The sequence below is a fragment of the Nocardioides sp. CCNWLW216 genome, from assembly GCF_037120545.1.
Classification (GTDB): domain Bacteria; phylum Actinomycetota; class Actinomycetes; order Propionibacteriales; family Nocardioidaceae; genus Nocardioides; species Nocardioides lianchengensis.
Window position 1 is genome coordinate 142,149 of the sequence record NZ_JBBBBJ010000002.1, and the last position, 55,295, is coordinate 197,443.

Consider the following 55,295-nt stretch of genomic DNA (forward strand, 5'->3'; position numbering starts at 1 on the left):
GGTGACCGACCCCCCCCCCTGCCCCCACGCCGCCGCGGCCCCAGAACCTGCGGGCCGAGTCAGCACTACTTGTGCTGACTCGGCCCTCAGTTTCTGCGGACTCGGCAGGGAACTGCGGGGTGGGGCTCAGGCGAGCGAGGCGTCCAGCGTGATCGTGGTGCCGGCGAGCGCCTGGCTCACCGGGCAGCCCTCCTTGGCGGCCTGGGCCAGCTCCTTGAACTTCTCCTCGTCGATGCCCTCGACGACGCCGACGACCGTCAGCTTGATGCCGGTGATCCCGGTGCCGGGCGTCAGCTCGACCTCGGCGGTCGTCTTGAGCGTGGTGGCCGGGGTGTCGTTCTTCGCGAGGCCGTTGGAGAAGGCCATCGAGAAGCAGGACGAGTGGGCCGCGGCGATCAGCTCCTCGGGGCTGGTCTTGCCGTTGGCCGCCTCGGCGCGCGAGGGCCACGACACGTCGTACGTGCCGATCCCGGACGACTCCAGGGTGACCTTGCCGGAGCCCTCGAAGAGGGTGCCTTCCCAGTTCGTGGTCGCTTGGCGAGTGGTGGGCATCTGCGGTCAACTCCTCGGTGGTGGGGCGGGTCGGGGCGAGTCTTGCACGGGCGCGACAATGGGCTCGTGAGCACCTTCTACGACGAGATCGGCGGGTACGACACGATCGCGCTGATCGTGAAGACCTTCTACGAGGGCGTCGCGACCGACGAGGTGCTGCGCCCGATGTACCCCGAGGAGGACCTCGGCCCGGCCGAGGGGCGCTTCCGCGACTTCCTGGTGCAGTACTGGGGCGGGCCCTCGACGTACTCCGAGCAGCGCGGCCACCCCCGGCTGCGGATGCGGCACGCGCCGTTCGCGGTCAACCCGGAGTCCAAGGACCACTGGCTGAGGCACTTCCGGGCCGGGCTGGATGCCGCGGACCTGACGCCTGAGCAGGACGCGCAGTTCTGGGACTACGTGACGCACGCCGCCCAGTTCATGGTCAACACGTTCGACTGAACTCGACCAGGGGCTCGCGGAGCGCGGGCTCGGGCACCGCCGCGCGCTGGGTCGTCTTGTCGAAGAAGACCAACACCACGCGCGCCCGGGCGAGCACGACGTCGCCGTCGCGGATCTCGGACTCCATGACGACCGAGGTGGTACCGACGCGGGCGATCCAGGTCCAGGCGTCGTACGGCTCGGCCCGGAAGAGGATCGGGACCCGGTAGTCGACGTCGATCTGGGCGACCACGACGTGGGCCCGCCCGGCGGTGCTCCAGTCGTCGCCCCAGAGCCGCGCCATCAGCGCGATCCGGGCCTCCTGGAGGTACTCGAAGTACTTCACGTTGTTGACGTGGCCGTAGACGTCCACGTCCGAGAAGCGCACAGCGACCGGGTAGTGGCCGGTGTCGCTGGTGCGGGCGGGAGTGCGCTCGGGACGGTCGACCGGCTCGGTCGGCTCGAGGAGGTCGGCCAGCGTGGCCCGCTCGTCGGACGTCAGCCGGCGGGGGCGCTCCTCGGCGAAGACGTACGGCGTCAGCACGGTCGTCGCGCGGAGGTAGACCAGACGCCCCGACGGCTCGTCGGGGTCGGCGTCGTAGATCTCGTAGGCCATCGTGAAGCTCGCGGCCCGGACCTCGGTCACCCAGCACTCGATGGTGACCGGCCGGAACCGGAACGTCAGCGGCCGGAGGTACTGCACTTCGTGCCGGACGACGACCAGGCCGTCGATCAGCTCGCCCGCCGGTCGGGCCGGACGGTGGGTGCGGAGCATGTCGACCCGCGCCTCTTGGAGGTAGTCGACGTACACGACGTTGTTGACGTGCCCGAGGAGGTCAAGGTCGGCCCAGCGCAGCGGGCACTCGTACGTGTGGCGCACGCCCCGATGCTGCCAGAGCGGGCGCCGGCCGGGATCAGTGGCTGCCGGCGAGACCGAAGTAGTGGGCGCCGATGGTCTCGTGGCGCGCGATCCGGACCTGACGCTCGCTGCGCAGGGTGGTGACCAGCTGGGCGGTCCCGGCGGCGAGGGCGACGACGCCCGCGACGAGGAGGACGGCGAAGCCGACGAGGAAGGTGATCACGGCGGGGGTGGCGATGTCGTACATGGCGGTTTTCCTTTCTACATCTGTAGAATCTCTACACCTGTAGAAAGTACGCCGGTCCGCGCTCCCGCGCAAGTCGGAGCGGTAGTGTCGCGGCCCACACGTCCTCACGCCCCCCACCCCGCCCCGGAGAACCAGCTGTGACCGCGCCCGCCACCGAGCTCAGCCCGCGTCGGCGGGTCCTGCTCGACGCCGCCCTGCAGGTGCTCGCGGAGCAGGGCCTGCGCGGACTCACGCACCGCGCGGTCGACCGGCAGGCCGGACTGCCCGAGGGTTCCTGCTCGGCGTACCTCCGCACGCGGAAGGCGCTGCTGACCGCCCTCACCGAGTACGTCGCGGCCGGGCTGGGCGCCGACGTCGCGGCACTGGCCGCCGAGCTCGACCACCTGCCCGACGATGACGACATCGAGCCCCATGTCGAGGCGACCGGACGGCTCTTCCTCAGCTGGCTCGACCACCCGGAGATGCTGCTCGCCCGCCAGGAGCTGGCGATCGAGGCCGCCCGCGACCGCGATCTCGCCGAGGTCCTCGGCGCGGCGCGCACTGCCCTCATCGAGGTGGTCGACGGCATCCTCTGCGCGCGGGGCAAGAGCCACGGACCCGAGGCAGCCGAGTGGCTGGTCGCCTCGATGGACGGCATCCTGCTCGCCGCGCTGCTCAAGGCGCCGGCCGAGCGACCCGCCTTCCTCGGCGGCGCCGTGGCCCAGACCCTGGGGTCGCTCGCCCTGGAGGACTGACACCGAGGTGGAACACGTTCTGATTTCGTGACGTACGCCTCACTGCCGTGACTCCACGACGGCGTCTAGGGTGGCGAGCGCACCACCCCGACAGCGCCGTCTACCCAGGAGTGACCCATGCCCGAGGCCGTCATCGTTTCCGCAGCTCGCTCGCCCATCGGCCGCGCGAACAAGGGGTCGCTGAAGGACCTGCGTCCCGACGACCTGTCGGCGACGATCATCCAGGCGGCGCTCGACAAGATCCCCGCCCTCGACGCGGCCACGATCGACGACCACTACCTCGGCTGCGGCCTGCCGGGTGGCGAGTCCGGCAACAACATGGCGCGGATCGTCAACGTGCTGCTGGGCCTCGACAGCGTCCCCGGCGCCACGATCACCCGCTACTGCTCGTCGTCGGTCCAGACCAGCCGGATGGCCTTCCACGCGATCAAGGCGGGCGAGGGCGACGTCTTCATCTCGGCCGGCGTCGAGATGGTGTCGCGGTTCGCCAAGGGCACCTCCGACCACTGGCCCGACACCAAGAACCCGCTGTTCGCCGACGCGGAGCAGCGCACCAAGGCCACCGCGGCCGGCGACGGTACGACGACGCCGGACTGGCACGACCCGCGCGAGGACGGCATCCTTCCGGACGCCTACATCGCCATGGGTCAGACCGCCGAGAACGTCGCCAAGATCCGTGGCCTGTCGCGCCAGGAGCTCGACGAGTTCGGCGTCCGTTCGCAGAACCTCGCCGAGAAGGCCATCAACGACGGCTTCTGGGAGCGCGAGATCACCCCGGTCACCACCCCCGACGGCACGGTGGTGTCGAAGGACGACGGCCCCCGCGCCGGGGTCACGATCGAGGCGGCCAGCCAGCTCAAGCCGGTCTTCCGCCCCGACGGCGTGGTCACCGCCGCCAACTGCTGCCCGCTCAACGACGGCGCGGCCGCCGTCGTCATCATGTCGGACACGAAGGCCGCCGAGCTGGGGCTCACCCCGCTGGCCCGGATCGTCTCGACCGGAGTCTCCGGTCTCTCCCCCGAGATCATGGGCCTCGGCCCCGTCGAGGCGACCCGCAACGCGCTGAAGTACGCCGGGATGAGCATCGGCGACATCGACCTGGTCGAGATCAACGAGGCCTTCGCGGCGCAGGTCGTGCCGTCGTACCAGGACCTCGGCATCGACATCGACCGCCTCAACGTCAACGGCGGCGCGATCGCCGTCGGGCACCCCTTCGGCATGACCGGCGCCCGGCTGCAGAACACCATGCTCAACAGCCTCGACTGGCACGACAAGTCCACCGGCCTGATCACCATGTGCGTCGGTGGCGGCCAGGGCATGGCGATGATCCTCGAGCGGATCTAGCAAGGACGCGTCAGCGGCCCTGCTGCGGGTGGTCGAGCGAGCGGCGCGCGTGTCGAGCCCCTGGCCGGCGGCGCGCTCTCATCCGCCGTCGGTGACGTACCCCGCGAACGCCTGGCCCCGGAAAGTGGCCAGACGTTCTGCTTGCTCGTCCAGCCCTGCGGGCAGCGGCCCGCCGTCCCAGACGGTGACGGCGAGCTGCAGCCGGCGCCCCTTCGAGCGGGGCCGCCAGCTGCCGACGACCTCGGAGTCCGCGAGCACTCCCCCGGGCCGTCCGAGCGTGCGCCAGAGGTCCCGGCGGGCGTCGGGGTCGGGAACCACGAGCTCGCGGTCCCGGCCCTGCAGGAACAGGTCGAAGGGGCCGAGCAGGCGCACGCCTGAAGGCTCTCCCGGATCGGCCATCGCGTCGAGGTCCTCGGCCAGGAGGTCGAGCGCCTCGCCGCCGACCTCGACGGGGACGACGTCGTCCGGCCAGTGCTGTCTCACCACCCTCACCGGCGCATCGAGGTAGCCCGCCACCAGCTGCGGAGTGGCGGGGCCGAGCAGGCGCAGGACGCCGCGGATCGGGTCGAGGTGGGGCGGCACCCGCTTCGCGGGTGCGCGCCAGCCGGGGATCCGCCGCAGCACCGGCGGCGAGGTGCCGGCCTCCAGCTCGAGACCGGCCTGGAGCGCGGCGAGGCGGAACGGCTGCTCGTAGGTGTGGGTGGCCTGGCATGGCTCGCACCACCGCAGGTAGGGCTCCGGCAGCCGGTCGGTCAGGGCGCTCGACATCTCCCCCTTCACCACCCGCCGGCGACCGGCGACCTCGCTCATCGTCTCCGCCACCCGGGCGAGCGCGTCGAGGACCGGGATGCCGGCCTTCTTCAGGGGCCGCGAGGCGTCGAAGACCCGCTTCGCCGCATCCGCCTCGTCGAGGGGCGCGGTCGCCGCCGCGACCGCGGCCGCCTCCGAGCGCCGGTAGGCGTGCGGTGCCCCGCGCAGGGTCCAGGCGACGAACACGTCGTCCGGCTGCGGGCGGACGCCCCGGACCTCCAGGGCCCAGCGGAACCCGTCGGGACCGGTGTCCTGGACCCCGAGATCGAGAACCCGCGAGTCGCCGGCCTCACCCGAACGAGTGAGGTCCTGCTGTCGGGCACGGTGGCGCAGCACGCTCGTGCGATCAATCCGCCTCTCTGCCATGGGCCCGGTCTACCAGGTGCCAGCGACAGGCCGACATAGACTGCCGCGCGTGGCAGACGCAGCGGCCGGTTCGGGGACCCACTGGCTCGACGACCAGGAGCAGCGCTCCTGGCGGGCGTACCTGATGGGCACCACGCTGCTCCTGGACCGCCTCGATGAGGACCTCAGGCGCACCTTCGACCTCTCGCTCGTCGAGTACGAGATCCTCGTCCGCCTCTCCGAGCGCGAGGGCCGGATGCGGATGGCCCAGCTCGCCGACGCCCTGGCCCACAGCCGGAGCCGGGTCACGCACACCGTCACTCGGATGGAGCGCGCCGGACTGGTCCGGCGCAGCAACTCGCCCGAGGACGGTCGCGGAATCATCTGCGGACTGACCACCCAGGGCCGCGACCTGCTCGAGCGGGCCGCCCACGTCCATGTCGCCGGCGTACGCGCGCACCTCGTCGACCTGGTCGCCGGCGACGACTTCGCCGCCGTCGGCCGGGTCATGGACGCCGTCTCCGACAACCTCGTCGCCGCCCACCCCGAGATGGAAATGCGTCAGGCCGCGCCAGCGGACTGAACGCATTTCGGTCGGTGAGGGACGCGCCAGCGGACCTCACCGTGGTGGTCGAGCGAGCGCCACGGCTGAGCTCGCGAAGCCGTGACGCGCGTGTCGAGACCCAACCAGGTCTCGCGGACGCAATCCCGGGAGCCCCCCGAGACCGCGAATCGAACGAGGCCGTACAACGGCCCACCAGGTCTCGATACGCTCGCTGGCGCTCGCTACTCGACCAACGAGCAGCCAGCCGCCAGCGGACTGAACGCGTTTCGGTCGAGCGAGCGTGACGCGCGTGTCGGGACCCATCCAGGTCACGCGGGCGGCCCCAGGTCGGCCTGCCCGCCCGCACGCCGACCCGTCACTCCCTGCCCTACGGACGGCGTGTCCGGGGCATTGAGTGACGGGTCGGCGGTGTGGTCAGTCGCGGGTCAGGCGGCGGTGGGTGACGCGGTGCGGGCGAGCGGCCTCGAGGCCGAGGCGCTCGATCTTGTTCTCCTCGTACGACGCGAAGTTGCCCTCGAACCAGAACCACTGGGCCGGGTTCTCGTCGGTGCCCTCCCACGCGAGGATGTGGGTGGCGATGCGGTCGAGGAACCACCGGTCGTGGGAGGTGACCACGGCGCAGCCCGGGAAGTCGAGCAGCGCGTCCTCGAGGGAGGACAGGGTCTCGACGTCGAGGTCGTTGGTGGGCTCGTCGAGCAGCAGCAGGTTGCCGCCCATCTTCAGGGTGAGCGCCAGGTTGAGGCGGTTGCGCTCACCACCGGAGAGCACACCGGCCTTCTTCTGCTGGTCGGGGCCCTTGAAGCCGAACGACGCGACGTAGGCGCGCGAGTTCATCTCGAAGTTGGCGACCTTGATGAAGTCGAGCCCGTCGGACACGACCTCCCAGACGTTCTTGTTGGGGTCGATGCCGCCGCGGGTCTGGTCGACGTACGAGAGCTTCACCGTCTGGCCCACGTCGAGCTTGCCACCGTCGGGCTGCTCGCCACCGGTGATCATCCGGAACAGCGTGGTCTTGCCGACGCCGTTGGGGCCGATCACGCCGACGATGCCGGCGCGGGGCAGCGAGAAGGACAGGTCGTCGATGAGCGTGCGGCCCTCGAAGCCCTTGGTGAGGTGCTCGGCCTGGAGGACGACGTCACCGAGGCGCGGGCCGGCCGGGATGTTGATCTCGGAGGTGTCGATCTTGCGCATCCGGTCGGCCTCGGCCGCCATCTCCTCGTAGCGCGCGAGACGGGACTTGCTCTTGGTCTGGCGGGCCTTGGCGTTGGAGCGGACCCACTCCAGCTCCTTCTCGAGCATCTTGGCGCGCTTGGCGTCCTTGAGCCCCTCGACCTTGAGCCGGTCGCGCTTGGTCTCGAGATAGGTCGAGTAGTTGCCCTCGTAGGGGTGGGTCTGGCCGCGGTCGAGCTCGAGGATCCACTCGGCCACATTGTCGAGGAAGTAGCGGTCGTGGGTGATGGCCAGGACGGCGCCCGGGTAGTCCTTGAGGTGACCCTCCAGCCACTGCACCGACTCGGCGTCGAGGTGGTTGGTGGGCTCGTCGAGGAGCAGCAGGTCCGGCTGCTGGAGCAGCAGCTTGCAGAGCGCGACCCGGCGCCGCTCACCACCGGAGAGGTTGTCGACGATCGCGTCCGGCGGCGGGCACCGGAGCGCGTCCATCGCCTGGTCCAGGCGGCTGTCGAGGTCCCAGACGTTGGCGGCGTCGAGCTCGGTCTGCAGGTCGCCGGCCTCGGTCGCGATCTTGTCCTGGTCGGCGTCGGGGTCACCCATGAGCATGTAGAGCTCGTCGAGGCGGGCCATCTTGGCCTTGGTCTCGGCGACGGCCTCCTCGACGTTCTCGAGGACCGTCTTGCCCTCGGTCAGGGGCGGCTCCTGCTGGAGCATCCCGACCGTGGCGCCGGGATCGAGGATGGCGTCGCCGTTGTTGGCCTTGTCGAGCCCGGCCATGATCTTGAACAGCGAGGACTTGCCGGTGCCGTTGGGGCCGACGACGCCGATCTTCGCCCCGTGCAGGAACGAGAGGGTCACGTTGTCGAGGACGACCTTGTCGCCGTGGGCCTTGCGCACGTTGCGCAGGGTGAACACATATTCCGCCATGGTTCCCAGGCTAGTGGTTCCGTGGGCCACGGACCGGGGCGGGGCCGTCCGGGGCCGGCCCGCCCCGGCCCGCCCCGGGGCGGCTCAGGCGGCCGGGGCAGCCGCCCCCTCCATCTCGGACTGCTCCGACGACGGCGCCGGGCCCGTCTCGGCGCGCGTCGTCTTGGTGAACCGGCTGACGCCGCGCGTCAGGTCGTGGCCGACGCTGGTGGCCTCGACCACGAACGAGGTCACCTCGACACCGGCGCTGTTGACCCAGACCTGGGCCTCGAGACGGCCGTGCACGACCACCGGGTCGCCGCGGCGCAGCGAGTCGCGGCAGTTGTCGCCGAGGGACCGCCAGGCGTCCACGGAGTACCACTGGGTCGGGCCGTTGACCCAGCTGTCGCTGCGGCGCTGGTAGCGCCGCGGGGTGCAGCCGAGGCGGAAGCTGGCGACCTGGGCATCGCCGGCCTGGCGCACCTGCACGTCGCCGCCGAGCCAGCCGTGCAGGGTCACGAAGGTGTCGGTCATGGGACTCTCCTTAGTCGCGGCCGCCCACGCGGCCGGGGTGAGCCTCGAGACTCCGACCGCGCGCCGACAGGCGCCGACACCCGGGACCCATCCTGGGGACAAGCCCTGCGGGAAGGTCGCCTGTGGACGACCGGTGGCCCGGTGTCAGGCTCGGCGTCAGGCCCGCTGCGCCTTGGCCACGCCCGACTTCAGCGCGCTGTAGGCGGCCAGCTCGGCCTCGACCGGCCGGACGACCAGCTCGGAGGCGACCTCGGAGATCGAGCCCTCCAGACGCTTGCGCACCGACTCGGCCCGCTCCTTGGCCGCCCCGGCGACGGTGCCTCGGCAGACCAGGGCCATCGCGATCCCGACCACGACGCAGGCCACCGCCACCACGAGAGGCAAGGAGAGACCGCCCACCTCCGGTGCGTCACCCGTGACGCCGGCCGCGGCGAGCCCCGCCCAGATCCCGCAGCCGACCGCTCCGAGAAGCAGCAGCCACTGGAGCACCCGGACCAGGCTGACCCAGCCGGGCAGACGCTGGCCGCCCAGGTCGGTGGCCGCCAGCGCGGCGTCGAGCCGGTCGCCCAGCTCGGGGATGCGCGAGACCGAGACCCGTTGGACGGAGGCCGCCCAGGGTGCGCCGAGGCCCTCGGAGGCGTCGTCGGCGAGGGCCCGCACCTCGGTGTCGACCCGGGCGCGCTGCACGGTGACCGAGGTCGGTGCCGCGGTGGCTCGGCCCGAGAGCCGGCTCGCGGAGTCCCCGACGTCGAGCTCGAGCTTCTTCAGCGGATCGCCCCCCAGGCCGGCGATCCAGGAGACGGCCGGCCAGCCGGTGGCGCGGCTCGCGCGAATGCGCGTGGAGCGCTCGACCGCGTCGACGACGGTGGGCACGCCCGCGGCCTCGCCGAGGGCCGTCTCGAACGACTGGGCACGACCGGCGGGGAGGCTGCGAGTGCGGCCCTCTCCGCTGGCCTCGTCGAGGCGACCCGCGGCGGCGCGGATGTCGGCTTCGAGGCGGGTGCGGGTCATCTTCTTCTCGGCGACCCGGCGACCGATCTCGGCGCGCAGCTCGTCGAGGCCGATGCCCTGGCGGGCGCTGATGGCGATGACCGGGACCTTGGCGAGACCGTCGTTGTCGAGCAGGCGTCGTACGTCGTCGAGCATCGCCTGGCGACGCTCCTCGGGCACGGAGTCGATGTGGTTGAGCACCACGACCATGACCTCGTCGTGGGTCTTCAGCGGCTCGAGGTAGCGGTCGTGGATGGCCGCGTCGGCGTACTTCTGCGGGTCGAGGACCCACACGAGCAGGTCGGCGAGGGCGACCAGCCGGTCGACCTCGAGGTGGTGGGACACCTCGGTCGAGTCGTGGTCGGGCAGGTCGAGCAGGACGACACCGTCGAGCGCGTTGTCCTCGCGCCGGGTGTCGAGCATCGAGTCGCGCGTCGTCTGGTGCCGGTCGGGGATGCCGAGCCACTCCAGGAGCTCGCGGGCCCCGTCGGTGCCCCACACGCAGGCCGTGGCCCAGGACGTGGTCGGACGGCGGACGCCGACGGCCGACAGCTCGAGGCCGGTCAGCGCGTTGAACGTCGAGGACTTCCCGGACCCGGTGGCGCCGGCGATGCCGACGACGGTGTGCTCGGCCGACAGCCGCAGCCGCCCGGCGGCCCGGTCGGCCACCTCGCGGGCCTCGGTCACCAGGGCTTCGTCGAGCCGGCCGCTCGCAGCGTCGGCCGCGGCCTCCAGGCCATCGATCCGGGCGCCGATGTCGGTGCCCCGGGTGACCAGCTGCTTGGCCCCCTCCAGCAAGGACGTCATGTTCTCCAACCCAGGTACGACAGTGGTGGCCTCACCTTAGAGGCTCCGGCCCCGCTCCCGGCGGGCGGCCGGAGCCAGCCGGGCCTCAGTCGGTGCTCTCGCCGCTCCGCGGGACGCTGGCGAAGCGCACGTCGTCGACGCGCCGGGCGGCCTGGCGCAGCTGCGACGCCGCGTCGGGGCTGACCGGGAGCGCGTCCAGGACGGCCGTCCAGCGGCGTCGCTCGGTCTCGACGAGGTCGCCGAGGCGGTACTCCAGCGTGTCGCGGGCCCGGGCGAGCAGGTCGGCGGTCGGCGCGGGTCCGAACACCGCGTCGAGCAGGCTGCGCCCGGCCGCGGACGACGGCTGCGTCGAGTCCTGGTCGAGCGCCGAGACCATCAGAGCGACGGACAGCCCCTGCACGCCGTAGGCGAGGAACCGGGCGGTGCGCTGGCCCGAGCCCTCGAGGCGGACCAGCTCGGTCACGTCCTGCTGCCAGTCGCGCACCGCCCGCTCAGCGGTACGACGGAGCTCGCGCCCGGCCCGCTCGAGCCCGGCGGAGCCGGCCAGGACGCCCGCGCCGGCGGGCTTCTCGCGCCAGGTGGCGGCGAGCGCGGCGGCGGTCTTCTCGGCGCGCTCGAGGATGAGGTTCTCGAGGCCGGACTCGACGGCGACCATCACCCGCTCAGCCTGCTGGGGCTTGCCCTTGACCGCGTTGACGACCCGCTCGCGCAGCCAGCCGACCTTGTCCTCGAGGCTGCGCAGCAGCTCTCCGGTGCCGACGAAGTCCTCCCAGCGGGCCAGGACCTCGCCCTGCAGCAGGGTGCCGTCGCCCGAGCCGGCGACGAGCGCGGCTCCGGCCTCGTCGTACGCCGTGGCGACGTCGGCGCGCAGCACGTCGAGCTCGGTCACCTGGGCGGCGACCGCGTCGGCGATCGGGTGGGCACGGCGGGTGATCGCGCGGATCGAGCCCTCCAGCGTCTGGCGGACGACGCCGTCGCGGGCGCTCGTGTCGACGGCCAGCGAGGCCAGCCAGGCACGGACCTCGGCGACGTGGCGACGCGGGAGCAGCCCGTCCTGGTCGATCGGCCCCTCGTGGACGATGAACAGCGGTGAGTCCTTCAGGCCACGGCTGGCCAGCATCCGGGCCAGGTGGGTCGAGACCGTCTGGACGGCGTCGGCGGCCGTGCGGTCGAGCACGATCGCCACGGCGGCCGAGCGCTGCGCGGCGGCGTTGAGGTGCTCCCACGGGACCTGGTCGGCGTAGCGCGCGGCGGAGGTGACGAAGAGCCACATGTCGGCGGCGGCGAGCAGCTGGGCGGCCAGCACCCGGTTGGGCTCCTCGACGGAGTCCACGTCAGGGGCGTCGAGGATCGCCAGGCCGGCCGGCACGGTCTCGGCGGCGACCAGCTGGAGCGCGTCGTGGTCGTTGGTGGGGTGGTCGACGCGGCGCAGGTCGGGCAGCAGCCGGTCCTGGCCGAACCAGGCGGCGTCGTCGGGGTGGTGCACCAGGACGGGCGAGCGGGTGGTCGGCCGGAGCAGACCGGGCTCGGTCACCCGACGTCCGACCAGCGAGTTGACCAGGGTGGACTTGCCGGCGCCCGTGGAGCCGCCGACCACGACCAGCAGCGGCGCCTCGACGGTCATCACCCGCGGGATGACGTAGTCCTCCAGCTGGTCGACCATCTCCGCCCGCGACCCACGCTGCTCGTCGGCCCCGGGAGCGTCGAGCGGCAGCTCGGCGGCCTGCAGCGCACCGCGCAGCCGGACCAGTGCGGTCAGCATCTGCGCGCCGCTGCCCGCGGTCTCCTGGGAAGCTGTCATCGGGTGGGTACCACCTGTCCGGGAAAGGCGATGAACGGGCGAACGGCCCCGATCCTCGCGACGTAGTCCTGTCCGCGGGCCGCGAAGTCGGGCGGCGGGGTGCCGCGCAGGAAGCGATGGTGCAGGAAGCCGAGCTCGATGGCCGCCTGCTGGTAGTCCCGCATCGCCCGCTCCGCGGCCGGTCCGGCGGCCTGCCGGGCGTGCGCCCGCGCGAGCCGACGCGCCTGCAGGTCGACCACCCAGCCGATGTCGGTGCCGGGGATCAGCCCGCGGCGGGCGGCGTCGTCCAGGGCCACCGCGAGCATCCGGCGCTCGGAGCGGCGGGCCCACACGGCCAGCCAGGCCAGCCCTCCGAGCGCGGGGATCATCAGCACGACGTACACGAGGGCGAAGCTGCCGAAGCCGAAGATCGTGGCGCCGTTCCAGACCCCGTGGGTGAGCACGGCGACGGCGTACCCGCCCAGCGGGGCCAGCAGGCGTACGGCGCTGCTGCGCGACGTGACCGCCACGCCGACGCCGATGCCGATGAACGTGGTGAACAGCGGGTGGGCGAACGGGCTGAACAGGCAGCGCACGACGAACGTCGCGGTCAGCGCCTCGGTGCCACCGGGACCGGTGCCGTCGGTGCCGTTGTAGGCGGCGGCGAGGTAGAGGATGTTCTCGGTGAACGCGAAGCCGATGCCGACCATGCCGGCGTAGACGATGCCGTCGAGGATCCCGTCGAGCTCGGCCCGGCGCCACCACAGCAGGAGGACCAGGAAGGCACCCTTGCTGAGCTCCTCGGTCACGGGCGCGACCACGGCCAGGCTCGCGTCCTCGCTGAACCCGGCCACCAGGCCGCCGACGCCCTGGATCAGGATGGCCGCGGCGGTCGCGACGAAGCCCCCCCACAGCAGCCCCATCAGCAGCAGCGCCCGCGGCTCGGGCTCGTAGCGGTCGAGCCAGAGGTAGCAGCAGACCAGGGGGACGACGGGCAGCGCGGCCAGCGCGGTCGCGAGCAGCAGCGTGCGCGGGGCACCGGACAGCGCGATCACCAGGAGCATCACGGCGGCGCCACCGATCACCAGCACGGTCACGAGGACCGTGAAGGCGACGCTGTCTCGACGGGCTCCTGGCACGGGCGCAGCCTATCGTCGGCCGTCCTGACCTGCGGGATCCCCGGCGTACAGTGGCGAGGGTGAGCGATCAGACCACTCCGGAATCAGCCGAGCCGAAGACCGAGTCGCACGACCCGGCGGTCCCCGAGGCCTACTCCGCGTTCATGCGCACCGGCTGGGGCGACCGCGAGCTCGACCTCCCGCGTCAGCCCGTCGCCGACCGCGCCGCGGAGCGCCGGCAGCGGCTGGCCGAGGTCTTCCCCGGCGAGCGGCTGGTCCTGCCCGCCGGCACCTTCAAGGTCCGGTCCAACGACACCGACTACCGCTTCCGCTCCGACACCGCCCACACCTACTTCTCCGGCAACCAGACCACCGACGCGGTGCTGGTGCTGACCGACGGCGAGGCGGTGCTCTACGCCCGCCCGCGCTCGTCCCGCGAGACCGACGAGTTCTTCCGCGACCGGCAGTACGGCGAGCTGTGGGCCGGCCGGCGCCCCTCGGCCCGCGAGCTCTCCGACTCCCTCGGCATCGAGGTGCGTCACGTCGACCGGCTGGCCGACGACCTCGGCCGCAGCGCCCCCGCCAAGACCCGGGTGCACCGCGGCGTGTCGGCCCACGTCGACCGCCTCGTCTCTGCCGACGGCGCCCTCGACGACGACCTCGCCCGCGTGGCCTCGGAGATGCGGCTCGTCAAGGACGACTGGGAGGTGGAGCAGCTCCAGGAGGCCTGCGACATCACCGCCCTCGGCTTCGAGGACAGCGTCCGCGAGTGGCCCCAGGTCCAGCAGTACGGCGAGCGCTGGATCGAGGGCACCTTCTTCCGGCGGGCCCGGGCGATGGGCAACGACATCGGCTACGACTCCATCGTCGGCGGCGGCTCGCACGCGACGACGCTGCACTGGATCGAGAACTCCGGCCCGATCACCCCCGGTGAGCTGGTCCTGCTCGACATGGGCGTCGAGGGCCACCAACTCTACACCGCCGACGTCACCCGGACCCTGCCGGTCGACGGCACCTTCACCCCGGTCCAGCGCGACCTCTACGACCTGGTCCACGCCGCCCAGCAGGCCGGCATCGACGCGGTGCGCCCCGGCGTTCCGTTCACCGACATCCACCAGGCCTCGATGACCGTGCTCGCGCACGGGCTGGAGGGAATGGGCCTGCTGCCCGTGCCGGCCGAGCAGGCGCTCGACCCCGACGACCGCACCTACGCGCGGTGGACGCTGCACGGCACCAGCCACATGCTCGGTATGGACGTCCACGACTGCGGTCGGGCGTCGACGGAGGCCTACACCAAGGGCACGCTGGCGGCGGGCATGGTGCTGACCGTCGAGCCCGGCCTGTACTTCCAGGAGGACGACCTGCTCGTCCCGGCCGAGCTGCGCGGGACCGGCATCCGCATCGAGGACGACGTCCTCGTCACCGCCGAGGGCAACCGCAACCTCTCGGCCTCGCTCCCCCGGAGCTCCGCGGACGTCGAGGAGTGGATGGGCCGGCACCTCGGCTGATACCCCCGGGGGCAGGGAGCGGAGAGCGCCTCCACCTCTACGATCACCCGCAGGGGTGGGGCCCAACGCGATCCGGGGGACGTATGTCAGCGACCGTGTACGACGAGCGGCACGACCAGCACGGCGAGCTGCTGACCCGCACCGTCGAGCTGCTCTCCACGGCCGACTCGCTCGAGCGGGTCACCGAGGTCGTGACCGCCGCGATCCGCGCCGTGATGGACGCGGACGGCGCGTCCGTGGTGCTCCGTGAGGACAGCACGTGCTTCTACGCCGACGAGAACGCCGTCAGCCCGCTGTGGAAGGGCAGCCGCTTCCCGCTCGACTCGTGCGTAAGCGGCTGGGCGATGCTCCACCGGCAGAGCGTCCAGATCTCTGACATCTACGTCGACCCGCGGGTCCCGCACGACGCCTACCGGCCCACCTTCGTGAAGAGCCTGGCCATGGCGCCGATCCGCAGTGCCTCCCCCATCGGCGTCCTGGGCGCCTACTGGTCGGTCGAGCACACCGCGTCGCCGGCGCAGGTCCGGCTGCTGGAGGTGCTGGCCAACAGCGCGGCGGTGGCGCTCGAGAACCTCGAGCTGCGCAGCGCCGTCGTACGACGGAGCGCGGAGCGCGACTCGGCCGCCGCCCGGGCCGACGAACTGGAGGCGGCGGTGCAGACCATCGCCCACGACCTGCGCAGCCCGCTCGGCGCGATCCTCGGGTACGCCGAGCTGCTGGAGGACGCGCTCTCCCCCGCGGACCGCGACGCCCTCGGCTTCGCCCAGACGATCGCGGGCGCCGGGCAGCGGATGGCCGAGCAGATCGACCGGATGCTGGCGATCTACCGGATCACCAACCGGCCGATCGAGCCGGCGCCGGTCGACCTGTCCGAGATCGGCCGCGACGTGGCCCGCTCCCTCGAGCCGACGGTCGCCGACCGCGACGTCGAGATCCGGGTCGAGGACGGGCTGCACGCCGTCGCGGACCCGGTGCTGGCCCACATGGTGCTGGAGAACCTCATCGGGAACGCCGTGAAGTACACCGGCCGCACGCCGTCCGCGCGGATCTCGCTGGAGCGCGCCCCCGTCGACCGGATCGGCGAGCCGGACCCGCTGACGACCTTCGTGGTCCGCGACAACGGCGACGGATTCCCGCCCGACCAGGCCGACCGGCTGTTCCGGCCGATGAGCCGGCTGCACACCGAGGGCGAGTTCCCCGGCACCGGCCTGGGCCTGGCGTCGGTGGCCCGCATCGTCGAGCTGCACGGTGGCCGGATCCGCGCCGAGGGCGAGAAGTCGGTGGGCGCCGCCTTCTACTTCTCGCTCCCCGGCGCGGGCTGAGCCCTCGTGTCCTAGGAGACCGTCACCTTCACCGGCGTGGCCGCCGTGTCCGCGTGGCCGGCCAGGCCGAGCAGGCGGACCGTGTAGGTGGTGGTCACCTTGGGCGACACCTTCAGGGTGAAGGTGCCGTTCGCGGCGGTGGTCACCTTGACCGTGCCCGCCGCGCCCGTGGTCGGCGCGACGGCGACCGTCAGGGTGCCCCGGGCCGGCTCGGTGACGCCCTGGTAGGTGCGGGTCAGGGTGCCGGTGATGACCGACGGCTTCGCCACCCCCACGGTCGTCGGGGTGGCCGTGGGCGTCGACAGCGTCGTCGTCCAGGTCCCGGCCGTGACGTCGTCGACCACGTCGCTCGCCGCCGGGAGTCCGGCGACGCCCGCGAAGGCCACCGACAGCTCGCCGCTCTGCTTCAGGACCACCGGGATGCTGTAGGAGCCGTTGGCCGTCGTACGGCCGGTGCCGACCTGGGTGGTCTTCCCGGCCGTCGTGACCCGCACCGAGACCGTGGCGCCCAAGACGCCGACCGCCGAGCCGGTCGCCTTGGTCAGCGTGCCGGTGACGGCCACGGTCTGGCCGTGGCCGACGTCGGTCTTGTCGACCGCTCCGGCGAGGCTCGTGGTCGGCACCTTCACGTCCAGGTCGCCCAGCGTGACGGCGCTGCCGGTCCAGGACTTGGTGGTCGCGAGGGCCACCTTGAGGGTGCCGTTGACGAGCGGCTTCGTGGTCAGGCTGAAGCTGCCGTTCGCCGTCGTCTTGGCCGAGCCCAACGAGGTCACCTTGGTGACCGTCTTGCCCTTGACGACGCTGCTCGTGGTGGCGGTGACCGGCAGCGAGACGCCCGAGAGCGGGACGTCGACGCCGGCCACGTCACGGGTGAGCGTGCCGGACACGGTCACCGCGTCGCCGTACCAGGGGGCGAGGGTGGACGCGGTCGCCGTGAGCTCCGGGGTGCAGACCGCGACCGCGGCGCTCTTGGTCACCGCGGAGGCGGCGGCGTACACCTTGGTGGCCTTGGTGGCGGCCGAGAACGAGGTGGCGGCGAGCATCGCGTGGCTGGACGTGGCGACGCCGTCGTCCTTGCTGGCCGCGAGGGTCGTCGTGGTCGTCTTGGAGCCGGTCGTCTTCGCCAGGGTCGGGGCCAGGCCCTTGATCGGCTGGCCGGTGGCGGTGTCGGTGAGGGTGACGGTCACCGGGGTCGTGGCCCCGGTGCAGGCCGAGGCGGTCCCGCCGCTGGCGCTGCTCTGACCGTCGACCTTCAGCACCGCGGTGACGGGGCGGGCCGTGTTCGTGGCGAAGGTCAGCGGGCTGCTGACGACCTTCTTCGCGCCGGTCGAGTCGACCAGGGTGGCGGTGACCAGCGTGTTGGTGACGACCGCGGCGCTGCAGGTCACGTCGGACTGCACGGCCGTGGGCGTCGAGAAGGTGCAGTCGGCCCGCGCGGCCTTCCAGGCCGCCGAGGCCAGGGTGCGGCCGGTCGGCAGCGACGGGGTCACCGTCACCTGGGTCGACAGACCCGGGACCGCCGGGTTGTTCACGCCGATGGTCGCGCCGAGGACCGACGGCGTGCCGCTGCTCCCGCCGCCGGTGCCGTTGCCGCCACCGATGAGGAAGCGCGAGTCCGCGACGTTCCAGTGGGTGTCGAGCCAGGAGCCCGGGTCCGGGTAGGTCGAGAAGTAGTCGTCGGCGTTGCAGTCGAGCAGGTACTCGCGATTGGTCGGGCAGACCTGCTTCATCGCGAAGCCGCCGCCGTCGGCGTAGCACATGGTGTCCGACTCGTCCCAGCAGTGGCCGTTGCGGGTGCCGTGCGGCGCGGTCTTCATGACCGACCCGAAGGTGTGCACGAGCTCGTGCGCCTCGACCGAGTGGTCGTAGTCGTTGTTGCCGAGGCCCCAGCAGGGCGAGTCGGTCCGGGTGTACTGCGGGTAGGAGCCGTTGTTGGGGTTGCCCTGCCCGTCGGTGTCGTACGGGTAGGTCACCGCGATGCCACAGATCCCCTTGCCGGAGGTGTCGGTCCACATCATGTACTTGCGGGCCGGGTTGTCGTACCCGAGCGCCTTCACGGCGTTGATGGTCGCGTTGAAGTTGGCCATCGAACCCGCCGGGACGGTCACGTTGAGGACCTTGGCGACGCAGCCGCCGCCCCCGGCCTCGGTGACGTAGCGGACGTGGCGCACGCCGCCGGTCAGCGCCGCCGAGCGGTTGACGACGTCGTCGATGCCCGCCGCCCAGACCTGCATGGTCGACTTCAGCGACGCGAACCGGTTGGTCGCGTTCGCCTCGACGACGTACATCGCCTGGGTGCGGTAGCCGCTGGTGCCGTCACCGTCGCAGGTGACGTCGGGGCTGGCGACCTGGGCCGCCGGGGTCGACGGGACGCCGAGCTCCTGGGCGACCTCGTGGGCGCCGGGGCCGGCGCCGGGCCGGGCGCGAAGGACGCTGGTCGCGACGGGCTTGGTGATGTCCACGCCGCGCGGCGCGACGTCGGCGTGCGCGCAGGAGGTCAGGCCTCCGGGCTGGCGGAACACCTCCGTCCCGTCGGGGCAGAGGGGGGCGGGCGGGTCGGGGACGAGGGCCAGGGTGCCGACGAACGACAGCGCGCCGAGGACCAGCGCGCCCGCGAGGGCGGCGGCGGTACGGCGTCGAGGGGTCGGGGCAGCGGCGGCAGTGGGGGATGCCATGGATCACTGATCGGCCGGCGCTCCCCCGACTCGAGGCGCCGGCCCGCTCGGTCTAGACGACCTGGTCGGCGGCGCGCCCGGACCACGCACGCCGGGGGTCGGACGCGTCGGGGACGCAGTCCCCTAGGCTCTACGGCACCACGCCTCCGTAGCTCAGCTGGATAGAGCAGCGGCCTTCTAATCCGCCGGTCGCAGGTTCGAGTCCTGCCGGGGGCGCCCAGAGTTTGTGCAGATCAGCGACCTTGCATGCCCTCGCGACCCGGTGTCGTGGGGCAGTTCGTGGGGCAGGCAGTCCGCACAGAATCCGCAAGCGCTTCGAAAATGAGTCTCCAAGCGCGAGCCGCACTCCCCGGGTGCGAGCGCAAGCCGTCTACACCGGGGGTGCTCCCGCTAGCTACGCGTGCCACCCTCGAACCGTGTTGGGTGACTACTTCTACTTGCTCGCAGGCATCGCCATTGTGGTGGTCAACGTCGCGGTCTTCGGTGTGACGTTGGCGGGAGCGGCGGGGAAGGCCGTGCTTCGCCTTGGTGCCTGTGCTCTATCCCCCCGAGCCCGGGCGGAGAACCAAGAGCGCGTATCTCAGCAACGACTCCTGCGAGCCGAGGCGGCTGAGCGGCGGACCCAAGAGCTTCTGGCCAAACATCGAGCTCGAAGGACTGGCAGCAACTGGGAAGACTGGAGGACGTCTCAAAAGGCAGCGCATGGAGAAACCGCCGAAGGCAACGAGTGATGGACTCGGTCTGGCATGGTTGCGCCCGTGGTGGAGGCAATTGCGGACGTACCGGACGTGGTCTGGGGTGCCATAGTCACGGGCATTTTCCTGTCGGGTCAGCAGCTCCTAAACAACAGACGCGAGGACCGCAGACGAACCGAGGACGCGACTGAGCGCGCGAAGGATCGGACGCATCAAGCGACGGAGGCGCGTGAAGAGAGGGCGCACCAAGCCGCGCTCGCCCAATCCGAGAGAGATGACAGCGCTAGGCGGGCCCGCGAGGCGGCAGTCAACGCTCGCATTGACCTCTGGCGTGATGAACGCCGCGAGGCACACCTATTGGTGCTGCCCTTGTTTGAAGAGGGGCTGAAGCTCGTCCGCGATGGGCTCGCGCAGCTCCGGAAGGCCGACGAAGACGAGGACCTGCCGCGGCAGGTGATCAGCTGCATAACTAACGAGCTCAAAGACGCCATCACGAAGGCCGTCGCGACGGTCCAGATCATTGGTTCCGAGAACTCCCGTGCGTGCGCGACAGCCTGCCGCGACCACTTGTTCAGGACGGACGTCGAAATCTGGGTGTCGTCGATTGTTGCCAAGAAGCACGCCCCGGTGGGCCTAGCCGGGCTAACCCAGCAGGTCCTGAACGTTGCAAATTCGCTATCCGAGTACATCGGGGCAGTACGCCTTGATCTCGGCACGACTGACTAACGGATCCCTTAGGCACCAAGGGCGCCGAGCCGAGCTACCGCTTCGTCCAACCGCGCAGCCACCCCTTCAAGATCCGAATCGAACAGGTCTGCGTAGACGTCGAGGGTCATGGTCGCGGTGCTGTGTCCCAGCATCCGCTGGACCGCCTTCACGTTCGCGCCGGCTTGCACCGCCAGCGACGCGGCGGTGTGCCTCAGCTCGTGCAACTTCAGTCCGGGGAGCCCCGTTGCCTTCACCGCGGGATCGAACCGACGTGCTCTGAAGTTCGAGTTGCGCCACGGGCCGCCCTGCGGCGCCGAGAAGATCAAGTCGGTCGTGGTCTTGCCGACCATGAGCGCCTCCAGCTCGGCTCGCAGGAAAGTCGGCAGCGGAAGGGTGCGCGTTGCGTGGGTCTTGGTGGTGCTCACTGACAGCTCTCCCCCGACCTCGGAGAATGCCCGCCGTACGTAGAGCCGAGACCGCAGCAGGTCGACGTCCTGCACCTGGAGTGCGGTCGCCTCACCCCACCTGGGCCCGGCGTACGCCAGCACGAACAGGAGCGCGCGAGAGTCAGTGTCGATGTGCTCTGCGATGGCGTGAACGTTCTCGTGGCTGAGGTACCGGTGGGCAGTGTTCTTCGGCGCCTTCGGCACCATGCCACGCGTGCTACCGGACGCGGACTTGGCAGGGTTCCTCGGAAGCCTCCCGTCCTCCACTGCGAGGTCGAGGATCATCGACAGCACCTGGTAGGCCTGCTTCTTGCGTGCCGGGCTTAGCGGCTGCGACATCGCCCGTCGGGTCTTGGACACGCCTTTGGCGGGTGCCGTGCGTGGCGCCGTCTTCAGGTTGGCGACCCAAGTCTTCACGTCGGCGTAGCCGATCCGATCGAGGCGCACTTCGCCCCAGCGAGGCTTAACGTGGGTGTCGTACAGCGAGCGGTAGCCATGAGCGGTCTTGGGCTTCACGTTGAGCCCCTCGAACCACTGCACCGCGAAGACGTCGAGCGGGACACGACCCCTGGTGGGGTTCGTCCACTCTCCGGAGCGCGTCCGCAGTTCCTGCTGCTGTGCCCAGGCGCTCGCCTCGCCCTTCGTCGGGAACGTCTTCGACCGCTCCTTGCCATCCGGCCCGCGGTATCGACCGAGCCACTTGCCCGGCGCACGCTTCGTCACGTTAGCCATCGACGTCCTCCTTTGTCGTTGCTCGGCCGCGCCAGTCCCGGAGCCGCTTTGCGTCCGCAGTGAGTTCACCGGAGGCGGTCTTTCCGACTGCCGGAGTCAGCAGGCCAAGGGCCCTCGCCTTCGCCACTCGGCCCTCCGCGGTCCGGGCCGATATGCCTCGCTCCTCGGCGATGGCAACGGCTGGCCTCGCGCCCTCACGCACGGCCTCCACGTAAAGGAGCGCATCGTCTAGGTAGGTCATCTTCGCCTCGTCCTCGCGGCTGAGCTCGCCGTGCTCGGCCACCTCGCCGCGCCGCTCGGCCAAGGCTTCCTTGATGCGCACCTGCCGCTCCACGGCCGACGCCCGGTATCCCAGGACGGCTAGCAGCGGGACCCCTCGAAGGAGCGCAGCCGACACCGGCTCGAACTCCGCGGGCGAGAACTCGCGGAACCTGTCCAGTGTCTGCTGGGCGCGTTCGAGTACCGCCTGCGGCCCATCGCCGCCCATCGCCCAGTCCGAGACGCGGAAGCCGCTCGGCAGGGGCTGCACCTCTAGCCCCACGATCTCGCGCCGGCCTTCAACAATCGCCGTGATGCAGACGAGCAAGTGCCGGCCCCTCGCAAAGAGCACCGCGTCTAGGTCGCCGGAGCCGCCCGGCAGGCGCATGAGCGGCTCGTAGCCGCCCTTACGGAACTCGTCCTTGCTGGTCACGTATCCAGTGTGCTGGCTTACGGTACGTATTGCAAGCCATCCTATACGTGATAGCCCGGGACAGGCCCAGGCAACAACGGTCCGTACAGGAGGAACCGGTGCGCTCGTCGACAGAACCGCTCGCCACCACTGCTGAGGTGGCCGACTACCTGAACAAACCCACGAGCTGGGTGCACGACAACGCAGCTCGTCTCGACCTACCCCGCTTCAAGGTGGGCAACCAGTACCGCTACCGGCTCAGCGAGATCGCCGAGTGGGTCGAGACCCGCCGCAAGACCCTGGCGAGCGCTCATGGCTGACATCTGGAACAGCATCAAGAACACCGCCAAGAGCCTCGGCGGAGCGACCACCGCACCCGTAGGCGCGGTCGTGGACATCGCCTCCATGCCCTTCGATGACAAGGACGACGACTTCGGGTCGATCGTCTCGACCCTGGGCCAGCGCGGCTCGCAGGCCCTGGACCCGATCCTCAACCCGCAGACCCTCTCGGGCGCCGCGGTGGGCAACACGCTGAGCGCCCTGAACTGGGCGTACGAGAACGCCGTCGACCACCCGCTCGCCACCACGCAGGCCCTTCAGCAGAAGGCCTTCGGTGGTCGCCTGGACCAGCTCGTGTTCAGCGACCCCGGCGCGCTCGTCGACCCGAGCAACTGGCGCCAGGCGTTCGACCCGCAGGCCTGGGCCGACGCCTACCGTGAGACGGAGAACGAGTCGTTCGGCTCGACCTACGCCACGGCTGCGCTCGGCGAGGACAACGTCCGCGACCACCAGACCGTCGCCGGCATCTACGGGTTCGGCGTCGACCTGTCGGCCATGCTCGCCCTCGACCCGGCGGCCCTGGCCCTGAAGGGCGTGGGCGCCGCACGCAGCGCCTACCAACTGCGCGCCCTCAACACGGGCGAGCGCGGCAACCTGTACGCCGCGCTCGACCAGGGACTGGCGACCAGCCGCTTCAAGCCGACCCTCCAGTCGCGCACCGACAAGTGGCTCGACTGGACCGAGGGGAAGAACTCCCTCGCCCGCCCGCTGTCCGCCCCGGAGATCCTGCACGGCACGCCCGAGCTGAAGCGCTACGCCGCTGAGCCGCACGTGATCGCCGGCCTGCTCTCGGACACGAACCAGATCGCCAACCCGATCGCTCGACGTGACGCCAAGCGTCGCATCCTGGCCGTCGCCGCTGGCGACACCAGCCAGATCGAGCGCCTGCGGACCATGTCCACAGAGACCGCCGACCTGGCGGACGCCCTGACGAACATGGCCAAGGGCTCGACGATCGACCTGAAGGCCCTCGCGGCGCAGCCCACGCTGCGCACCGACCCGACCTTCGTCCAGCGGCTGGAGAGCCAGCTGGGCAACTTGAACTCCCGCGGCGACATCGACCGCTTCGTGGACGACTTCAACTCCCGTATCGACCAGATGCTGGAGACCCAGCACACCCTTCCCCGCGCCCCGGGCCTGCACAACGCCGGCAAGCGGGCGGTCAAGCGACAGAACGAGACCGGCCTCCTGCGTTCGGGCGACAACGCCCACCGCGCACTGGACGGCTGGGCAGCCAAGCGGGCGACCGAGGCGAAGTCCGCCTCGACGATCTTCCAGCGGGGACTGCACACCGTCCCGGTGGTCGCGGTCAAGACGGTCGGCCTGATGGCCTCGCCGTACACGAAGGCTCCCGTGCGGGTCTCTGACGCCCTGCGTCAGACGCACTTCACCGGCATGGCGTCCCTGCACGACTGGGGCGGCGCCACGACTCAGCTTGACTCGATGATGCGGCTGGCCAACGTGCCGGCCGGCGAGCGCATGGAGACCCTGTCTCGCGCGTTCCTCGCCAAGACCGAGCCCGAGAAGATGCGCATCATCAACGAGGTCGAGGCGACCTCGATGAAGACGATGATCCGCCAGGTCTCGGAGAAGACCGGTCGCCAGGTCGACGACGACTACATCACCACCCTGCTCTCCGAGCACGCTCTGAAGCGGGACGCCTCCCGCGCCAGCATCCAGGGCCGGGCCTACGCCGCCACGCAGCAGACGCCCGACATGCTCGCCCGCTCGGGCAGCGCCCAGCGCGCCGAGGACACCGCTGCGCTCTCGCAGAGCAGCGGCTGGAGCGCGCAGGCTCAGGGCAAGTGGCGCGTCGACCAGATCAACGACGACGGCACCCCGCTCTCGCTCCCGCTCCTGGAGACTCAGCTCAGCAACGTCGTGCCCCTCATGGACCTCGACGTGGCTCGCAAGCTCGTCGAGCGCGACAACGGCTACCTGGCCCGCCTCTCGCGGGCCTGGACCGAGGAGTCCAAGCAGCTCGGGCGTCTGGCCGAGGCTAAGCGGGTCGGCGTCAAGGGCGTCGACCGGGCACTGGAGGCGCGTGCCGCCTCCGCCGACTGGCTCGTCAACGCCGGGCAGATGTTCATGCGCGGCTGGAAGTTCTCGGTCCTCTTCCGCCTCGGCTACCCGATGCGGGTGCTCACCGACGACCACCTCCGCATCTGGTCGCAGATGGGCGCCTCGTCCTTCTACGGCGAGAACCTGAAGGAGGTCGGCGCGAACTGGCGGTACAACCGCCTCGACCGCCGGCAGCAGGGCAAGGAGGCCCTGCACAACCTGAAGGTCCGTCGCCAGGAGATCCTCGACGAGCTCGACGGCGACCGCATGGTCGTGCACGGCGAGCGCCGTGCCGAGCTGAAGTCGCTCGACGCCTCCATCCGCGCCCACTCTGGCAACGTCACCAAGTTGCGCAAGCAGATGGAGGACGCGGAGACCAAGCGCGCGCTCGGCATCCAGGTCGACACGACCGCGCTGTCCGAGAAGCTGAAGACGGCCGAGGGCAAGATCGCCGACGCCGAGGGCGCCAAGGCGTACATGCTGGAGCAGCTGGGCGACTACGGCCCCGATGACCTGAAGCGCGAGCTGGAGGCCATCGACGAGGCTGTCGCTGGCGGCTGGAAGCCCCTGGCTCCCGAGTCTCGCAAGGTCGGCTCGGCGGACGTCAAGCTCGGCGACGACACCATCGAGGGCGCGTTCGGCGGCGAGTACGGCTCGCTGTTCCGCGACGTCACCTCGTCGGCCGGCTCCTTCGACAACCAGCTGAAGGGTGTCGAGGACCGGATGTACGCCACCGCCGCTGGTGGTGCGCACCGCACCATCCAGCCCGGCGAGCCTGGTCACGTCCACGCCTGGGCCGACGTGCTGAACAACCAGTTCCGCTCCTCGCCCGTCGCCATGCACTTCATCAACGGCGGCTCCCTGGACGACTTCGTCCGCTGGGTCAAGGCCCCCGAGCAGGCGCAGCTCCGCTCACGCCTGAGCCACTTCGCGCACGACCCCGAGGACTGGGGTGGGCGCGTGCAGGCGCTGGTGCACGACTACATCCCGACCGACGCCCTGCGCGAACAGGTCGCCTCGGGCCGCGTCAAGGCGGGCCAGCTGAACAAGATGTTCACCGACCCGGCCATGCGGCCGGCGGTCCACGGCCGTGCGGTTGCTGACAACCTCGGCACCTCCGCGGCCACGCTCGGTGTGGCCAAGACGCTGAACCGGATGTTCAAGTACCTCTCTGAGGTCCCGACCGACCGGCTCTCGCGGCACCCGTACTTCAACGCGCTCTACAAGAGCCACGCGAAGGACGTCTACGCCGTGCGCAAGGCCGGCGGCACGGGCCGCTTCACCCAAGCGGACCTGGACGACGTCAGCCACACCGCCCGCAAGCTCGCCCTGCGCGACCTGCGGCAGACGCTGTTCGACGTCTCGGCGCACTCTCACGCCGCGCACGTCATGCGCTTCGTGTCGCCGTTCTTCGCGGCGCACCAGGAGGGTGTGGCGCGCTGGTGGCAGATCGCTGCGGACAATCCGCAGATCATCCGCCGCTACACCCAGGCGTTCGACGTTCCCCGCTACCTCCAGATCGAGGTGGACGAGAACGGCGATCTGGTCAAGCCCGGCTCTCCCATCTCCCGGGAGCACCGGATCCTTCTCCAGATGCCGAAGGCGTTCGGCGGCGACGACCCGACTGTGAACCAGTCGTCGTGGTCGATCAACGAGCAGGCCTTCAACATCGTCCTCCAGGGCGGCCTGACCAACCCGGGCATCGGCCCGTTCGTGTCGATCCCCGTCGAGTGGGCCGCTCAGCGCTACGCCGACGAGCCCTCGATCGCTCGGGTGGCGCGGGTTTTCAACCCGTACCCGCCGTCCTCCCCCTTGGAGGGGGCTCTGCCTGCGACGTTCAAGCGCCTGTCTGCCCTGGCTTACGGGGCGACTGGGGTCGACCCGTCCGTTGTTGGAGTGGGTGAACGCGAGTACAACGCCGCGTTCAGCCAGCACGTGCAAGACCTGACCGTCGACTTCCAGCTGAAGAACGGGCGCGAGCCCAACAAGCAGGAGGCCAACGAGCTCGTCGAGCGCGCTGGCACCGAGGCCACCACGCAGATGTTCCACCGGTTCCTCTGGAACGCCGGCTCCCCCACCCCCGCCTCGCCACGGTCGAAGTACAACGTGGTCCAGCAGGGCTGGTACAAGATCCAGGAGCAGGCGCGTGCTGAGGGTCAGGACTTCGAGTGGGCCTACGAGCGCTTCAAGGAGCGCTGGGGAGCGGCCTACATGCCGCTCATCTACTCCACCTCGAACAACCCGGGATGGGTGGAAGCAGACGCCGCCACGGTCGGCGCTATCAAGCACTACAAGGACGTGCTGACGAAGGTCGACCCCGCGCTGTCCCGCGTGGTGATCGGTGCGTATGCCGCCGATCTAGTCGATCAGAACGCAACGCTGGGCGAGTACAGCCCGGAGGCCCGCGGGTGGCTCCGGGATGAGCAGATCCGTCCCGGTGACAGTGCGACGTACTACTCCTACGACGAGCCCAGCAAGGCATTCGACGAGCAGTTGGAGCGGCGGGGGTGGCAGCGCTACGGCGAGCTCACGGCAGCGCTCACGGCCCAGGCGCAGCAGATGGGCTTGGCGTCTTACAACGCCTCACCTGTCCTCGTCGCGCTGAAGCGTGCCGGCGTCGAGCAGCTGCGGTCGGAGAACTATGCCTTCGATCAGGCCTACGGCACGTTCGACTCCACGAAGTTCGACCGCTACCTGGACGACATGCGGACCATCGTGTCGACCCCGGTGCTGGCGAACGATGCCGAGCGGACAGACATACAGACCCTGGCTTCCTATCTGAAGCTGCGGGACTACTTCAGCGCCGCGTTCCAAGCGCGGCAGGAGGCTGGCCAAGGTGGCTACGAGGCGCAGGCGAACGCGGACCTGCGGCAGGCGTTCACAGCCATCATGGGCGCTCTCGTGGAGAGCAACACCTACTTCGAGGAGTTCGTCTGGAACGGCCTAGTCGAGAGGGATCCCTACCTTGTCGACGCGGAGTGAGGCCGAGTGGGCGCAGGCCTTCGCTGCCGCGATCGTCAAGCCCGGCGGTTCGGCCCTGCTCATCGACGAGGACAACCGCGCCGCGGGCGATTGGGTCTCGGTAGAGGCCGCTGTCGAGTCAGGACAGGCGTTCGCCGTCGAGCCGTGCGATCACATGCTTGCGGTCGACATCGACGAGCCGGCTGACCGCCTTTGGGCAGGTCGGACCCGAGAGGCGCTGGGGCCGCGCGGATGCCAATTCGTCACGGTCGAGTCGGGACGGGAGGGGCACCGGCATCTGTGGGTGCTCCTCCCCTCGGGGTGGAACTACGAGCAGTTCAAGACGCAGGCAGAGGCCCTGGCCGGGGCGCCGCGGACCTGGTCCCAGCTGCGCCGGAACGCCACCCGACCGCCCTACGCGCCCCATCGGCTCGGCGGACGGTCGAAAGTGCTGGAGCCGGGGCCTGATGCTGCACTGAACCTGTTCCAGCGGCACCGTCCGCAGCCGATTCCGCGTTTGGCTATCGACTCACTGCGGTGGTTAGAACCCCATGCCGTCGTCATCAGGCGTGGAGTCATCGACCGGGGACGCACCATCCATCGGGCGGCGGTCAGCCTCATCAACGCTCGGAGGCCTCAGTCCGACCTCGTCGACCTGCTTCGGGAGCAGGAGAACGCGGTCACCTCGAAGTACTGGGAGCTGGACGGCGGCCGGCAGCGCGACTACGTCGAGCGGGTCTGGGCGGACGCCTGCCGATGGGTGCGCGAGCACCCTCCGGTGTCTCGCAACCGCGAGACCCTGGAGGGTCGACTGGCGTCGATCCCCTCGATGGAGTGGCGGACGCGGACAGGAGCCAACGACCGGCGCGTCTACCGAACAGTGCTGGAACTCGGCATCGCTGCCGCGAGCCTCACCGTGAACGCCTCGATCAGGCAGTTGGCGGAACTGTCGAACCTCTCTACGAGCGGCGTCCAGGCGGCTCTACGCCGCCTGTGCACGGACCGCTATCTAGAGCGAGTAGCGGAGCAGAGCAGGCTTCATCGTCACGCTTGCTCTTACCGGGTGGTTACTGACGTACCCACTAAATCTTCTACTTCGCCACACACCTTGCCTTTCTACGGGGGTCCGAAGACTAGGTGTGTTGAGGAAGCGCAGTTATTGGCAGACGTCTTCAGTAACGGAACTGGGCTCGGCGCATCCGTTCGAGAGACCTGGGAGGCCCTCCCCGAGGTGCCGACCAAGACGGCCGAGGTGTCTCAACTTCGGCCCGGGGAGCTCGCGCACAACACCGTGCTCGGCCATCTTCGCCGGCTCGACGAGACCGGTCTCGCCAGACGGGCTGGCCACCGTTGGGTCCGCCTGGAGCCGTCCGGTGAAGACCTGCTCCGTCTCGCCCGCCTCCTAGGCGTGAGGGGCAAGAACCAACGTCGCGTCGCGCAACTGCAGCGCGAGCGACAGGAGTACCTCGCCCGATTCCACCCCGACGAGCTCGACGACCCAGCCGCGTAGCTGGACGAACCGCGCCCGTCCGAGAACCAAGGCTCCTCGCCTTACTCCTTCCCCAACCAGCACCACCCCAGCAGTTACTGAGGGCCGCCGAGAGGCGGCCCGCCTTCGGCATTTCGCCTCCAATCCACAACGCCACTCGCCGGTCTCCAGGGGCCCCTTGCCAGGGGGCCTACAGGGGGTCGCCCCAGGGGCTTCCTGGGCACCGAAAGGACATCAGAAATGAGCACAACCGCCGCCAATTGGAAGCCTTCATTCGGGCCGATCTCCGGGCCTTTCAGGGGCTCTCTGAAGCACCATCAGTCCGAAGGACTGGCGTGGCTCCTGGAGCGCCCAAACGCCGTCCTGGCGGACGACGTCGGACTCGGGAAGACCGTCCAGGCGCTCGCCTACATCGGCGAGCTGGATGCCGCCGGACAGTTGCCGCGGCACGGCAACTCGATCTGCCGGGTCCTGTGGATCACTGACGCCCCGCTGCAATCGAAGGACCGAGCTGAGGTCGAGAAGTTCCTGCCCGACTTCACTGTGGCAACGAGCTTGGATCCGGAGCTGCGGGACAGCCAGAAGCAGCGCGGCATCTTCAAGGCGAAGTACGGCCTGGGGCCCGATGTCCTGACCGTTTCTTATGAGTGGGCAACCTCCCGCAGACACTGGCTTGCGCAGGTCGGTCGGCCGGCACTGGTCGTGCTCGACGAGGCGATGAAGATCAAGGGCGGCGGCATCCGCTTCGAGGCGATCGAGCTGCTGACCGGGCGAGCCGACCGAGTCCTGGCGATGACGGCGACCCCGTACGAGAACAACCCGATGGAGCTCTACTGGCTCCTCCGCGCTGCGCGAGTGCCCGGCCTTTGGGGCGAGGGCGTGTTCAAGAACCAGTTCGTCGAGTGGGAGAAGCGCGAGGTCACCTTCGGCCAGTGGGAGAACCGGCCGGTCGGCTGGGTCGAGTCGAGGCTTCCCGAGGTGCGCGACCTGCTCAGCCGCGTCATGCTTCACCGAGACGTCACAGCCGCCGGCCTGACGCTCCCGGACGTGGTCCGAATCGAGAGGACCATCCCTCTGTCGCCGGCACAGAAGCAGGAGTACGACGCAGCGTCCCAACGGCAAGGGCGCGCAACGTTGCAAGCGATGGACGCGCTCTCGAAGGCCTTCCGCTCCGACTCACCGCTCATCGACGCGCTACTCGTTGAGCTGCACAAGCGACACCGCCAGCAGGTGGTCATCTACTGTGAGCTGCTGTTCGTCCTAGACCTCGTTGAGCAGGAGCTCCAGACCCGCGGCATCAGCTACGCCCGCATCGAGGGCAAGGTGAAGGAGGACGAGCGGGCTGCCGCCGTCGAGCGGTTCCGCTCGGGCGAAGCGCAGATCCTGTTGGGCAGTCGCGTCCTGGAGCGCGGTCTGAACCTGCAGCACTGCCGGACGCTCATCTCGCTGGATGTGTCATGGAACCCCGCCCGCGAGCGCCAGCGTGAGGGACGGCTCCGTCGAATCGGGTCGAGCTTCGATGCCGTCGAGCACGTCATGCTGCTTCCCGACACTCCGCTCGTCGCCGCCAAGTGGGCCAAGCTTGCAATAAAGCGCGACCAGGGCCAACTCGCGGTTGGGGTGTAACTACACGAATTTTGCCGATCTGCTGTGTGTTCACCCTGACGGCCACTAGGTTCTACGGACCCAGGCGCTCATGAGGCGCCCGTGACCCAGGAAGCAGAGATGTCCATCCCTCCCCTGTCGCCAGGCAACGGGTACTTGCCGCTCGGGCGTCACACCGCCACCTTGGCGGAGGTGCAGGCCGCGTTCGTAGACGACGCAATGTTCGCCACATCTACGGAGCGGCCCAAGTTGTGGGCAAACCTCCGCCTGTACCTGGGTCGCTGGGTGGCCTACGAGCAGCAGATGGCACAGCACCTGAACGGGGCAAATGTGCTCATGTCCCTCTGGTTCGGCGGCAGCTTCGTCTCCGACCGTCTCGACCCCGGCAACCTAGACCTGATGCTGTTCGCCGATGGCGCGGCCTTGGACGCCTGCAAGGGCAAGCCCGGCAACGGGGCTCTCGCCAAGTTGTCGTCGCGCAAGGCAGTGAAGCCCGAGCTCGGCATCGAGCCGATCGTCGTCCGCTACCGCCCGGTTGTGTCGCCGTTCGTACTCTCGAGATTGACGGACCAGGAGCGGGAGTACGTCGGCTACCGCGGAGGGTTCGACGACTGGTGGATGCGGGCAAGACCAACTGGGGTGCCAAAGGGCCCCCCGAGCGCGGATACTTGCGAGTGGAAGCGCGGCTACGTGGAGGTGATGCTGTGAGCAGGGAAGAGCTCGTGGCGTTCACGGAGCCCGTCAGCAGAGAGGAAGCACGCAGATACGTCGCGGATGCACCCAATCTCTCAGAGGAGCAGTTCGACGATGCCCTCAACGAGAACCTGCGCGACGCGTTGGAGGCTTACGGCCTTCCGGCTCCGCTCGGCCGCTCTCTTTCGATGCGAGTCAAGGGAAATCTGCGTCGGAACGGTGGCCTGTCGACCGAAGTGACGGAGGACCTTCTCGACGGCTTGACCAAGCAGGTCCGTGGAGCTGCCGACAAAGACGCGTCGGGCGATGCTCTCGTGCTCGATCTCGTCGGGGTTGGGAATGGCAGCACAGTTCTCTTTTTCGAGCCCTCAAAGGACGTCACTGACGCCGAACACGACCTTGACGTGGAGTCCGATCCCTTGGACTCAGCGTTACGGCGGGTCTTTGCGCTTCACGATCTCGCCGAGAGCCAGGGCGATATGCGCCAGTACTCGAATCGCGCAGACTTGTTGAAAGGATTCCAAGTCCTGACCGACACCCTTCGTGCGCACGATCTCGAACTTGAGATGTCGTGGCAGGACGCTAGGGGCCGACGCAGACGAACCAACTTGTCGAAACCCACCCTTGAGTGGGTTTCACATCTTTGGGAAAAGCAACCGGAGGAGCGAGTCTTTGGCGTCTCAGGTCGCGTGGTTGCTCTCTCCCTTGCGGGCACCTTCTCTGTCAAGGTGGCACCACACCGGACTGCTCGCCGCTACGACATCCACGTTCCGGGCGATGAGAGCGACGTGATCCGTTTAGGTCTTGACCTGGGCGAGAACGTAGATGTCCTGCTTCGCGAACGCGTTGAGTCCAATAAGGTCGGTGTCAAAGGAGCCGAGCGCTATGAATTCGTTCGCCTATTGAGCGAGGGCGAAGAACTTCCGCAGTGACCTACTCGTGATGGCGCGAGCGTCTGAAAGCGTCAACCGACTCCCGCCGTAGCGAAGCTTGCGTCCGGTGCACGTCCCTCTTCTCGATCTTGCCCGCCGCCACGGCCCGCCTGATGGTCTCGTGCGAGCACCCGACGATCTCGGCGGCCTTCAGCCAGGACACCCACTGGTCCCGCTCGTCCGCGTAGGCGGTCACGTCGGCCTCGCGGACCCACCAGCGGACGCCGACCTTGCGGGTCTCCAGGTGCCCCTGCCGCCCGAGGTAGACGACGTGGTCACTGTGGGCATACCCGAGTCGCTCGGCAGCCTCGGTAGCCTGGATCCACCCTTCGGGCTCGGGCGGTTGAATCTGGCGGGCCTTGCGTGCGGCGATCCGCTGCTCCAGGGCCGCGGTCTTCGCGTGCCACCAGACGGCGAACTCCTCGACGGATTCGCGCTGCAGACTGCCGCCGCGGCGCCCCTGGCCAGGCCGACGGGCAATGCGACCCGAGCGGACGTAGGTCTCGATCGTCGTGACCGGGCAGCCGACGAGCTCGGCCGCCTGGGGCCACGTCAGCCAGTCAGAGTCGTCGCTCACGACGGTGATGATGCCTACCAACCCTCTGCCGCGAAACGTCCAAACCGCGATCGTGGCCATGCCACACTCCGGCACCATGAGGCACGAGAAGCGCGTCGTCACCCTGCTGCTTGCAGTCCCACTTCTCCTCATCGGGTGCTCGACACCCCAGGCTCGCGATGACTCACCCCCAGTCGAGCCCAGCACTGCCAGTCCCAACCTCGGCACGATCAGTCCTGAAACGTGGTGCAGCGTCAAGGTCGGAGATAGCCGTGACCAGATAGTGCGCCTTCTCGGGGAGCCGAACGGCGAACCCGCGGAGTCGGAGAGTCTCATTGAGGGCTTCGAGGGAGCCGAGGCTCTCAGGTGGGAAGACGGGGGCGAGATTTACGCCGCTCTGCTCGTCGATGGGCAGGTGAGCAGCCTGACGATGGGATCGACGAGCGAGGTCGCCCCAGAGATGCCGTGCGCGACCACTCGCCCCTGACTCACGTGCCCCCCGTCGAGACCAACACGTCCCGCTCCTAGTGCTGCGGTCGCCCTAACCTTCTGATCACCTCGGCGGCAGCTGCCCTGCCGATCTCCTCGTCCGTCCCGCCGGCCGCGATCAGAAGCCGTGCGGCAGCCTCCCCCGCCCATACCTTGACCGGGTCGGCCTGCCAGGCGCCGAGCATCGCGCCGGCGGTCTCCGAGAGCAGGTCGACGCGGAGGACCGGCGCACGCCCCTTGGTCCGCTCGGTGGCGATCTCGACGAGCTCGGCCACGGCGACGGCTACCGGGCTCTTCGCGTGTACGTGACGAGTGGCCGTGCCGTTCAGCCTGGCCATCGTGACGCGGTCAGAGCTCGGGTTGTGCCGCGGCACGCTCAGCGCCGATCGACCTGGACACTAAGGAGCCGGTGGCCTGCGGACAGCTCGGCGCGGACGACAGCCATACAGGCGTCGTAGTCAGATCGCTCAACGTCATAGACCGTGCCGGCCGCGTTCGGGTTGTCCGTGGGCCGGGTCGTCGCGCGCATGATCACCAGTCGACCATAGTCGAACTTTTGTTCGATCAGTCAGTCGCCTGACTCGACCCGGCACTCATCGATCCAGCGGGCGAGAAGGCTGAGTGTCGCCAACTGCTCGAAGGCCACCTGCATGCTGAGGTCGGTTGCGTCATGCGTGGTCACGTTACGAATAGCTAGGTAGACGCCGGGCGCCAGCGAGCGCAGTCCGTCGTTCATCGATTTCGCCGTCAGGCTGTCGTCGGTCCCGCCCCATCGGAGGCGAGGCCTGCCCGGAGCAGCGGGCGAGCTGGAGAAGGCCTCGCGCATGAGCGACGCGTCCGAGACGTCGTTACGGTCGACAAGTGCAGCCACGTGAGCGTTGAGGAACGTGGCAGCGCGCTTGACTGCTTCCGTGTAGTGGCCTGAGGCCCAGAGCGACTTCGCCGCGTCCCACACGATCGAATTGAGCTCGTCGGCTTTGATTCGAGGCGCCGCAGTCCCCAGCATCTCCTCCGTCTCGTCCTCCGTTTGGAGTCGAGCAACCGTCTGCCGAGCGAGGGTGATTCCATGCCCCACCGCCATGAAGTCCCATTCCTCGATCTGAAGTGTCAGGCCGCTGGGAGCCTCATAACGTCGTGACACGATCTCTTGGGCCTGTGGCGTGAGGTTGAGTAGCCGACGAGCGAGTGCCTGCCTATGCGCACCTTCCAGGATGCTGTGCTTGTCGTACTCTTCAGCCGCAGCGATCCAGGCGGTCAACTTTTCGATCGCCCACTCGCGATTCATGGGGTCTTCAACACCTCCAACTCAGCGCTTGTCGAACGCTTCGCGCACGCCCTGTGGGATCCGTCCGCGATCTGGCACCTCAAAACCGTTTGACCGCGCCCAGTCGCGGATCTCTGCGGCAGCCGGACCAGACTGAGTGCGCTTGCTCGCCCGCCCGGTCGCGCGGCCCACGCGACGGCCAGCCTCAACGTACTTCGCCACCGCAGACCGAAGCACCTCGGCGTTCTTCGTCGACAGATCGATCTCGTACGTCTGACCGTCCAAGGCAAACACGACGGTCTCGCCATCACCGTCGCCCAGGTCCGTGCCGTCGATGTCGTCAACCAGCTGAGTGATTACCTTCTGTGCCATGTGCTCGATTCAAGCAGACAGCACGGCAACTAACTGACACGACAGGTCCAGCCGTAACTGGTCATCAGTTCGCCTGAGATCGGATTGATCGCGACGCTCGTGACCACCCTCTCGCGCGGGAAGCATGGCGCGGGCTGTTCTAGACGATTGATGCGACTCTCTAGGTTTCCTAGAGGTACTACCCATGAGGGCTTGGCATCCTCGCCATCTCGTCCAGGAGCTCCCGCCAGCCCGGGAGGGCCGGGTAGTCCCGCCGGCCCATCATTTCCGGGCCGACCCTGCGGTCCAGGATCGCCGCGGAAGTTCTCGCCGAAGACCACGAGACCCAGCGCAGAGCCCCCGAAGCCTGCGCCCGCAGATAGGACGAGCACAGCCAACAGGAACCGCACTTGGCTCATCGGCCAGGTCTCCTCACCGCGGTGCGGTCAGGCAGCCTGGTCTCGGGACGTCGAGCGGCTTCCTCGATGAAGTCCTCCGAGACCACCATCATCAGTCCGCGGCCTCGGTAGGCGAAGGCTGACTCCCACTCCGACAGGGGCACCGATCCGGCGCATGACGCGCAAGCGTCGAAGCCCAGGTACTTACGGGGGTCGCCGACGACGATGTGGCGGTGACGCACCCCAACGGCAGAACCACATCGATCGCATCGCCGTTCACTTACGCCAAATCTCGCCGACATGATTCCCAGGCTAGGACTCACCAATGCGGCAGCGAAACGCGCTTTAGCCGTGGTCTAAACCGGCACCAATTTGACAGCATCAACAGCAGAGGTGAATTGATACTGCCAATTCCTCTGGACCCCTAGCGACATCCAGCCACGTAGGTGGGGTAGGTGATGAGAAGGGGGAGGTGGGGGCCCGCATTTAAAACCGGGGGGTCAAGTCAGAGGTCGCGGAGGGGGCACCCCGTCGCCCGGCCGTGACGTGCATGTCTCCGTGGACAGGTGCCGCGGACGCAGCGGGCGGGCACGGCCCAGCGCCTCGGAGTTAGTGTCTCCTGGACCTACTGAGGGCCAAACGTCTATTCGTGGGGCAGGCCCCGAGAAGCCGACCCAGTCTCCCGTCAGGCAGCCGCTTCCCCACCCATTAGGGCCAGCGCTTCGCGTAGGCCTTCGCCTCGCTGCTCATCAGTCGCACTGTGGGGCAGGATGAGGTAGCCCTCTCCATCCTCATTGACGGCGGCAGCCCAGCTGCCCGCAAAGTCAGTGGCCGGCACTTCCAGAATGGTGATCTTGCTCGCGGTCATGTCAGGCCGCCTTGCTGAGAATCCAGGCGCCAGACCAGGAGTCGGCCGACGGCAGCCACTCCACCACCTTCGCCTCGGCGAAGTCGGCCGGCAGCAGGTGACGCAGCCGGGGCAGGTCGATGAGACCAAGCTCGGCGCTCGGGATGACCCAAAGTTCGTCCCCTTTGTCGGGCACGGAAAGGAGCTCGACCTGGTTAGCGACGGGAAGGGCGGGCAGAATGCCACTAAGAACGGTCACGACTGTCTCTCTTTCAGGAGTTGTGATCGAGCCCTCGACTGGTGGTAGGACACTGGTCGGGGGCTTCTTGCGTATGAGATGACAGTAGACCCGCATTCCGCCTCTCGCAAGCAATCCGCGGATCTTTTTGGTCATTGATATTGACAAGTGTCTTCGGGATGTGCTGTAGCAGCATGCGCCACGGGCCGCCGGTCCGCAATCAGTCCGCACGCACACCCCAATCGGCACCACCACACGGCACTAGTCGGGAGCTCGGATCCCGCGGCCCCAGGGGCATCTGGCCCCTCTACGCAGGTGGGTGACAGCTGCGGATCCAGGGGTGAACGTTCTTCTAATCCGCCGGTCGCAGGTTCGAGTCCTGCCGGGGGCGCCAGACAGTTGGTGCGGGCCAGCGGCCCGCCGTCCCACCGCGGCGGGCTTGGCCGGCCGGATGAGGAGCTGGGCCGAGCAGCTCCGGCTGAGGTCGTCAGGCGGATCTCCCGGTCGGAGCACTATCTCGGACGTTCGTCGTGGCACAGGTCTCGGCAGGAGCATCTGCGCATCGGGGCGATCGACTGGCCGCAGCGTGTCGGCAGGTGGGGACCTACGCCGGCGCTGAACAGTGCTCTCCGCCACCAGGGCGGATCGTGACGGCAGGCATGTCCGCAGTTCCTACAGGTGTTCAAGGTCGAGCCCGAGCACGACTCATCTCCGTGAGTCATGGCCGCAAGAGTGCTCCTCGACCGAGGATCGCATGCCTGGTCACGCGGTGATCTCGGACACCGTGAGCGCGCTTCGCCCGAACGGATGAAACGTGCCAACGTGGGCCGTCGATATCCTGGGTCAAACAAGTTGAAGGTCGAACGACCTTTGATCGGTGCCGAGGATCCTCCTGGCATTGACGCGAGGAGACGAACCGATGGTCGACGTGCCGAACATCGAGAACCCGTTCGACCGGTACGCCCGTATCGTCCGCAACGCCATCGGGGTGCCGGTTGCCCTGGTCACCGTCCTCGAGTCCGCACACCAGGTGTTCCTGGGCGGGGCGAAGCAACTGCCGGAGCCCTACTGCACCACCGGAGCCAGCCCGCTCACGCACTCGTTCTGCCAGCACGTCGTTCAGGGTGGTCGCAGTCTGGTCGTCGACGACGCCCGCGAGGACCCCGAGCTCCGATCCAACGGCGCGATCCGCGACATGGGAGTCGTCGCCTACCTCGGCTGGCCACTCATGGACGAGCGCGGCGTCGTCGTCGGGTCACTGTGCGCGATCGACCACGAGCCGCGCGAATGGACCTCGGCAGAGATCCTCATGATGCGCGACCTGGCAGCCTGCTGCTCGGCCGAGCTCGACGTCCGGATGCGCGAAGCAAGCCTGTGACGTCACTAGGGCTCCGGCAGGACGTGTCGTAACCCGGCCTTTCACCCTCGTGGCCCTAGTGGACACGTGTCCACCGAACTATTCTCGGGGCGACGCGTGCTTCATGGGGCGCCTGCGGGTGGGCGCGCAGCCGTGGAGGGGTTGCCCGCCCGGGCGACCTTCGGGGGCCCGAAAGTCGCGTCTCCTGCGGTCCCGGGTAGGCACACCTCCCCGTGTGTCCAGCCCGGGACCGCAGACCCTCCTCGGGGGACCGCCGACGGCTCGGTGGTCGCGATGACGGGTGACGACGTCGATCGCCGCCCGACGGATGTCGGCGCGCGCCGACCCCCGGCTTCGACTACCTGAGACACAAGGCACTTATTCTTACTGACTTGGTTAACTTTGTCCCGTGACCCGACACCTCCACCTCGCCGTCGCCCTCGACGGGGCCGGCTGGCACCCCGCGGCCTGGCGCGAGGACGACGCGCGACCGACCGAGCTGCTGCGGGCGCCGTACTGGGCCGAGCTGGTCCGCGAGGCCGAGGCCGGGCTGCTCGACCTGGTGACGATCGAGGACTCGCTGGCGATCCAGACCGAGTCCTACAGCGGGTACGACGACCGCACCGACCGGGTCCGCGGCCGCTTGGACGCGGTGCTGATCGCGGCCCGCGTCGCACCGCTGACCCGGTACGTCGGGCTGGTCCCGACCGTCGTGGCGACGCACACCGAGCCGTTCCACGTCTCGAAGGCGATCGCCACGCTCGACCACGTCAGCGGCGGGCGCGCCGGCGTACGGGTGCAGGCCTCGGGACGCGCGCACGAGAACCGGCTGGTCGGGCGGCGCGAGCTGCCCGGCACCGACGACCTGCTGGACGAGGTCGTCGACCACGTGGAGGTGCAGCGACGACTCTGGGACAGCTGGGAGGACGGCGCCGAGATCCGCGACGTCGCGACCGGGCGGTTCATCGACCGCGAGCGGCTGCACTACGCCGACTTCGAGGGCCGGTGGTTCTCGGTGCGCGGCCCCTCCATCACGCCCCGACCGCCGCAGGGCCAGCCGCTCGTGGTGATGCTCGCCCACGAGGTGCGGCCGGTCCGGATCGCCGCGCGCGCGGCCGACGTGGTGCTCGTGACCCCGCACTCGGACGACGACGCCCGCGCCGAGGTGGGGCAGGTCCGCGAGGTCGAGGCCGCGGCTGGCCGGACCGAGCCGTTGCTCGTGCTCGGCGAGCTCCTCGTGGTCCTCGGCGACACCGAGGCCGAGGCTACCGACCGCCTGGCCCGCCTCGACGAGCGGGCGGGCGGCCCGCTGAGCAGCGACGCGGAGGTCTTCGCCGGCACCGCCACGGCGCTCGCCGACCTGCTGCAGGCGCGCGCCGAGGCCGGTCTGGCCGGCTTCCGGCTGCGGCCCGCCACGCTGCCCGGCGACCTGCGCCGGATCACCCGCGACCTGGTCCCCGAGCTGCAGCGGCACGGCGCGTTCCGGACGTCGTACGACGGGGGCGGCCTGCGCGAGCGGCTCGGCCTGGCCCGACCCGACAACCGCTACGCCCCGACGGGAGCCCGCCGATGACCCGGCCGCGCAAGCAGGTCCACCTGGCCGCCCACTTCCCGGGCGTCAACAACACGACGGTCTGGAGCGACCCGCGGGCGGGCAGCCACATCGACTTCGGGTCGTTCGTGCACCTGGCCCAGACCGCGGAGCGCGCGAAGTTCGACTTCTTCTTCCTGGCCGAGGGGCTGCGGCTGCGCGAGCAGCACGGGCGGATCTACGACCTCGACGTGGTCGGCCGCCCCGACACCTTCACGGTGCTGGCGGCCCTCGCCGCCGTGACCGAGCACCTCGGGCTGGCCGGCACGATCAGCTCGACCTTCAACGAGCCGGTCGAGGTGGCCCGCCAGTTCGCCAGCCTCGACCACCTCTCCGAGGGCCGGGCCGCCTGGAACGTCGTGACCTCCTGGGACGCCTTCACCGGCGAGAACTTCCGCCGCGGCGGCTACCTCGCGCAGGAGGACCGCTACGAGCGGGCGCGCACCTTCCTGGAGACCGCCCACGAGCTGTTCGACTCCTGGGCCGGCGAGGAGATCGTCGCCGATCGCGGGTCCGGCGAGTTCCTCGGCCGCGCCGATACGGGCACGTTCGCCCACCACGACTGGCACTTCGACATCGAGGGCCGCTTCAGCGTCCCGCGCAGTCCGCAGGGCCGGCCGGTGATCTTCCAGGCCGGCGACTCCGAGGAGGGCCGCTCGTTCGCGGCCAGCAGCGCGGACGCCATCTTCAGCCGGCACGCGACCCGCGAGGCGGGGCAGGCGTTCTACCGGGACGTCAAGGGGCGGCTGGCGTCGTACGGCCGGGGGCCGGAGGACCTGCTGATCCTGCCGGCGGCGACGTTCGTGCTCGGCGACACCGCCGCGGAGGCCGAGGAGATCGCCCACGAGGTGCGGCACCGCCAGGTCAGCGGGCCGACCGCGATCAAGCTCCTCGAGCAGGTCTGGAACCGCGACCTGTCGTCGTACGACCCGGACGGGCCGCTGCCCGAGGTGGACCCCGATCCCGGCGAGCACACGGTCGCCCAGGGCCGGGCCAGCGTCCGGATGCACCGCGACCCGCTCGCGACCGCCCGCGAGTGGCGGGCCCGAGCCGAGGCCGGCGGCCTGTCGATCCGCCGGCTGATGGTCGAGGTCAGCGCGCGGCAGGCGTTCGTCGGCACGCCCCAGCAGGTCGCCGACGAGATCGACGAGCTGGTGCAGACCGACGCGAGCGACGGGTTCATCCTGGTCCCGCACCTGACCCCGACCGGACTCGACGAGTTCGCCGACCGCGTCGTACCGCTGCTGCAGGAGCGCGGGTCGTTCCGCACCGAGTACACCGGTACGACGCTGCGCGAGAACCTCGGTCTCCCACCCCTGCGCAGGGCCGCGTCGTGAATGTCCCCCGCGTCCCGCTGGGCGTCCTCGACCTGGTGCCGATCAGCTCCGGGTCGACGCCGGGCGAGGCGATCCGACGCTCGCTCGACCTGGCCCGCCAGGCCGAGCGGCTCGGCTACGCGCGCTACTGGTTCGCCGAGCACCACCTCAACCCCGGCGTCGCGGGCACCTCCCCCGCCGTCCTGCTGGCCATGGCCGCCGAGGCCACCTCGACGATCCGGCTCGGGTCGGGCGCGGTGCTGCTCGGCCACCGGACCGCGCTGTCCACCGTCGAGGAGTTCGGCCTCCTGGACGCGCTGCACCCCGGCCGCTTCGACCTCGGCCTGGGCCGCTCGAGCCGCCCGTCGAGCACCGTGTTCCCCGCGCCCCCGCCCGAGGCGGTCACCCCGGTCGTCGACGGTCGCGCCCCCAACGGGCTGCGGGTCCCCGGGAAGTTCTCGCCGGCCGGCCTGCTCGACAGCCCGCGCTTCGCGCTGCAGCGGGCGCTGCTGCAGCAGCCCGGCGCCGAGTCGCAGGACTACACCGAGCAGGTCGGCGACATCCTCGCGCTGCTCGCCGGCAGCTACCGCGACGCGGCCGGCACCGAGGCCCACGTCGTCCCCGGCGAGGGCGCCGACCTGGAGGTCTGGATCCTCGGCAGCAGCGGCGGCGAGAGCGCGCACGTCGCCGGCCAGCGGTCCCTGCCCTTCGCGGCCAACTACCACGTCAGCCCGGGCGCCGTCCTGGAGGCGGCCGACGGCTACCGCGCCGCCTTCCGTCCCTCCGAGCAGCGCCCGCGCCCCCACCTCGCGGTCTCTGCGGACGTCGTGGTCGCCGAGACCGCGGCCGAGGCGGTCGAGCTCGCGACCGGCTACCGGCACTGGGTCCGCAGCATCCGCTCCGGCGAGGGGGCGATCGCCTTCCCCACCCCCGATGAGGCCCGCGCCCTCCCCTGGCCCGACCACGCCGACGAGCTGGTCGGCGACCGGCTGGAGACCCAGGTCGTGGGCGACCCGTCGTACGTCGTCGCGCGGCTGGAGCAGTTGCACGAGGCGACCGGCGCCGACGAGCTGGTGATCACCACCGTGACGCACCGGCACGAGGACCGGGTCCGCTCCTACGAGCTCCTCGCCCGGGCGTGGTCGGCGACCGACTGACCGCCCTGGGACGATGACGCGCGTGGACACCTTGCGCTCGGTCGCCCTGTTCGTCGCCGCGGCCCTGACCGAGATCGGCGGTGCCTGGCTGATCTGGCAGGGCGTCCGCGAGCACAAGGGCTGGGCCTGGATCGGCGCCGGCGTCGTGCTGCTCGGCGTCTACGGCTTCGTCGCGACCCTGCAGCCGGACGCCGACTTCGGGCGGATCCTCGCGGCGTACGGCGGGGTCTTCGTCGCCGGCTCGCTGGCCTGGGGCATGGTCGTCGACGGCTTCCGCCCGGACCGGTACGACGTCACCGGCGCGCTGGTCTGCCTGGCCGGGGTCGCGATCATCATGTACGCCCCGCGCGGCGCCTGACCGGACGACATACCCATGGGGGTGTGACGCGAGCCGCCCTTCTCGGGGATACTTCGTCTCGGCTCGTGGACTCCCGTGGGGGGAGAAGACCTGGGCTAGGCGCCCGCGGACCACTCCTTGGTCTGCGGGCGCCGCCGATTTCGGCCCCTCGACACCGCACGTCGGCTCACCGGGTTTCGAGACGGTTGCTGCGCAACCTCCTCAACCACCGGAGCCGACGCCGCTGCGCAACCTCCTCAACCCCCGGTGGTTGAGGAGGGACGAAGTCCCGTCTCACAACCCGGCAAACCGACCAGGGGCGCCGGACCGGGTCGACCCGGTCCAGACAACAACCATCAACTCCAGTTGCTCAGTACACTTACGCAGATGACCCGGAGCCCCCGCCCCGACTTCCTCGTGATCGGCGCGCCGAAGGCCGGGACGACGGCCCTGCACTCCGCACTGCGGCAGCACCCGGAGGTGTTCACGACGACGCCGAAGGAGCCGAAGTACTTCCTCTGCGACGACGCGCCGCCGCCGGACTGGCGGGGCCCGGGTGACCGGCACTCGCAGCAGGAGTGGATCTGGCGCTGGGACCAGTACGAGCGGCTCTTCGCGCTCGCGGGGTCGCAGCAACAGCGTGGCGAGAGCACGCCGTTCTACCTGTGGAGCCGCAGCGCCCACCAGCGGATCGCCGAGCGGCTGCCCGACGTCCGGCTCATCGCGGTGGTCCGCGACCCCATCGACCGCGCCTACAGCAACTGGATGCACCTGTGGTGCGACGGGCTGGAGCCGGTGGGCGACTTCGAGGAGGCCTTCGCCCGCCAGCAGGAGCGGATGGCCGCCGGCTGGGCGCCGTTCTGGCGCTACGCCGGCCTCGGCCGGTACGGCGAGCAGCTGCAGCACCTCTACCGCTACGTCGATCGCGAGCGCGTGCTGGTGATGCGCTACCGCGAGCTCGTCGACGACCCGCAGGCGGCCGTCGACAAGGCCTGCGCCTTCCTCGGGATCACGCCCGGCCTGGTCGAGGAGATCCCCCGCGACAACTCCCGGGCGTACGTCGAGCCCGGGTGGCGCCCGCAGGTCTTCGGGCCGGTGGTGCGAGTCGGCGCCCAGCTGGGCCAGTTCGTCCCGCCGGAGATCTGGCGGCGGGCCAGCGTCCCGCTGGTCGCGCAGCTCAGCGGCGGCGGCGAGGCGCACCGGCCCAAGCTCGCGGCCGAGGCCCGCGAGCGGCTGATCCCGCACTTCGCCGACGACATCGCGCTGCTCGCCGAGCTGACCGGTGAGAGCTTCGACGAGTGGCTCTCCAGCGAGAGCCGAGGGTCGTTCCTGGAGCGGAAGAGGCTCAGCGACTCCCTCAGCGAACCAGCGTGACCAGATCGTGCGCGCCGTCGGGCCGCGCGGCCTCGACGTAGAAGCGGGTGCGCCCGTCGGGCAGCGGCACCGCCGCGGCGTAGCGGAACGCCCCGTCGGAGTGCGGCGAGACGATCGTGCCCACGCCGTCGTCAGGGACCAGCCGGGCACCGTCCCAGCGCGCCAGACCGGTGGTCTCGAACCAGTTGGACGCCGCGTCGGCGCGGCCGTCGTAGAGCACGGTCAGCGGGTCGTGGGCCACGACCGCGGTGACCCGCGCACCGCGCGCGTCCCAGGCGCCGGGGCGACCGGCCAGCACCTCGCCGTGGTCGGTCCAGGCGAGCCCGTCGGGGCTGGTGAGGTGGCGGGTGGTCATCCGGTCCTCGTGGCCGACGTCCTCCAGCGGGTGGCAGCACAGCCACATGTCCCAGCCGCCGCCCGCGGCCGGCTCGATGACGGGGTCCTTGACCGCGACCCGGTCGTCGCCGGCCAGCACCACGGCCCGCTCGCCGGTGGGCAGGCCCTCGACGGTGGCGGCGGTGACGCTGTCGACCCACCAGTGCTTCGACCCCGGGGTCGCGCACGAGAGGTAGAGCCGCCAGCCCACGCCCGGCACCGGCACCAGGACCGGCCGCTCGAAGGACTCGGCCCCGAACTCCTCGCGGCTCACCTCGGCGACCACCTCGAAGGTCTCGCCGTCGAGCGACCGCGCCACCTGCACGGCGACGCCGCGGCCGTCGGTCAGCGGCCGGCGGACCCGCCAGGTCAGCCAGAACACCCCGTCGACCAGGACCGCGCTCGCGGCGCCCGCCCAGTTGCCGGGACCGGCGTCCGGAGCGGGTACGACGACGCGGACGTCGTCGTACGACGGGATCGGCACGGCCTGGACGGTCATGGCCCCAGACTAGTCGATCGGTCCGGTCGACTTAGAGTCTCTCAGCGGTTGCGCATCCGCCGCTCGGTGTCGGGCCGGAAGCCGTGGTCGATGCCCCACAGCACCGCCTCGGCCCGCCGACTCACGCCGATCTTGCGGTAGGCCTTGCGGATGTGGGTCTTCACGGTGTTGATGCCGAGGTAGACGTGCCGGGCGATCTCGTCGTTGCTGTAGCCCTGGGTGATCAGGGCCAGGATCTCGGCCTCGCGGTCGGTCAGCCCGAGCTCGCGGCCCGGCCAGGCCCCGAAGTTCTCCTCCGACTCGTCGACGGCGGGGACGACCTGCTCGCCGGCGTGCACGCGCTCGATCAGGTCGACGAGCTCCTCGGCGGTGACCGACTTGGGGATATAGCCGTGCACCCCGGTCTCCAGCGCCCGCTTGACCAGCTCCGGCTCGACGTTCCAGCTGAACGCCACCACCCGGCCCGCCAGCCCGTGGGACAGCGCGTCGACGTCGATGCTGTCGGCCTGGATCTGGCCGAAGGTGTCGTAGAGGAGCACGTCGACGGGGGTGGCCAGCGGCATCCGGCTGTCCAGCTCGACGACCTCGACCCGGTCGGCGTACGGCGCCAAGGCGGCCGCGACCCCGGCGACCACCACGACGTAGTCGTTGGCGATGGCGATGCGGACCGGCTTGCTCATACGCCGCAGGATAGTCGGCGTCCCGGACGCACCCGTCAGCCGAGGCGGCGGGCCCGCTTCTCGTAGGCGGCGCGCGCGGCAGGGTCGGCCTCGGCCAGCACGCTGTCGGCCCGGGTGAGCCGGGCCATCGCGTCCTGGACGCGACGCGGCAGGACCTGCGTGGCCTTGGTCAGCCCCTGCGCCCAGCGGGGCACCCAGAGCTCGGCTCGCGGGCGGCGCAGCGCGGACTCGATCACCCGGGCCACGTCGTCGGCGCTCACCGGCCGCACCCCGCGGGCCGCGGGCACCCCTGCGGCCAGCTCGGTGCGCACGACCGTGGGCAGCACCATCGTGACGTCGATGCCGTACGGCGCCAGCTCGGCGCGGGTCGCCTCGCTGAAGCCCACGGCCGCGAACTTGGAGGCGGAGTACGTCGCGCCGTCCGCGACGGCGATCCGGCCCACCGCGGAGGCCACGTTGACCAGGTGGCCGTGGCCGCGCTCGACCATCCCCGGCGCGACCGCCTTGGTTCCGTTGATCAGCCCGTGCAGATTGACGTCGACGATGGCGCGCGCGACCTCGTCGGACTCCTTCAGCACCGACCCGAGGGGCATGATCCCGGCGTTGTTGACCAGCGCGTCGACCGGCCCGAGGACCGCCACCTCGCCCAGGAACTCACGCCAGGAGGCCGGCTCGGTCACGTCCAGCGCGGCGGCGCGGACCCGCCCGCCGTACGGCGCGGCGACCTCGCGGGCCAGGTCGGCGTCCCGGTCGCCGACGGCGACCCGGGCCCCGCGCCGGGCCAGTCGCTCGACGGTCGCCCGGCCGATGCCGCGCGCCCCTCCGGTGACGACGACGGTCAGGGACGCGATCTCGCGGGTCATCGGGGGATCCTCTCGGTGGCGGGGCGCCGTTGCAGGTCGATGGGCTGGCCGTCGGACGGGAACGGCAGGGAGTGGTTGTCGATGGGCGGCTGGTAGCCGGGGGCGACCCGCCACTGGTGGTGGCGGAGCAGGTGGTGCATGGCCGCCTTGACCTCGGCCCCGGCGAAGTGCAGCCCGAGGCACTTGTGGACCCCTCCCCCGAAGGGCTCCCAGGCGAGCCGGTGGGAGCGGTCCTCGCGCCGGTCCTCGGCGAACCGCTCCGGGTCGAACGCCGTGGGGTCGGTCCAGAGCTCCGGCATCAGGTGCGAGTACTGCGGGGTCACGACGACGGTGGTGCCCGCCGGGATCCGCACGTCCAGCACCACCGTGTCGCGGACGGTACGACGGACCACGACGGGGACGGGGGCCCGCAGGCGCAGGCACTCCCGCATCACCAGGTCGAGCGCGGTCAGCCCCTCGAGCCCGGCCAGGTCGGGTCGCGGCCCGAGGGCCTCGGACTCCGCGCGGCAGCGCTCCTGCCACTCCGGGTGCTGCCCGAGCAGCTGGAGCATCGTCGAGAGGGTGATCGTCGACGTGTCGTGCGCCGCCATCATCAGGAAGACCATGTGGTCGACGACGTCCTGGTCGGTGAACCGGACCCCCTCGTCGTCCTCGAGGTGGCACAGCTGGGAGAACAGGTCGTCGGTGCGCGTGGCCCGCTTGGCCGGCAGGTAGTGACGCAGGAAGTCCTCCAGCACCCGACGGCCCCAGTGGGCCCGGCGCCACCGCGTGAAGGGCAGGTCGGCCCGGACGAGGGCACCGGCCGACTGCACGCACGCGACGAAGGCCCGGTTCACCCGGTCCATCTCCGCACGGGAGGTCTCCGTGGCCCCGCCCATGAAGACGTCGGCGGCGATGTCGAGGGTCAGCTGCTTCACCGCGGGGTACGCCGCGAACGCCGGGCGGGGCTCCCAGCGCGCGGTCCCCGCGGCGATCGCGGGGTGCATGGCTGCGACGTAGGTCTCCAGCCGGTCGCGGGTGAAGGCCTGCTGCATGATCCGCCGGTGCGTGTGGTGCTCCTCGAAGTCGAGGAGCATCAGCCCGCGCCGGAAGAACGGCCCCACGAGCTCGGACCAGGCCGGGCCGTTGGCGAACGCCTTGTCGCGGTTGGTGAGCGCGACCTGGCAGGCGTCGGGCCCCAGCAGCACCACGGCGGTCCGGCCGAGCATCCGCATCGGCGCGACCGCGCCGTACTCCTGCGCGAGACCGCGGAACAGTGCCATCGGGTCCCGGGCGTAGTCGAGGTGGCGTCCGAGGACGGGCAGACCGCGGTCCTCGCGCCGGACGGCGGGCAGTGCTCGAGAGGTCGTCATCTCCCCGAGGATCATTCAGGAAGGACGTCCTGTCAACCTTCTCGCCGGGCCCCGCTGTGAGACCCTGGAGCCGTGGCGGTGCAGTCGGGGACCTATCGGGGCGTGAGCGCCGAGGATCGGGCCGCGGAGCGGCGCGAGCGGCTCCTGGCGGCGACCCTGGCGGTCTGGGGCGCCCCGGGCGGGCGGGTCACCATGACCCGGGTCTGCGCCGAGGCCGGCCTGAGCGAGCGGTACTTCTACGAGAGCTTCCGCAACCTGGACGAGGCCCTCCTCGCCGTGCTCGACGCGATCGCCTCCGAGATCGAGTCCGTCGGTCTGGCCGCCGCCGAGGCCGCCGGGGACGAGCCGGAGGCGCGGGCCCGGGCCTCGATCGCGGCCTTCGTCGCACTGGTCGCGGACGATCCTCGCAAGGGCCGGGTCGCGATCATCGAGTCGGCCGGGATCGCCACCCTGCGACCCCGGCGGACCGCGCTGCTGCGCCACTTCGCCCACCGACTCACCGAGGAGATCGAGGACCGGCACGGCCCCGAGGTCTGGGGCGGCGTCTCCGGCGAGGTCGCGGGCCTGCTGTTCATCGGAGGCACCGCCGAGCTGGTGACGGCCTGGCTCGACGGCGCCCTGGTCGTCACGCCCGAGCAGATCGTCGAGACCGCGACCGCGATGATGCTCGGCGCGCTGCGGTGACCGCGCCCACCGACCTCCTCGGCACCTGGGCGCTGGCCCGCGAGGTCGACGACCGGCTGACCGGCGAGACCCGTCAGGTCGACGGCACGGCCACCCTCGAGTTGGTCACCGACGATCACGTCCGGTGGCGCGAGGAGGGCACGATGCGCTGGACCGACCGGGCGGGCGCCGACCACGAGGTGCCGGTCGCCCGCACCCTCGACGTACGACGAGGAGCGGCCGGCGAGTGGGTCGTGCACTTCGCCGACGGCCGGGCGTTCCACCCCTGGTCGGTCGGCGAGCAGGTCGACCACCCGTGCGCGCCCGACCACTACCGCGGCCGGATCGACGTCGCCCCCGACCGGAGCGGGTGGACGGTCATCTGGCACAGCTCGGGCCCGGCGAAGGACTACGTCCTGCGGACCCGACACACCGCGCTCAGCGCTGGTCGGGGCCCGACACCTCAGGCCTGACCACCCGCGTCCGCCGGGTGGCGAAGCCGTGCTGGACGCCCCAGCCCACGGCCTGCGAGCGGCTGCCGACCCCCATCTTGCGGTAGGCGGTGCGGATGTAGGTCTTGACCGAGTTGATGCTCAGGTAGGACCGGTCCGCGATCTCCTGGTTGCTCAGCCCCTGGGTGATCAGCGCGACCACCTCGGCCTCGCGCGCGGTCAGCCCGTGCTCGCGGCCCGGCCACCCGCCGGCCACGACCTCGACCGGCCCGGGCCCGTCCGGAATCACGGTCTCCCCGCGGTGCACCCGCTCCAGCGCCTCGACGATCGCGAGGGCGCTGAGCCCCTTGGAGAGGTACGCCGACGCCCCTCGCTCCAGCGCACGCCGCACGAGGTCCGCGTCGGTGTTCCAGCTGAAGATCGCGACCCGCGCGTCGCTGCCGTGGACCAGGTCCTCCAGGTCCACCCCGTCGCCCTGCACCTGCCCGAAGGTGTCGTAGAGGATCACGTCGACCTCGCTGAGCACCGGCACGCCGGTGTCGAGCTCCACGACGGCGACCCGGTCGCCGTACGGCGCGATGAGGGAGGCGATCCCCGCGACCACGATCTCGTAGTCGTTCACCACGGCGACCCTGATCGCTCCCGGTCCGGACATGTGCGCATCCTACGTTCGTGGGCGCGCCTCCCGGACCGGACGACCCGACCGGGCTAGAAAGGTGCCGGCCCCGCACTGTATGAGAGTGCGGGGCCCTCATCATTGCTGGTGGTACGCGTCGATCTCGCCGAGCACCCGCGTCTTCACGTCCTCCGGGGCGAACGACGCGCGCACCGACGTACGGGCCAGGTCCGCGAGGCCGGCCTCGTCGAGGCCCAGCAGGTCGGCGGCGATCTCGTACTCGCGGTTGAGCGACGTGCCGAACATCGGCGGGTCGTCGGAGTTGACCGTGACCGTCACGCCGGCGTCGCGGAAGGCCCGGAGCGGGTGCTCGTCGAGGGTCGCCACGGCACGGGTCGCGATGTTGGACGACGGGCAGACCTCGAGGGGTACGCCGGTCGCCGCGAGGTGCGCGAGCAGCTCGGGGTCCTGGGCGGCGGAGGTGCCGTGCCCGATCCGCTCGGCGCCGAGCACGCGGAGCGCGTCCCAGACCGTCCCCGGGCCGGTGGTCTCCCCCGCGTGCGGGACGGAATGCAGCCCGGCGGCGCGGGCGGCCTCGAAGTGCGGCTGGAACTGCGGCCGCGGCACCCCGATCTCGGGGCCGCCGAGCCCGAAGCCGACCAGGCCCTCGGTCGGGTGCTGCACGGCGTACTCGAGGGTCTTGTCGGCGGCCGGCAGCCCCGACTCCCCTGGGATGTCGTAGATCCAGCGCAGCACCAGCCCGAAGTCGCGCTCGGCGGCGACCCGCGCGTCCTCGATCGCCTCGGAGTAGGCCTCGATCGGCATGCCGACGCCCTCCTCGTGCGGGCGCACGGAGGTGTACGGCGTGCAGGTGAGCTCGGCATACCGGAGCTGCTGCTCGGTGGCCATCTCGCGGGCCACCTCGTAGGTGAGGTACCGGATGTCGTCGGGGGTGCGGATCAGCGCGACGACCGCGAGGTAGACCTCGATGAAGTGCGCGAAGTCGCGGAACTCGTAGAACGAGCGCAGCGCGTCGACATCGCTCGGCACCGTGCCGGGGTGGCGCTCGGCCAGCTCGCTGACGATCCGCGGCGAGGCGGATCCGACGTGGTGGACGTGCAGCTCGGCCTTCGGGAGGCCGCGGATGAAGTCGCTGAGGCTCACCCGCCGCAGCGTGTCAGCCGACCGCCTTCGCGAGCGAATTCGCGATGTCCTCCGAGCTGCCGCTGACCGGCTCGCCGTCGAGGAGCACGGACGGGGTGCCCTGCACCCCGGCGTCCTCGGCCGCCTTCGTGGCGTCGTCGACCCATCCCTGCGAGGTGACCTGCTCGATGCCGTCGCGGACGGCGTCCTCGTCGGCCCCGGCCTCGCCGGCCAGGCTGACCAGGGTGTCGTCGTCGAGGCCGTCCTCGCTGCCGGAAGCCTCGTCGTAGTTCTCGAAGAGGAGGTCGTGGTAGGTCTTGGCGATGTCCGGGCCGGACTCGTCCAGCACCACCTTGAAGGCGTTCGCCGCGCGGACGGAGTACTGCGTGAGGAACGCGATCGGCCGGTACTCGACGCGGACGTCACCGGCCTCCGCGGCCGCGGTCAGGTCGTCGCGGGTGCGCGACTCCAGGTCGGCGCAGTGCACGCAGTGGAAGTCCTCGTAGACGATCACCTCGCGGGGGGCGCCCTCCGGGCCGATGGTCAGGCCGAACTCCGAGCCGGCCGCCGGGGCCGCGATGTCGCCGCTGCTGTCGTTCGCCCGCATCCACAGGAAGCCGGCCACCACCGCGACCACGAGCACGCCGACGACGCCGCCCACCATCAGGTTGCGACGCCGGGCCTCCTGGCGCTGCTGCTCGCGGAGGGCGGCCGCCGCGCGCTCGCGGTTGGACTGGGCAGACTTCTTCGACATCGGGTCTCGCTTCGGGTCAGGCGGTGGTCGGGCGGAACAGCACGGAGTCCAGGGACAGGCGGGTGCGCGGCCACCGGACGAGGAACAGCGAGGCGAGCAGCAGGGCGGCGTCGCGGGCGATCTCCCAGGGGTACGCCGACTCGGCGCCGGGGTCGTAGCCGCCCCCGCCGAAGCAGCCGCAGTCGATCTGCAGGCCACGGGCCCAGGCACTCGCGATGCCGATGATGAACACCACGAACAGCAGGGCCGACAGCACCGCCGCGCCGCGGGTCAGCACCCCCACCACGAGCGCGAAGCCGACGACGACCTCGAGCACCGGCAGCAGGTAGCCGACCGGCTCGACCAGGCTCTCGGGCAGCAGTTCGTAGGCGCGCACGGCCTGCACGCTCTGGTAGGAATCGCCGAGCTTCAGCGCGCCGGCCCAGATCCAGACGCCACCTGTCACCAGTCGCGCCACCAGGCCGAGCCACTCCCTCACAGCTGGAGCCTAGGGCCCCTCCCTGAGTCCTTTCTAAGAGCCCAAGGTCCTCGAACGTCGGGACCTGGGGGCGGTCACGACTAGGGTTGCGCCTCGTGAACGAGAGACTGGTCTGGATCGACTGCGAGATGACGGGCCTCGACCTCGGGGCGGACGCCCTGATCGAGGTCGCGGCCCTGGTCACCGACTTCGACCTGAACGTCCTCGGCGACGGCGTGGACATCATCATCAAGCCCCCCGCCGAGGCGCTCGACCAGATGGGCGACTTCGTGCGCACCATGCACGAGAAGTCCGGCCTGCTGGCCGAGCTCGAGCACGGCGTCACCATGGCCGAGGCCGAGGAACGGACGCTGGCCTACATCAAGGAGCACTGCCCCGACGGCAGCCGGCCCCCGCTGGCCGGCAACACCGTGGCCACCGACCGCTCCTTCCTGGCCCGCGACATGAGCACCCTCGAGCAGTTCCTGCACTACCGGATCGTCGACGTCTCCTCGATCAAGGAGCTGTCGCGCCGCTGGTTCCCGAGGGCCTACTTCCAGGCGCCGGCCAAGCGCGGCAACCACCGCGCCCTCGCCGACATCCAGGAGAGCATCGAGGAGCTGCGCTACTACCGGGAGGCGGTCTTCCAGGCCTCCCCGGGCCCCGACAGCGACACCGCCCGGGCGATCGCGGCCAAGCACGGCGGCTCGATCACCGGGCTCACCGGTCCCGATTCCACCTCCACGGACTGATTCCTCTAGACTCCTCTCCGGTCCCGGCCCCGTCCGGATGACCATGGTGGGTATAGCTCAGCTGGTAGAGCGCTGCCTTGTGGTGGCAGATGTCGCGGGTTCGAGTCCCGTTACTCACCCCAGTCATCGAGCCCCCGATCTGCACAGACAGGTCGGGGGCTCGATGCTTTCGCGAAGGTGGCCCCGAACTCGCGGCTCTGGGGGCACTGTGGGGGCAGCTCCTGGGTCGGTGACGGGCTCTTGGGCCCGACCGACGCTTGTCCCTGCGGTGAAATCCGCCCGTCCGGGCCATTCCCACTGTCAGGTGGCGGTGTTGAGCGCGACGTTGGGATCACGTCCGTCACATCAGGGTCATGCTCACAGCCCGAGCATCCTCTCGGCCTGACGCTTGGCCTGATCCAGCACGCCCGCCGCGAGGTCAGTGTCAGTCAGCGCCCGGGACAGCTGAATAGCGCCGATGAGCAGCGCGTAGACAGCAAGAACCAGCGAGCGGGTCTCGCGATCGTCCGGGTCACGGTCGAGCCGGGCGCCGATCTCGGTCACGATGTCGAGGACGCCGGCCGTGTACGCGGTCCGTGTAGTCGGCGAGCAACGGGCGATCTCGTCGAGGAGTGCCGCCGAGGGACACCCTTCCGACGGCGCGTCTCGGTGCCCCGGGGAGAGGTACTGACCCAGCAGCACCCCGAGCCCGTCACTCCCCGGCCCCAGGGCCGCGAAGCGCTCCTGCTGGCCGCGGAGTTCCTCGGTCACCACATGGGCAACCAGGTCCTCCTTCGAGTCGAAGTGAGCGTAGAAGGCGCCATTGGTCAGACCGGCGTCCTTCATCAGGATGGCCACGCCCGTGCCGTCGATGCCGTCCCGCTTGAGTCGGCGGCCAGCGGTCTCCAGGATCCGCGCACGCGTGGCCTTCTTGTGGATCGCGTCGTACCTCGCCACCTGCTCGCACCCCTCCACATCACGACCACCGACCACCTCACCGGTGGACTGACGCTCGTCAGCCTAGACATCCGGACGTGCTTGCCCTTATTAAATTACGATCGTACGCTAATCGTGGGTTCCTACCGTGCGGACCCGTGCCGACGAAAGAGGGACGACCATGGCTTCCGTGCTGGTCACCGGGGCGGGCCGAGGAATCGGCTCGTCCATCACCCGCCACCTCAGTAGCCGCGGCTGGGAGGTCTACGCCACCGCCCGGTCGACCACCGCGGTCAACGACGCAGTGCTGGCCTCGGCCACGACGGCCCGCTCATGAAGGCGCTGGTCGTGTCGTCGTACAAGAGGCCGCTGACCCTGGCCGAGGTCGCGGCACCGCGGGTGGGCAACCGCGATGTCCTCATCCAGGTCGAGGCCACGGGGCTCAACCAGCTCGACGAGAAGGTCCGGCTCGGCGAGTTCAAGGCGTTCCTGCGCTACCGAGCGCCGTTCACCCTCGGGCACGACGTCGCCGGGACGGTCGTGGCCGTCGGCTCCGAGGTGACGGAGCTCGTCCCCGGCGACGAGGTCTACGCCCGACTCGGTGACGGCCGGATCGGCGGCTTCGCCGAGCAGGTCGCCGCACGGGTCGAGGACGTCGCCTTGCGACCGCACAACATCACCGCTGCAGAAGCCGCCTCCCTCCCCCTCGTCGCGCTCACCGCCTGGCAGGCCCTCGTGGTGGTCGGGCAGGTCCAGCCTGGGCAGAAGGTCCTGGTCCACGCCGGATCAGGTGGCGTCGGCAACATCGCGATCCAACTGGCCAAGCACCTCGGCGCCACCGTCGCCGCCACCGCGAGCGCGGCCAACGCCGACCTCGTCCGTGACCTCGGCGCCGACGTGGTCATCGACTACCGCTCGGCCTCCTTCGAGGAGACGCTCTCGGGCTATGACCTCGTTCTCGACGGCGTCAGCGGTGACAACGTGCTGCGGTCCCTGACGGTGCTGAGGCCCGGAGGAGTCACCATCGGGATCGCCGGACCCCCGACCCCGGAGTTCGCGCGCGAACTGGGGCTCAACCCGGCGCTGCGACTCGTGATGGGGCTGCTCAGTCGGAAGGTGCGGCGCGCAGCCGCCACGCTCGAGGTCCGCTACCAGTTCCTCTTCATGAGAGCCGATGGTCGTCAGCTCGCCGAGATCACCGCGCTTGTCGAGGCCGGCACCCTGCGACCAGTGCTCGGCAGGACGGTCGCCTTCGAGGACATCCCGACCGCCCTGTCGACGTTGGGCCGGGACGGCACCCCGGGCAAGACCGTCGCGCACTTGTCCTAGTCACCGACGCACGACCCTCCGATCGCACCAGAGAGCAGGACAGCATGACCATCACCTCGTACGCCGAAGCACCGACCAAGAAGATCTCAGCCGGGGGCGAGACCTTCGCCTACCGAGAGCTCGGACCCCCAAGCGGTGTCCCCGTCGTCTTCTTCGTCCACCTCGCCGCCACCCTCGACAACTGGGACCCCCGCATCATCGACGCCGTGGCCGCCACGCGGCACGTCATCGCCTTCGACCAACTCGGCGTCGGCGCCTCCTCCGGTTCGGTCCCGGACACCATCGAGCAGGCCGCCGACGACGCCTACACCTTCATCAGCGCCCTGGGCCACACCTCCATCGACGTCTTCTCGTTCTCGATGGGCGGCATGATCGCCCAGGACCTCATCGTCAAGCACCCCGACCTCGTACGCCGCCTGGTCCTCACCGGCACCGGCCCCCGCGGCGGCACCGGCATCGACAAGGTCGCTCGCACCACCTACTACGACATCGTGCGAGCCACCCTCACGCGCTCGGACCCCAAGGAGTTCCTCTTCTTCAACCGCAACTCTGGCGGCAAGAAGGCCGCGAAGGCCTTCATCGCTCGGCTGCGCGAGCGCACCCACGACCGGGACGCCACCATCAGCATCAGAGCGTTCCGCACCCAGCTCGCCGCCATCAAGAAGTACGGCCGCTCAGCGCCGTCCGACCTCTCGGTCTTCACCGGCCCCACTCTGATCGCCAACGGCGACCACGACCGGATGGTCCCCTCGGTGCTCTCCGAAGACCTGCACCGCCGGATCGCCGGTTCCGAGCTGATCATCTACCCCGACTCCGGCCACGGCGGCGTGTTCCAGTTCCACGAGGAGTTCGCCCCCGTCGTCGCCGCCTTCCTCGCCGATTGAGGCCGGCCCGACTCCCTCATCAGGTTCCAGAGCGCTCCGATGAGGGGCTCACCCCGACGCGTCCGCGCTCGACACGCATGTCACCGCCTCGATCCTGCTCTGGATGCGGGCCGACGAGATCGACCTCTACCGCCGCTGACGGGCCCCCAGCCGGACCGGGTCGGGGCTCGATGCGTCTGATGAGTCAGGCCGACCGGCGCAGCTCCTGTACGTCGCGAAGACCCGCGACGACCAGCTCGACGACCTCCCGAGGACCGACACCCAGGATG

55 protein-coding genes and 2 tRNA genes (1 of these 57 only partly in view) are annotated in these 55,295 nt (G+C 70.3%); 28 read left to right on the forward strand and 29 right to left on the reverse strand.

The features are described from left to right. Window positions 1-126 precede the first annotated feature (126 nt). A complete protein-coding gene (locus tag V7S47_RS05035) occupies window positions 127-552 on the reverse strand; it encodes an OsmC family peroxiredoxin (RefSeq protein ID WP_090857638.1) in 426 nt (141 codons plus the stop codon). A 66-nt stretch (window positions 553-618) separates the two neighbouring features. On the opposite strand from V7S47_RS05035, the gene V7S47_RS05040 reads away from it, so the two are divergent. Continuing rightward, window positions 619-993, forward strand: a complete 375-nt coding sequence (locus V7S47_RS05040) for a globin (protein ID WP_336560541.1) — start codon at window positions 619-621, stop codon at window positions 991-993. On the opposite strand, the gene V7S47_RS05045 is transcribed toward V7S47_RS05040, so the two are convergent. Both V7S47_RS05045 and V7S47_RS05050 read right to left on the reverse strand, forming a co-directional pair. Continuing rightward, window positions 977-1,852, reverse strand: a complete 876-nt coding sequence (locus tag V7S47_RS05045; RefSeq protein WP_336560542.1) for an acyl-CoA thioesterase — start codon at window positions 1,850-1,852, stop codon at window positions 977-979. The two genes, V7S47_RS05040 and V7S47_RS05045, sit on opposite strands and share 17 nt — an antisense overlap. Before the next feature lie 34 nt (window positions 1,853-1,886). After that, window positions 1,887-2,078: a hypothetical protein gene (locus V7S47_RS05050; protein ID WP_090857649.1), complete on the reverse strand. Its 192-nt coding sequence runs from the start codon at window positions 2,076-2,078 to the stop codon at window positions 1,887-1,889. 137 nt (window positions 2,079-2,215) lie between these two features. On the opposite strand from V7S47_RS05050, the gene V7S47_RS05055 reads away from it, so the two are divergent. Beyond that, complete coding sequence (locus tag V7S47_RS05055; RefSeq protein ID WP_336560543.1) at window positions 2,216-2,812, forward strand: TetR/AcrR family transcriptional regulator; 597 nt, start codon at window positions 2,216-2,218, stop codon at window positions 2,810-2,812. A 117-nt stretch (window positions 2,813-2,929) separates the two neighbouring features. Then, a complete protein-coding gene (locus tag V7S47_RS05060) occupies window positions 2,930-4,156 on the forward strand; it encodes an acetyl-CoA C-acetyltransferase (RefSeq protein WP_336560544.1) in 1,227 nt (408 codons plus the stop codon). Window positions 4,157-4,234: 78 nt separating this feature from the next. Here V7S47_RS05060 and V7S47_RS05065 read toward each other — a convergent pair whose 3' ends face one another. After that, a complete protein-coding gene (locus tag V7S47_RS05065) occupies window positions 4,235-5,302 on the reverse strand; it encodes a DNA glycosylase AlkZ-like family protein (protein ID WP_336560545.1) in 1,068 nt (355 codons plus the stop codon). A gap of 79 nt (window positions 5,303-5,381) precedes the next feature. On the opposite strand from V7S47_RS05065, the gene V7S47_RS05070 reads away from it, so the two are divergent. Next, on the forward strand, window positions 5,382-5,894 hold the full coding sequence (locus tag V7S47_RS05070) for a MarR family winged helix-turn-helix transcriptional regulator (RefSeq protein WP_336560546.1): 513 nt from the start codon (window positions 5,382-5,384) through the stop codon (window positions 5,892-5,894). A gap of 396 nt (window positions 5,895-6,290) precedes the next feature. Here V7S47_RS05070 and ettA read toward each other — a convergent pair whose 3' ends face one another. The 5 genes from ettA to V7S47_RS05095 form a co-directional block, all read right to left on the reverse strand. Beyond that, the gene (ettA, locus tag V7S47_RS05075; RefSeq protein WP_090857667.1) at window positions 6,291-7,973 is read right to left on the reverse strand and encodes an energy-dependent translational throttle protein EttA; all 1,683 of its coding nucleotides are present in this window, start codon (window positions 7,971-7,973) and stop codon (window positions 6,291-6,293) included. An 84-nt stretch (window positions 7,974-8,057) separates the two neighbouring features. After that, the gene (locus tag V7S47_RS05080) at window positions 8,058-8,486 is read right to left on the reverse strand and encodes a single-stranded DNA-binding protein (RefSeq protein ID WP_336560547.1); all 429 of its coding nucleotides are present in this window, start codon (window positions 8,484-8,486) and stop codon (window positions 8,058-8,060) included. Window positions 8,487-8,642: 156 nt separating this feature from the next. Next, window positions 8,643-10,283 (reverse strand): YfjP family GTPase, encoded by a 1,641-nt coding sequence (locus tag V7S47_RS05085; protein ID WP_336560548.1) that lies wholly within the window; start codon window positions 10,281-10,283, stop codon window positions 8,643-8,645. An 85-nt stretch (window positions 10,284-10,368) separates the two neighbouring features. After that, window positions 10,369-12,084, reverse strand: a complete 1,716-nt coding sequence (locus V7S47_RS05090) for a GTPase domain-containing protein (RefSeq protein ID WP_336560549.1) — start codon at window positions 12,082-12,084, stop codon at window positions 10,369-10,371. After that, entirely contained in the window at window positions 12,081-13,202 is a 1,122-nt protein-coding gene (locus V7S47_RS05095) for a PrsW family intramembrane metalloprotease (RefSeq protein WP_336560550.1), read from the reverse strand. Before V7S47_RS05095 ends, V7S47_RS05090 begins: the two co-directional genes overlap by 4 nt. A 59-nt stretch (window positions 13,203-13,261) precedes the next feature. On the opposite strand from V7S47_RS05095, the gene V7S47_RS05100 reads away from it, so the two are divergent. Both V7S47_RS05100 and V7S47_RS05105 read left to right on the forward strand, forming a co-directional pair. Continuing rightward, a complete protein-coding gene (locus tag V7S47_RS05100) occupies window positions 13,262-14,689 on the forward strand; it encodes an aminopeptidase P family protein (RefSeq protein ID WP_336560551.1) in 1,428 nt (475 codons plus the stop codon). Between the two features lie 83 nt (window positions 14,690-14,772). Then, window positions 14,773-16,011, forward strand: coding sequence for a sensor histidine kinase (locus V7S47_RS05105; protein ID WP_336560552.1), 1,239 nt, complete (start codon window positions 14,773-14,775; stop codon window positions 16,009-16,011). Between the two features lie 11 nt (window positions 16,012-16,022). Here V7S47_RS05105 and V7S47_RS05110 read toward each other — a convergent pair whose 3' ends face one another. Continuing rightward, window positions 16,023-18,686 (reverse strand): hypothetical protein, encoded by a 2,664-nt coding sequence (locus V7S47_RS05110; protein ID WP_336560553.1) that lies wholly within the window; start codon window positions 18,684-18,686, stop codon window positions 16,023-16,025. 142 nt (window positions 18,687-18,828) lie between these two features. Here V7S47_RS05110 and V7S47_RS05115 point away from each other — a divergent pair. Both V7S47_RS05115 and V7S47_RS05120 read left to right on the forward strand, forming a co-directional pair. Next, a tRNA-Arg gene (locus V7S47_RS05115) sits at window positions 18,829-18,902 on the forward strand. Window positions 18,903-19,432: 530 nt separating this feature from the next. Further along, a complete protein-coding gene (locus V7S47_RS05120) occupies window positions 19,433-20,107 on the forward strand; it encodes a hypothetical protein (RefSeq protein ID WP_336560554.1) in 675 nt (224 codons plus the stop codon). A gap of 8 nt (window positions 20,108-20,115) precedes the next feature. Here the strand turns inward: V7S47_RS05120 and V7S47_RS05125 are convergent, their stop codons facing one another. Both V7S47_RS05125 and V7S47_RS05130 read right to left on the reverse strand, forming a co-directional pair. Beyond that, the gene (locus tag V7S47_RS05125) at window positions 20,116-21,267 is read right to left on the reverse strand and encodes a tyrosine-type recombinase/integrase (protein WP_336560555.1); all 1,152 of its coding nucleotides are present in this window, start codon (window positions 21,265-21,267) and stop codon (window positions 20,116-20,118) included. Then, window positions 21,260-21,958 carry a hypothetical protein gene (locus V7S47_RS05130; protein WP_336560556.1) on the reverse strand — a complete coding sequence of 233 codons (699 nt, stop codon included), beginning with the start codon at window positions 21,956-21,958 and terminating at the stop codon, window positions 21,260-21,262. The genes V7S47_RS05125 and V7S47_RS05130 overlap by 8 nt, the downstream gene beginning before the upstream one ends. Window positions 21,959-22,056: 98 nt before the next feature. On the opposite strand from V7S47_RS05130, the gene V7S47_RS05135 reads away from it, so the two are divergent. From V7S47_RS05135 to V7S47_RS05160, 6 genes are all read left to right on the forward strand, one after another. Then, a complete protein-coding gene (locus V7S47_RS05135; protein WP_336560557.1) occupies window positions 22,057-22,257 on the forward strand; it encodes a helix-turn-helix domain-containing protein in 201 nt (66 codons plus the stop codon). Further along, complete coding sequence (locus tag V7S47_RS05140) at window positions 22,250-27,319, forward strand: hypothetical protein (protein WP_336560558.1); 5,070 nt, start codon at window positions 22,250-22,252, stop codon at window positions 27,317-27,319. The genes V7S47_RS05135 and V7S47_RS05140 overlap by 8 nt, the downstream gene beginning before the upstream one ends. Beyond that, window positions 27,303-28,808, forward strand: a complete 1,506-nt coding sequence (locus tag V7S47_RS05145; protein WP_336560559.1) for a hypothetical protein — start codon at window positions 27,303-27,305, stop codon at window positions 28,806-28,808. The genes V7S47_RS05140 and V7S47_RS05145 overlap by 17 nt, the downstream gene beginning before the upstream one ends. Before the next feature lie 219 nt (window positions 28,809-29,027). Continuing rightward, window positions 29,028-30,413, forward strand: a complete 1,386-nt coding sequence (locus V7S47_RS05150) for a DEAD/DEAH box helicase (protein WP_336560560.1) — start codon at window positions 29,028-29,030, stop codon at window positions 30,411-30,413. Window positions 30,414-30,512: 99 nt separating this feature from the next. After that, window positions 30,513-31,100 (forward strand): DUF6932 family protein, encoded by a 588-nt coding sequence (locus V7S47_RS05155; RefSeq protein WP_336560561.1) that lies wholly within the window; start codon window positions 30,513-30,515, stop codon window positions 31,098-31,100. Continuing rightward, window positions 31,097-32,017, forward strand: a complete 921-nt coding sequence (locus tag V7S47_RS05160; RefSeq protein ID WP_336560562.1) for a hypothetical protein — start codon at window positions 31,097-31,099, stop codon at window positions 32,015-32,017. Before V7S47_RS05155 ends, V7S47_RS05160 begins: the two co-directional genes overlap by 4 nt. A gap of 1 nt (window position 32,018) precedes the next feature. Here V7S47_RS05160 and V7S47_RS05165 read toward each other — a convergent pair whose 3' ends face one another. Beyond that, entirely contained in the window at window positions 32,019-32,654 is a 636-nt protein-coding gene (locus V7S47_RS05165; protein WP_336560563.1) for a hypothetical protein, read from the reverse strand. A gap of 16 nt (window positions 32,655-32,670) precedes the next feature. Between V7S47_RS05165 and V7S47_RS05170 the strand changes: the two genes are divergently transcribed. Further along, window positions 32,671-33,060 (forward strand): hypothetical protein, encoded by a 390-nt coding sequence (locus V7S47_RS05170; protein WP_336560564.1) that lies wholly within the window; start codon window positions 32,671-32,673, stop codon window positions 33,058-33,060. A 37-nt stretch (window positions 33,061-33,097) separates the two neighbouring features. Here V7S47_RS05170 and V7S47_RS05175 read toward each other — a convergent pair whose 3' ends face one another. From V7S47_RS05175 to V7S47_RS05200, 6 genes are all read right to left on the reverse strand, one after another. Then, the gene (locus tag V7S47_RS05175; RefSeq protein WP_336560565.1) at window positions 33,098-33,337 is read right to left on the reverse strand and encodes a hypothetical protein; all 240 of its coding nucleotides are present in this window, start codon (window positions 33,335-33,337) and stop codon (window positions 33,098-33,100) included. 101 nt (window positions 33,338-33,438) lie between these two features. Then, window positions 33,439-33,597, reverse strand: a complete 159-nt coding sequence (locus V7S47_RS05180) for a hypothetical protein (RefSeq protein WP_336560566.1) — start codon at window positions 33,595-33,597, stop codon at window positions 33,439-33,441. 33 nt (window positions 33,598-33,630) lie between these two features. Next, window positions 33,631-34,347, reverse strand: coding sequence for a TIGR02391 family protein (locus V7S47_RS05185; protein ID WP_336560567.1), 717 nt, complete (start codon window positions 34,345-34,347; stop codon window positions 33,631-33,633). Between the two features lie 21 nt (window positions 34,348-34,368). Beyond that, the gene (locus tag V7S47_RS05190; RefSeq protein ID WP_336560568.1) at window positions 34,369-34,698 is read right to left on the reverse strand and encodes a histone-like nucleoid-structuring protein Lsr2; all 330 of its coding nucleotides are present in this window, start codon (window positions 34,696-34,698) and stop codon (window positions 34,369-34,371) included. 1,062 nt (window positions 34,699-35,760) lie between these two features. Then, window positions 35,761-35,943 (reverse strand): hypothetical protein, encoded by a 183-nt coding sequence (locus V7S47_RS05195; RefSeq protein ID WP_336560569.1) that lies wholly within the window; start codon window positions 35,941-35,943, stop codon window positions 35,761-35,763. 1 nt (window position 35,944) lies between these two features. Then, window positions 35,945-36,181: a hypothetical protein gene (locus tag V7S47_RS05200; protein WP_336560570.1), complete on the reverse strand. Its 237-nt coding sequence runs from the start codon at window positions 36,179-36,181 to the stop codon at window positions 35,945-35,947. Between the two features lie 898 nt (window positions 36,182-37,079). Between V7S47_RS05200 and V7S47_RS05205 the strand changes: the two genes are divergently transcribed. The 6 genes from V7S47_RS05205 to V7S47_RS05230 all read left to right on the forward strand — a co-directional run bounded on the left by V7S47_RS05205 (window position 37,080) and on the right by V7S47_RS05230 (window position 43,292). Next, window positions 37,080-37,538, forward strand: coding sequence for a GAF domain-containing protein (locus tag V7S47_RS05205; RefSeq protein WP_336560571.1), 459 nt, complete (start codon window positions 37,080-37,082; stop codon window positions 37,536-37,538). 388 nt (window positions 37,539-37,926) lie between these two features. Next, complete coding sequence (locus V7S47_RS05210) at window positions 37,927-39,090, forward strand: LLM class flavin-dependent oxidoreductase (protein WP_336560572.1); 1,164 nt, start codon at window positions 37,927-37,929, stop codon at window positions 39,088-39,090. After that, window positions 39,087-40,445 carry an NtaA/DmoA family FMN-dependent monooxygenase gene (locus tag V7S47_RS05215; RefSeq protein WP_336560573.1) on the forward strand — a complete coding sequence of 453 codons (1,359 nt, stop codon included), beginning with the start codon at window positions 39,087-39,089 and terminating at the stop codon, window positions 40,443-40,445. Before V7S47_RS05210 ends, V7S47_RS05215 begins: the two co-directional genes overlap by 4 nt. Further along, window positions 40,442-41,581 carry an LLM class flavin-dependent oxidoreductase gene (locus tag V7S47_RS05220; protein ID WP_336560574.1) on the forward strand — a complete coding sequence of 380 codons (1,140 nt, stop codon included), beginning with the start codon at window positions 40,442-40,444 and terminating at the stop codon, window positions 41,579-41,581. The genes V7S47_RS05215 and V7S47_RS05220 overlap by 4 nt, the downstream gene beginning before the upstream one ends. 13 nt (window positions 41,582-41,594) lie before the next feature. Further along, a complete protein-coding gene (locus V7S47_RS05225; protein ID WP_442945329.1) occupies window positions 41,595-41,939 on the forward strand; it encodes a YnfA family protein in 345 nt (114 codons plus the stop codon). A gap of 366 nt (window positions 41,940-42,305) precedes the next feature. Next, window positions 42,306-43,292 (forward strand): sulfotransferase family protein, encoded by a 987-nt coding sequence (locus V7S47_RS05230; protein ID WP_336560576.1) that lies wholly within the window; start codon window positions 42,306-42,308, stop codon window positions 43,290-43,292. Here V7S47_RS05230 and V7S47_RS05235 read toward each other — a convergent pair. Genes V7S47_RS05235 through V7S47_RS05250 form a run of 4 tightly spaced genes read right to left on the reverse strand, consistent with a single transcriptional unit; the run spans window position 43,276 to window position 47,061 of the window. Beyond that, on the reverse strand, window positions 43,276-44,166 hold the full coding sequence (locus V7S47_RS05235; protein ID WP_336560577.1) for a hypothetical protein: 891 nt from the start codon (window positions 44,164-44,166) through the stop codon (window positions 43,276-43,278). The two genes, V7S47_RS05230 and V7S47_RS05235, sit on opposite strands and share 17 nt — an antisense overlap. A gap of 41 nt (window positions 44,167-44,207) precedes the next feature. Further along, window positions 44,208-44,846 (reverse strand): response regulator transcription factor, encoded by a 639-nt coding sequence (locus V7S47_RS05240; RefSeq protein ID WP_336560578.1) that lies wholly within the window; start codon window positions 44,844-44,846, stop codon window positions 44,208-44,210. 35 nt (window positions 44,847-44,881) lie between these two features. Further along, the gene (locus tag V7S47_RS05245) at window positions 44,882-45,709 is read right to left on the reverse strand and encodes an SDR family oxidoreductase (protein WP_336560579.1); all 828 of its coding nucleotides are present in this window, start codon (window positions 45,707-45,709) and stop codon (window positions 44,882-44,884) included. Next, a complete protein-coding gene (locus V7S47_RS05250; protein ID WP_336560580.1) occupies window positions 45,706-47,061 on the reverse strand; it encodes a cytochrome P450 in 1,356 nt (451 codons plus the stop codon). Before V7S47_RS05250 ends, V7S47_RS05245 begins: the two co-directional genes overlap by 4 nt. A 102-nt stretch (window positions 47,062-47,163) precedes the next feature. Between V7S47_RS05250 and V7S47_RS05255 the strand changes: the two genes are divergently transcribed. Beyond that, window positions 47,164-47,745, forward strand: coding sequence for a TetR/AcrR family transcriptional regulator (locus tag V7S47_RS05255; protein WP_336560581.1), 582 nt, complete (start codon window positions 47,164-47,166; stop codon window positions 47,743-47,745). Further along, a complete protein-coding gene (locus V7S47_RS05260) occupies window positions 47,742-48,197 on the forward strand; it encodes a DUF6314 family protein (protein WP_336560582.1) in 456 nt (151 codons plus the stop codon). The genes V7S47_RS05255 and V7S47_RS05260 overlap by 4 nt, the downstream gene beginning before the upstream one ends. Here V7S47_RS05260 and V7S47_RS05265 read toward each other — a convergent pair. The 4 genes from V7S47_RS05265 to V7S47_RS05280 form a co-directional block, all read right to left on the reverse strand. Beyond that, entirely contained in the window at window positions 48,163-48,831 is a 669-nt protein-coding gene (locus V7S47_RS05265; RefSeq protein ID WP_336560583.1) for a response regulator transcription factor, read from the reverse strand. The genes V7S47_RS05260 and V7S47_RS05265 overlap by 35 nt on opposite strands. Before the next feature lie 99 nt (window positions 48,832-48,930). Continuing rightward, window positions 48,931-49,956, reverse strand: coding sequence for an adenosine deaminase (locus V7S47_RS05270; RefSeq protein ID WP_336560584.1), 1,026 nt, complete (start codon window positions 49,954-49,956; stop codon window positions 48,931-48,933). 13 nt (window positions 49,957-49,969) lie between these two features. Beyond that, window positions 49,970-50,689 carry a DsbA family protein gene (locus tag V7S47_RS05275; RefSeq protein ID WP_090857727.1) on the reverse strand — a complete coding sequence of 240 codons (720 nt, stop codon included), beginning with the start codon at window positions 50,687-50,689 and terminating at the stop codon, window positions 49,970-49,972. A 16-nt stretch (window positions 50,690-50,705) separates the two neighbouring features. Further along, complete coding sequence (locus V7S47_RS05280; RefSeq protein ID WP_336560585.1) at window positions 50,706-51,167, reverse strand: MauE/DoxX family redox-associated membrane protein; 462 nt, start codon at window positions 51,165-51,167, stop codon at window positions 50,706-50,708. 95 nt (window positions 51,168-51,262) lie between these two features. Here V7S47_RS05280 and orn point away from each other — a divergent pair, with 95 nt between their 5' ends. After that, complete coding sequence (orn, locus tag V7S47_RS05285; RefSeq protein ID WP_090857733.1) at window positions 51,263-51,898, forward strand: oligoribonuclease; 636 nt, start codon at window positions 51,263-51,265, stop codon at window positions 51,896-51,898. A 46-nt stretch (window positions 51,899-51,944) separates the two neighbouring features. Then, window positions 51,945-52,020 (forward strand) — tRNA-His (locus V7S47_RS05290). 235 nt (window positions 52,021-52,255) lie between these two features. Here V7S47_RS05290 and V7S47_RS05295 read toward each other — a convergent pair. After that, window positions 52,256-52,834 (reverse strand): TetR/AcrR family transcriptional regulator, encoded by a 579-nt coding sequence (locus V7S47_RS05295; RefSeq protein ID WP_336560586.1) that lies wholly within the window; start codon window positions 52,832-52,834, stop codon window positions 52,256-52,258. Window positions 52,835-52,994: 160 nt separating this feature from the next. Here V7S47_RS05295 and V7S47_RS05300 point away from each other — a divergent pair, with 160 nt between their 5' ends. The 3 genes from V7S47_RS05300 to V7S47_RS05310 are packed head-to-tail and all read left to right on the forward strand — an operon-like array spanning window position 52,995 to window position 55,026. After that, window positions 52,995-53,150, forward strand: coding sequence for an SDR family NAD(P)-dependent oxidoreductase (locus tag V7S47_RS05300; RefSeq protein WP_336560587.1), 156 nt, complete (start codon window positions 52,995-52,997; stop codon window positions 53,148-53,150). After that, complete coding sequence (locus V7S47_RS05305; RefSeq protein WP_336560588.1) at window positions 53,147-54,142, forward strand: NADP-dependent oxidoreductase; 996 nt, start codon at window positions 53,147-53,149, stop codon at window positions 54,140-54,142. The genes V7S47_RS05300 and V7S47_RS05305 overlap by 4 nt, the downstream gene beginning before the upstream one ends. 44 nt (window positions 54,143-54,186) lie before the next feature. After that, window positions 54,187-55,026, forward strand: coding sequence for an alpha/beta fold hydrolase (locus V7S47_RS05310; protein ID WP_336560589.1), 840 nt, complete (start codon window positions 54,187-54,189; stop codon window positions 55,024-55,026). 184 nt (window positions 55,027-55,210) lie between these two features. Here V7S47_RS05310 and V7S47_RS05315 read toward each other — a convergent pair whose 3' ends face one another. Next, on the reverse strand, window positions 55,211-55,295 hold the 3' portion of the coding sequence (locus V7S47_RS05315) for a hypothetical protein (protein ID WP_336560590.1). Its footprint extends 299 nt past the window's final position; only the last 85 of its 384 coding nucleotides appear in the window; the start codon falls outside the window, past its right edge; the stop codon is at window positions 55,211-55,213.

What these genes read in the sequence shown, in the direction of transcription:
- V7S47_RS05035 (WP_090857638.1), bottom strand. Translation starts at nt 552, where the DNA reads ATGCCCACCACTCGCCAAGCGACCACGAACTGGGAAGGCACCCTCTTC.
- V7S47_RS05125 (WP_336560555.1), bottom strand. Translation starts at nt 21,267, where the DNA reads ATGGCTAACGTGACGAAGCGTGCGCCGGGCAAGTGGCTCGGTCGATAC.
- V7S47_RS05110 (WP_336560553.1), bottom strand. Translation starts at nt 18,686, where the DNA reads ATGGCATCCCCCACTGCCGCCGCTGCCCCGACCCCTCGACGCCGTACC.
- V7S47_RS05230 (WP_336560576.1), top strand. Translation starts at nt 42,306, where the DNA reads ATGACCCGGAGCCCCCGCCCCGACTTCCTCGTGATCGGCGCGCCGAAG.
- V7S47_RS05205 (WP_336560571.1), top strand. Translation starts at nt 37,080, where the DNA reads ATGGTCGACGTGCCGAACATCGAGAACCCGTTCGACCGGTACGCCCGT.
- V7S47_RS05195 (WP_336560569.1), bottom strand. Translation starts at nt 35,943, where the DNA reads ATGACCGCGAGCAAGATCACCATTCTGGAAGTGCCGGCCACTGACTTT.
- V7S47_RS05080 (WP_336560547.1), bottom strand. Translation starts at nt 8,486, where the DNA reads ATGACCGACACCTTCGTGACCCTGCACGGCTGGCTCGGCGGCGACGTG.
- V7S47_RS05300 (WP_336560587.1), top strand. Translation starts at nt 52,995, where the DNA reads ATGGCTTCCGTGCTGGTCACCGGGGCGGGCCGAGGAATCGGCTCGTCC.
- V7S47_RS05265 (WP_336560583.1), bottom strand. Translation starts at nt 48,831, where the DNA reads ATGTCCGGACCGGGAGCGATCAGGGTCGCCGTGGTGAACGACTACGAG.
- V7S47_RS05235 (WP_336560577.1), bottom strand. Translation starts at nt 44,166, where the DNA reads ATGACCGTCCAGGCCGTGCCGATCCCGTCGTACGACGACGTCCGCGTC.
- V7S47_RS05170 (WP_336560564.1), top strand. Translation starts at nt 32,671, where the DNA reads ATGAGGCACGAGAAGCGCGTCGTCACCCTGCTGCTTGCAGTCCCACTT.
- V7S47_RS05060 (WP_336560544.1), top strand. Translation starts at nt 2,930, where the DNA reads ATGCCCGAGGCCGTCATCGTTTCCGCAGCTCGCTCGCCCATCGGCCGC.
- V7S47_RS05165 (WP_336560563.1), bottom strand. Translation starts at nt 32,654, where the DNA reads ATGGCCACGATCGCGGTTTGGACGTTTCGCGGCAGAGGGTTGGTAGGC.
- V7S47_RS05150 (WP_336560560.1), top strand. Translation starts at nt 29,028, where the DNA reads ATGAGCACAACCGCCGCCAATTGGAAGCCTTCATTCGGGCCGATCTCC.
- V7S47_RS05190 (WP_336560568.1), bottom strand. Translation starts at nt 34,698, where the DNA reads ATGGCACAGAAGGTAATCACTCAGCTGGTTGACGACATCGACGGCACG.
- V7S47_RS05140 (WP_336560558.1), top strand. Translation starts at nt 22,250, where the DNA reads ATGGCTGACATCTGGAACAGCATCAAGAACACCGCCAAGAGCCTCGGC.
- V7S47_RS05250 (WP_336560580.1), bottom strand. Translation starts at nt 47,061, where the DNA reads ATGACGACCTCTCGAGCACTGCCCGCCGTCCGGCGCGAGGACCGCGGT.
- V7S47_RS05085 (WP_336560548.1), bottom strand. Translation starts at nt 10,283, where the DNA reads ATGACGTCCTTGCTGGAGGGGGCCAAGCAGCTGGTCACCCGGGGCACC.
- V7S47_RS05310 (WP_336560589.1), top strand. Translation starts at nt 54,187, where the DNA reads ATGACCATCACCTCGTACGCCGAAGCACCGACCAAGAAGATCTCAGCC.
- V7S47_RS05225 (WP_442945329.1), top strand. Translation starts at nt 41,595, where the DNA reads ATGACGCGCGTGGACACCTTGCGCTCGGTCGCCCTGTTCGTCGCCGCG.
- V7S47_RS05240 (WP_336560578.1), bottom strand. Translation starts at nt 44,846, where the DNA reads ATGAGCAAGCCGGTCCGCATCGCCATCGCCAACGACTACGTCGTGGTG.
- V7S47_RS05120 (WP_336560554.1), top strand. Translation starts at nt 19,433, where the DNA reads ATGGTTGCGCCCGTGGTGGAGGCAATTGCGGACGTACCGGACGTGGTC.
- V7S47_RS05215 (WP_336560573.1), top strand. Translation starts at nt 39,087, where the DNA reads ATGACCCGGCCGCGCAAGCAGGTCCACCTGGCCGCCCACTTCCCGGGC.
- ettA (WP_090857667.1), bottom strand. Translation starts at nt 7,973, where the DNA reads ATGGCGGAATATGTGTTCACCCTGCGCAACGTGCGCAAGGCCCACGGC.
- V7S47_RS05185 (WP_336560567.1), bottom strand. Translation starts at nt 34,347, where the DNA reads ATGAATCGCGAGTGGGCGATCGAAAAGTTGACCGCCTGGATCGCTGCG.
- V7S47_RS05305 (WP_336560588.1), top strand. Translation starts at nt 53,147, where the DNA reads ATGAAGGCGCTGGTCGTGTCGTCGTACAAGAGGCCGCTGACCCTGGCC.
- V7S47_RS05090 (WP_336560549.1), bottom strand. Translation starts at nt 12,084, where the DNA reads ATGACAGCTTCCCAGGAGACCGCGGGCAGCGGCGCGCAGATGCTGACC.
- V7S47_RS05155 (WP_336560561.1), top strand. Translation starts at nt 30,513, where the DNA reads ATGTCCATCCCTCCCCTGTCGCCAGGCAACGGGTACTTGCCGCTCGGG.
- V7S47_RS05275 (WP_090857727.1), bottom strand. Translation starts at nt 50,689, where the DNA reads ATGTCGAAGAAGTCTGCCCAGTCCAACCGCGAGCGCGCGGCGGCCGCC.
- V7S47_RS05105 (WP_336560552.1), top strand. Translation starts at nt 14,773, where the DNA reads ATGTCAGCGACCGTGTACGACGAGCGGCACGACCAGCACGGCGAGCTG.
- V7S47_RS05050 (WP_090857649.1), bottom strand. Translation starts at nt 2,078, where the DNA reads ATGTACGACATCGCCACCCCCGCCGTGATCACCTTCCTCGTCGGCTTC.
- V7S47_RS05245 (WP_336560579.1), bottom strand. Translation starts at nt 45,709, where the DNA reads ATGACCCGCGAGATCGCGTCCCTGACCGTCGTCGTCACCGGAGGGGCG.